The sequence below is a fragment of the Algivirga pacifica genome (genome assembly GCF_039543525.1).
Taxonomy (GTDB): domain Bacteria; phylum Bacteroidota; class Bacteroidia; order Cytophagales; family Flammeovirgaceae; genus Algivirga; species Algivirga pacifica.
The window spans coordinates 1-57671 of the sequence record NZ_BAABJX010000062.1; the positions used below are offsets into that span (position 1 = coordinate 1).

The following is a 57671-nucleotide window of genomic DNA, read 5'->3' on the forward strand; positions in this document are numbered from 1 at the left end:
GAACTGACGACCTTCGGGTTATGAGCCCGACGAGCTACCAACTGCTCCATCCCGCGATATAGTCATCAATTTACAAGCCTCCTTGTGATTGATGCGGATGCAAAGGTAGGGATTTAATTTTAATTATACAATTTATTCAAGAATTTATGCACCTTTGCAGTGAGCCTCTCTTTTTAGAAGTGGGGCGTTATATTGTAATTTATACAGTAAGAGGCACTTTATAGGAAGGAATCGCCTTTTATTAATGTACGTAAATAAATCGCTATGAGCAACCATAAAGCAGGGTTTGTCAGTATTGTAGGAAAACCCAATGTTGGAAAGTCAACTCTCATGAACCAGTTGGTAGGGGAACGACTATCTATTATTACTTCAAAAGCACAGACAACTCGTCATCGTATCATGGGGATCATCAGTGGAGATGATTTCCAGATTGTATACTCTGATACACCAGGGGTGATTAAGCCACAATATAAGTTGCAGGAATCCATGATGGACTTTGTAAAGGAGTCGTTGGAGGATGCCGATGTGGTGTTGTTTGTGACCGACATCAATGAGAAGTTTGATGAGAATGATGTGATACAGCGAATTGCTAACTTGAAGCTTCCAGTTATCTTAATCATCAATAAGATTGACCTGGCTAATCAGGAGACGGTAGTTAAGAAGATACAAGAGTGGCAGGAAAAACTAAATCCAGTAGAGATTGTGCCTATTTCTGCACTACATAAGTTTAATGTAGAGCATATTCTGGAGCTGATCTTAAATCATATTCCAGAGCATGATGCCTTTTTCTCTAAGGATGAGTTGACTGATAAACCACAACGTTTCTTTGTATCAGAGATTATTCGTGAGAAAATCTTGATGAACTATGAGCAAGAGATTCCATATGCTTGTGAGGTGATCGTGCATACCTTCAAAGAAACTAAAGACCTGATCCGAATAGGAGCCGATATTATTGTAGAGCGAAAAAGCCAGAAAGCAATTGTGATTGGTAAGCAAGGACAGGCATTAAAGAAAGTAGGTACACAAGCACGAAAAGAAATGGAAACATTTTTCCAGAAAAAAGTATTTCTGGAGCAATACGTAAAAGTAGATCCGGACTGGAGAAAAACGGATAGCAAATTGAAGCGCTTCGGGTATATGTCTTAAGTATTGGTTAACAATTGAATGAACATATATTCATTTAATTTTACTATTTTTGTCTGTTGAGGGGAAACATCTGTCATTTATAAGAAGTATATAAATTTCTTATATTATCGTTGACATGAAGTGATTTGAGCAGTAGAATCCTTTTTTAAGGGATTCAACTATGTATCCTCATTACCTATTGTTCATACCGCTTTGTGGTATAGAGATAGAAGTTTATCAAATAGCCACCTTAATTACTAAAAGCTATGATAATGAATTTTACCACAACAGGCAGAAAGAAAGCCACCAAATCATCTTATAGCAAGCTCTTAGAAGCTGCATGGCAAAACTTTGATTTATTTGCGGCAGAAGAACGTGTCCGTAGAGAAGAAGAACTGAAAAGGTATTTCTCTATTCGACAAAAATTTGCAAAGTATATGTAAGTGCTTCTAGCAGCTTTTTGATAATGATAAGTCATCTCAGATAAATTTCTGAGATGACTTTTTTATGGGGCGACCACAAGGGTTGCCTTTTCTTATTTTAGAGTATTTCTTATGTATGGAGAGATTTTCATCAAGAAAGATGTTTTACATCTATAGATGCTCAACTTGATATTGCCTAGAAATTATGGATAGTATGGAAAACTTCTCAATAGAAAGCTTTTTGATAGGTCTTGCAGTAGGCTTGGTAATTGCTTTGATCCTGTATATTAGTCAGCTGATTCAACGTGCCCATTTGAAGAAAGAAATGAAGCAGCTCAAAAAACATTTACATCAGAAGATGGATTTGGATGCAGAGGCAACAGCCAATAAGCGTCAACAAATTGAGCAATTGAAAATGGAGAACGAAAACCTTAGAATTAGCAATCAGGCCCTGATGCAAAAACCAGGAAGAAAAGAAGTCGTGACCTATCAGGTTTACCAGAAGGCCGTGGATATTCTTTCTAGTTCAATGGTAGGGTTTTCTCCAGCCTGGCATAAGGCTCTACAAGAAGCAGAAGTGCAGATTAAGGAAATAGAGGAGGGGAAATCCTTTATTAGAAAAATTCTTCCCCCTAGTTTTTTTGGAGGAGGTACAGATACGACAGATGAACATACACAGGAATAAACAAAACATGAGGAGTGACTCATGTTTTTTGTTTAAAAAGTGCCTTTATATATTTAAAAACGGCCTTGAAGAATTGCCGTTAAAATTTTTAATCGTAAAAGCGTTAAGAAAATTCCATTGTTTGAGCGTAGCGAGTTTGGGATTTTTAGCTTTTGCGATTAAAAATTAGGCAAATTCTTCAAAGCCTTGATTTTTTTGCTTCGTTTTTTCATCAAGGAAAAAATGAAGAAGCTCATAAAGGGCTTGTGAGATAGCTGTAAAGTGATGGATTCTCAGAAAACTAAGCCACTTGTTAATATGGGATGATTCATGTTTTTTATATAGCATATAGTTGCATTACTCCAACCACCTTTTGTCCTTCGTTAGTCACTAGCAAGGAAGTGATCTTGTGTGACATCATGAGCTCTTCAGCATCCGCCAACATGGTATCTGCACTGATAGTTTTTGGTTGATGTGTCATGAGGTCTTCCACGGTAATATTGTGCATGTCATGGTGTTTTTGCCATCCTCGTCTAAGGTCACCATCTGTAACGATACCACAGAGTGTATCTTCCTCCATGACGATCGCTAGTCCTAACTTTCCTTGACTAATCGCTAAGATCAGTTCCTGAAAAGAAGTATTCTTTTGTACGAAAGGTAAGTCTTGTGATCGCATAACATCTTTGACCTTGGTGAGCAGTTTACGACCTAGACTTCCTCCAGGATGAAACAGGGCAAATTGCTCCGGCTTAAAGTTACGTTGCTCCATGAGGGCTACAGCCAATGCATCTCCCATGGCCAAGGTAGCAGTAGTAGAAGAGGTTGGAGCAAGGGCTAATGGACAGGCTTCTTTTTCTACACTAATATCCAGAAAGTAATCTGCATTTTTTACTAAGGTAGAAGATGGTTTTCCGCAAATGGCAATCAGTTTATTTTCATTGCGTTTTAAGGCAGGGATAAGGCGAATCAACTCTTCAGTTTCTCCGGAGTTAGAGATCCCTATAAAAATATCGTCCGCTGTGATCATTCCTAGGTCACCATGAAAAGCTTCTGCGGGATGCATGAAGAAGCTAGGGGTTCCGGTACTGGCTAGGGTAGCGGCAATCTTGCGTCCGATATGCCCTGATTTTCCCATACCGCAGACAATTACCTTTCCTTTGCACGTTAGGATATCCTCTACAGTTCCCACAAAGTCTTTAGTGAGTTTATCAGATAGCGCCTTTACTTCTTTGGCTTCTATCTCAAAAACACGTTTCGCAGATGTTAGTATATCGTTAGTCATTTTATTATGTCTTATGTATGAGTAGCCTCTTGTTACTTATGCTCCCCAGTTATTTTTGAATAGCTTTATAGAAATGGCTAGCAATATAATACCAAAAACCTTACGTAGAATATTGGCACCATTATCTCCAAGTTTTCTCTGAAGCCAAGAAGATGATTTAAGGACAATGTAAACAAAGATAAGGTTGAGGACGATTCCCATAAGGATATTCCATTCTTCATACTCGGCCTTGAGGGATAGGATGGTGGTCATGGTACCTGCTCCTGCAATTAGAGGAAATGCAAGAGGTACAATGGAGCCATTAGAGGTATCGGGATCTTCCTTGAAAAGTGTCACTCCAAGGACCATTTCTACTCCCAATAAAAACAATACAAAGGAGCCGGCAATAGCAAAGGAAGCTACGTCCAATCCAAAGAGTCGCAGTAGGCCCTCTCCTAAAAATAAAAAGGCAATTAGGATTATTCCAGCGATGATAGTGGCCTTAAGGGACTCAATTTTACCTTCCTTTCTTCTTAAGTCAATAATAATAGGGATACTTCCTAGAATATCGATGACAGAAAAAAGAATCAGGGATACGGAAAGAATTTCTTTTACAGATAGCATGGTCAAAAGAAAATTAATCGTAAATGTACTTAATGGTATATTCGATAACTAACAGAGTACGTCTGTTCTTCCAAACAAGCTCTGAGTACAAAGCTCAAAACATATATTTGTAAGGAGAAAGGAGTAAAAACTACATGTTTAGGTAGTTTTTACTCCTTTCTCCTTCTTCATTTATCCATTTGAAAATGATCTCACTTATCAGTTATGAGACAATTTCATACGAGGTGTTATCGTAGTTTGAATACCCCAAAGGTAGTTACAAAAAATATATAAAACGTTACATCTATATGTATTTTAAGTAACTCCAATAGGACTAGTAGTTGCCATTAAATACGTCTTCTCCTTGTATAAGGGCAATTGTTGTCCTACGGTTCATTTGGTGTTCTTCTTCTGTTTGCGCATCGTAAATCTCTGGAATTTCTTCTCCATACCCTCTGGCAACAAGTCGTCTGGCACTTACCCCTCTTAGTACAAGATATTCAACTGCTGAGTTGGCTCTTTTTTGGGAAAGTTCTTGGTTGAACTTATCGCCACCTCGATCATCTGTATGAGAACCGAGTTCAATCTTAATTTCGGGATGCTGCTTCATGAACTGTACTAGCTTATCTAGTTCTTCTGCCGCATCTTCACGAATGTTCCACGCATTAAAGTCATAGTAAATATTACGAAGTGTAATTTCACCTTCACTCATGAGTTTTTCGTAGAAGTCTTCTGTGAGGTCGACCTTGGTTTGTAGTACAATGTCTACAATCTTTTCCGGCCTATCTTTGACATCTTCTTGTTCTACTACTTTATCTGCTGTGACATAAATGCTAGAGTCAATCAGGAAGTTTTGCTTGTTGGAAACCAACATATATTCGGGGCCGATTTCCAGCTCAGGAGTAAAGCGGAACTTTCCATCCTTATCCGAAACGGTACGGTCTATTACTTCTCCCTTTTCATTGATAAGCTGTAGTTCTACTTCTGTTAATGTGGTTTCCAAAGAGTCCTTTTTTTGTACGGTTTGCCCTGCTAGATAGTAGCGAATAGGTTTTAGTAAAGGAGTTCGGTCTTCAAAGAAGTAAATGTCGTCGTTGCCTTTAGCTTCTGGAGTTTGACGATTGGAAGTAAAGGCACCATGTTTTTTATCTCTGAAGGTAATGGCAAAATCATCGCCAGGAGAGTTAAAGGGAGTTCCCATATTCTTGACAATAATTTTCCCATCTTTTCTACGGGCAACCATAAGGTCTAGTCCTCCTAATCCAGGGTGTCCATCTGAGGAGAAATATAACTTACCATCTTCACTGACATAAGGGAACATTTCATTTCCTCTAGAGTTAATCTTGCTACCCATATTACGGATACTCCCCCATTGTCCTTTGTAATCTTTGGTGGCACGGTAAATATCTAGACCTCCAAATCCTCCTTCTCGGTTAGATACAAAATAGAGGTATTTGCCATTGGGAGATAGGGCAGGGCATCCATCCCAGCTTTCAGGAGAAGAGATGTCCATCAGTTGAGGGGTAGACCATTGTGAGCCATTCCAAGTGGAAGTGTAAAGGTTTACTTCTTTATACTCTTCTTTTCGATCACCATAGGTACTACGAGCAAAAATCAAGGTTTGCCCATCTTTACTGAATGTAGCAGAGGCTTCGTGAAGATCAGGAGTATTAATGGTGGAATCTAGATAGGCAGAAGTCCCTTGACAACTATCCAAAGGGTCATATTCATAAAGATAGAGGTGAGAGTATCCTCCTCCAGTTCCTTCAAAAACCAAGTCTTTGGAACGAGTAGCACTATAAACGAGTTGATTGTCTTTCCAGAAAACCGGAGAGTACTCCGCTTCTTCTGTATTGAGTGAGGCGCAGTTATTAATAAAGATAAAAGGATCTGGGTCTTGCAGTTTTTTTATATCCTCAATATACTTTACTTCAGTTCTGGCGCGTCTTTGCAAGTCAAAGTCTTCTCCCTCTTTGATGTATTGGGTGAATAGTTTAACGGCTTGATCGTATTTACCTTGTTGCTTTAATCCCATAGCATAATGGAAGACTACTCCATCGGGGACATATCCTAGTTCTTTTGCCTTTTTATAATAAGGCATGGCTTCTTGTATCCGGTTCGATAGGCGATAGGATTCAGCAATACGGTAATAGACCTCTTTCTTTTTATCATTGGGAAGATTCCCTTTTTCTAAAAGATTATTGTAGGTGCGAATGGCAGTCTCAAATTTCCCACGGTTAAATTGCTTCTCTCCATTTTTAAGGGGAGAAGAACAACTGTAGTAACCGATCGCCATTATCGCAAGCAAGTATAAGCGAATGTTTCTCATGGTTATTCCGATTAGGTGTTGTTAGTGTAAGTATAGGGGAAGCAATACTATAGTCTTTCCGGTTAAAGTTATTACAGACTGGAAATAGATATGTTATTTATCGCTTATTGTTTAATATTCAACTCTAAATTAAACGATAAGCAATAAGCGATAAACAAATAGTCAGATGGCAGTAATAATTTCAACTATTAGAAAAGTATCACTGAAACAGTATAATTCTTTACATAAAAGTACAGAGGAAGTTTATACGTTTATTTTACCTTCAAATACTTGAACAGCAGGACCTATAAGGTATACATTATCAAAGGAATTATCATCTTTTTTATCGAAAGAGACCATTAAATCTCCTCCTTCCACTTCTACAGCAACAGGACTTTCAGCACCTTGTAGTCCTGCTGCAATTACGCAGGCAGTAACTCCAGTACCACAAGAAAAGGTTTCGTCTTCAACACCTCTTTCATATGTTCTTACCTTCAAGCCATCAGCACGTCTTTCCACAAAGTTTACATTCGTGCCCTCTTCTTTAAATCGGTCATTATAACGGATCTTACGTCCTTCTGCATACATATTATATTGGCCGATATCGTCTTTGAAACTGACATAATGAGGAGAACCGGTATCCATAAAGAAATAGTCATCTCCTTCTTCAATTTCTTTAGGAGCATTCATTTTAAGGTGAACAAGTTCGTCTTCAATAAAGGCTTCATGAAGGCCATCGGCAGCCCAGAAGGTTGTTTGCTTGTCAAAAATATCTAAAAACTTAGCGAATTGTACCGCACAACGTCCGCCGTTCCCACACATAGAGCCTACGTGTCCATCCGCATTGAAATAGACCATCTCAAAGTCATAGGCTTCGTGGTTTCGAATGAGGATAAGTCCATCAGCCCCAACGCCAAATCTACGGTCACATAAACGGTGTACTAAGTGGTAATCTTCAATGTCAAAGGTTTCTTTACGGTCATCTATCACCACAAAGTCGTTTCCGGTGCCCTGATATTTATAGAAAGTGATTGATTTCATAATAATATGACAATAATCTGTTTTAAATGTTCGTCGGTTACGTAGTAAAATTTATACCTTACACCTTATTTTGATAAAAAACTCGATAAACTTGCTTTAAGGCTAAAATATAAAATTTTTTTGGTAAGCATATTGCTATTCGTCTTATCGAGGTTGTCTTATTGATAATACTATAAGGTAGAGTGCGGGCTACTGGCCTAAACAGCAAGTCTTCTGATAGAAATAGAGAAGCTACATCCTTTAGAAAATTAAAGTACTTTCAAGAATCTTTTCGGCACTTCCAGACCATGAAGAAAATACTATTGTTTTTGTTCCTAGCGTTATTGACTACTCCTTCTTTTGCACAATACGCCCACATGAAAGTAGGGGGAAGTGTGGGGTATAGTCATATTTTTACCAAGTGGAATGAAGCAATTGAGGAGTATAATGTTAGTACTCCTGGAGTTCCATTCTCAGTAGCATCCTTAAGTGATGGCTGGAACTATGGTGTCAATTTGGACTATTTTTTCAGCTTAGGTAGAGTGAAGGATCCCGCTCGTGGTGGCAACTCTATGAGAGAGAGTAGTAGAGGTTTTCTGTTGGGGGTTTCATATCATACCGATCGCTACAGGGAAGAAAACCGCTTTGGAGATTTTTACTCTGATATGAATGCTCGATTCCATTCGTTGGGGATGTACATGGACTTTTACTTTTTGCAGTTGACCGACCATCTCTTTATAGAGCGAATTAAGGAAAATGCATTTTTTAGAGTCTCTGGACAATATACCTGGATGCAATTCGATTTTGAAGGGAACTTGCCGGATGTACCTCCTTTGACGCAAGAGGGATTACCGGTTCCATCAACACTACCACTTTCTACTCGTGACAACAGCTTAGGAATAGGAGTGGGGCTAGGGTATCATATATATATAACAGACCGTATTGCTGTAACGCCTACCGTTCAAGGACACTTTAGTTTTGGGCATGAGATTCCAGGTCTAAGGGAGGCACTAGGTTCCACGTCTTTTAATGAGCAGTCTACGGTCTTTAGACCATCGGTAGGCATTACCGTATCCTATGCGATCAAACAAGCCATGCCACTCTGTCCTATAGAAACCTGTCATGTACAGCAGGAACATTCGCACCGTATTCTTAAAGGAATACCGGTAAGGGGGAATTCTTATAGCTTACGTCAGAACCAACGTTATGGCGATATTCACCGAGGCCAAATTAAGGAACCGAAGCAAAAAGAGTTTAAAAGTCAAAAAGCTGTACGTAAAAAAGTAAAAGACAGCAAGAAAAAAAGAAGAAGATTGAGAATTGTCGATTAATATCAAAACCCTTTCAGTGTCAACTGAGAGGGTTTTTATTATATTAGCTGCTAGGTTGTATTTGGTATTGGCTATAGTGGATCGCTTATACACGACAAGCAATAACAATAACCTTATCAGAATCGTTTGTATTGAATTATTGACTATCAAACCTACTTCACATGAACAGAATAGATCAGCTTTTTCAAGCAAAATCAGAAGGTATCCTTAATATTTATTTCACTGCAGGTTATCCTTCTTTAGAAGACACCAATACTATTTTAGAAGCATTACAATCCTCAGGAGCAGATTTGATTGAGATCGGCATTCCTTATTCTGATCCTGTGGCTGACGGACCTACAATTCAGGAGAGTAATCAGCAAGCCTTAGAAAACGGCATGACCATGCACAAGCTTTTTGAGCAGCTGCAAGGCTTTAGAGAAAAGGTGCAGGTACCAGTGGTGTTGATGGGCTATTTTAACCCTGTTGTACAATATGGTATAGAGGCATTTTGTGAGAAATGTCGTGAGGTGGGTATCGATGGTGTTATTCTACCGGATTTACCTATTCGTGAATATACAGAGGTTTATAAGCCTATCTTTGAGAAAAATGGCTTGCATAATGTATTCTTGATCACTCCTCAAACCAGTGAAGAACGTATCCTTAGTATTGATGCCAACACAGAAGGATTTATCTATATGGTTTCTTCAGCAAGTATTACGGGAGCTAAGAGCGATGTAACGGACGTCCAGAAGGAGTATTTTAAGCGAGTGAATGCGATGAACCTAAAAAATCCTCGATTGATAGGGTTTGGAATTTCCAATCAGGAAACATTTGAAGAAGCATGTGAGCATGCACAGGGGGCTATTATTGGCAGTGCTTTCATTAAGCTACTTTCCCAGAGTGAGAATCTAACGGAAGATATTACTGCTTTTGTCAAAGACATAAAAGGTAAAAAGTAAGGGTGTCCCTAGTGGGCACCCGGACATCAGGTGATAGGTAAATTTTAGGGGCGCGATGTATCGCGCCCCTAAAAAATTAAATCCCTTGATTTACATCCCAGTTTTCAAGGTAATCACATACCCTTCTAACGAACATTCCTCCCAATGCACCATCTACTACACGGTGATCATAAGAATGTGAGAAGTAAGACATATGACGAATACCGATCAAGTCACCTTGAGGGGTTTCAATCACAGCCGGCTTTTTCTTGATAGTACCGATCGCCATAATTGCCACTTGTGGCTGATTAATGATTGGTGTACCGATAGTATTTCCAAAAGAACCAATGTTAGAGATCGTATAGGTACCTCCTTGTAGCTCGTCTGGCTTTAATTTATTTTCTCGTGCTCTTCTTGCCAAATCATTGATTGCTAGTGCTAGGCCACTAAGGCTCAAGCGATCGGCATTTTTTACGACTGGAACAATCAAGTTACCAGAAGGTAAAGCCACTGCAATACCGATGTTCACTGATTTCTTGCGAATGATCTTATCTCCATCTACTTGCACATTGATCATTGGGAAATCTTTGATCGCTCTGGCAATCGCTTGTACGATGATTGGCATAAAGGTTAGAGAGTCTCCTTCACGCTCCTTGAACTTATTCTTCCATTGGTTACGCCAGTTGACCACATTAGTCATGTCAGCTTCTACACAAGAAGTAACGTGTGGCGCTGTATGCTTAGACTGTACCATACGGTCAGCAATCATCTTACGCATACGATCCATTTGTATAATCTCATCTTCTCCATCTACAGAAACTGCTGGAGCTACTTGCTTAGTCGCTGGCTGTTCTGTTGTGCTACCCTGTGGTTGCGGTGTGCTTGCTGGGGCAGGTGCTGCTTTTGGAGTAGGGGCAGCTGCTGTAGTTGTGCGGTTTTTTACGTAGGCTAGAATGTCATCTTTGGTCACTCTACCCTCCTTGCCACTACCCGGGATTTGGTCTAACTCTTCTCCAGAGATATTCTCTTTTTGAGCAATACTTTTAACTAGAGGGGAATAGAATCTATTGGAGCTAACTGTAGTAGCCGTATGACTTTCTTGTACGGGAGTTTCGGCAGGTGTTTCAATAACCTCTTCCGTTTGTTTTTCAGGAGTGGTGTCCTCTTCTGTTTCAGTTGAGCCTCCTTCTGTTTCAATTACTGCAATGGGGTGTCCTACTTGTGCGACTTCCCCTTCTTGCACTAATATTTCTTTTAGTATTCCGGAGTGAGAAGCAGGAACATCAGTATCTACTTTATCCGTGGCAACTTCTAGGACAGACTCATCTGTTTCTATGCGGTCTCCTACATTTTTTAGCCAGGTAAGTACGGTTGCTTCAAATACACTCTCACCCATAGCGGGCAAAACCATTTTTACTAGTGCCATAGTAATTGATTATATGTTTTGTAAAACTGTCTTCGTCATTTCTGTCACAAAAATAGTAATTTCACAGGATAAAAAGGGAGATTTAAATAATATGTTATTAATTGTACTATGTACGATTATTGACTTTTGATTGATCTCACATGTTTGAAATATTATGTATTTAAATAGGGTTTTTGCAGAATAAAAAATTGTTATAAATCTCTTATTTACAGTATTTCAAAATTTTTTTTTGTTAAAAACAACAACGTTTTGAAGTTGTTTATATGTTTATACACTATATAACCCTAGGAAGGGTTTAATCCTTCTGACAGAGTAGAATAGAAAGCGCCTATGAAAAATACAGATTTTAAGCATCTCTTTTTCGATCTAGATCACACCTTGTGGGATTTTGAAAAGAGCTCTGCAGAAACACTGGAAGAGTTGTATGATCGTTATCAGATCGGCAGTTTGAGCTCAAGAAACATACAGAAATTAGACTTTATTGCTGCTTTTAGGGTAGTCAATCGAAAGTTGTGGCAACAGTATGATAGAGGAAAGGTAGATCGAGAGAAAATTCGCAGTGAGCGTTTTCCTATGATTTTTGCTGAATTGGGCATTCCAGCGGTAGTATGTCCTGCGGATATGGGAGAGGTGTATTTATCAATATGCCCTACTAAACCGTACTTGATGGCAGAAGCATTGAGTACGCTACAGCGCCTGAATGAACATTATGAGTTACATATTCTTACCAATGGCTTTAAGGATGTGCAGCACATCAAAATGCGAAGTGCAAATATTTATCATTTCTTTAAGCAAATTATTACTTCAGAATGTACAGGTCATAAGAAGCCTAATATTCAGATCTTTCAATATGCGATGGAGCAGGCAAAAACATCTCCTGAACATAGTGTGATGATTGGTGATAATCCTCGTGCTGATATTCAGGGAGGAAAGGCGGCAGGGATGTATACTGTCTTTTACAATCCGGATCGTATTGCTCATGGTATTCATCCTCATTTAGAGATCAACAGCTTAGGGGAGTTATCTCATCATTTTTAGGGTACGAGCTTATGTTTATCGGTTATTGCTTATCGTTTAAAAAAGGTTGAAAAAATTTCCATAGGATATTGTATGTCGTTGAGGGGTAAAATAACTTTCATAACTCATAACCGTACCCCATTTCACCTCTTAAATTGTAAAAATCTTAGCATATCATAGGACTCTACACCATTTCTAAATCATTTACATTTTTTTAATGTTCCTAATACAGAATGGTAACCCAAAAGCAGAGATCCTATGTCATATAATTTACACGCAATAGCTCAGAATGGTCTTGGAAACCAGGTAAGTAATCATATTGCCGATGTTCTCAATGAGGAATCCGAGAACATTCAGCTTTATATTGATCGGGCCATACCTGCAATTATAGCAGGGTTGATGCAGAAAGCTTCTACCCCTTCAGGAGCTGATAGTCTTTTGTATGCTCTTGCTTATCGCAAATTAGACCATAGTGTAGCTGGAAAGCTGAAAACCATTATTACACAAAGAGATAAAGGAGGGTGGGAAACGATTCGCTATCACGGTCAGCGATTGGCTTTTGATGTCTTTGAGGATGATCAGGATCGGATGGTACAAGAGTTATCGCATATGAGTGGAGTTGATGAAAATACAGGGTATCACCTTTTGTATATGCTCTTGCCTGTAGTGATGGGGTATTTGGGAACAGAAGTAGAAAACAAGAAGCTAGATAATTTTGGGTTGGCGAACTTATTGATGGGACAAAAATTCTTTCTTAAAGAGCTACATTTACCGGAGGGTTTTATGCTTCGTTTGGGGTTGCCAGAGCTTCATGAAATTACAGAAGATTGTAGTCGAAATTTTACGAGCTTGTTTTCTCACGAAAAAGTAGGAGGGGGCTTTTTTGGTAAGATGATTCCTGTATTAGGAGGTTTCATGGTGGTTTTTGCAGTTTGGTCTATTTTTAATGTGAATCAGTCTGTGGAAGATACAATTCGAATGGAGACAGGTGAAGAAGTCGTGAGTAGGGGTGGAGGTGATGAAGAAAAAGAGTCCGTATTGCTACCTGATGGTAATATGATTACGGTGTATACTAATGGGGCAGAGATGAAACTGATCAATCACTTGACAGGCACGGAGAAGTTGGATGAAAATACATGGATAGTTTTAGAGCGTGTCAGTATGAATCAAAAAGATCGAGAAGACTCTATACAACAACTTGATAATCTAGGGAAAATCATGATGGCATACTCTTACATGAAGTTAGTGATAGGATCTAGTGGAGAAATAGAAGGGGAACGTTTTTCGGTGGAGAAAGCAGAGCAAATAAAGAACGAATTAATGAATATGGGGGTAGGAGAAGATCGTTTGAAAATAGAGGATGGAGACCCTAATGGATTTATTGCTATCCAAGTGAAATAAAGACTCTAAGAGTGGAAAGACCGTTTAATAAAGGGACTGTTTGTATATTGAAAAGGGAATTTAATAGATAGATTAATACGTTTTCTTGTATCTTTCTATTAAAGAATGGTATTTTAATTGCGGGAACTCCTACTACTATAGTAGGAGTATTTATTTTGATACTTCTGAAAGATAACTGGCAATAACTTTATGAAACGGATAACCGTCTTTTTCTGCTGTTTGTTTGTGGCGAGGATCATGTGGGCACAATCGGTATTTCCTGTTGTTGAAAATGGAAAATGGGGAGCGATAGACCAATATGGAAATTTTTTATTTTCTCCCCAATATGACCATTTGATGCCTTATACTCCCAATAACCTAGCAGTTGCAGCTTTACAAGGGAAGTATGGAGTAGTTAATAGAAAAGGAGAACAAGTATTAGATTTTCAGTATGACCATATTGAAATCGTAACCCCTAATCGCTTTTTAGTTTGGAAGAAATATCGATGTGGAGTCGTTGATAAGTATGGGAAAGAGGTCTTACCTATTCGTTATGACGCAATTACTCCTTTAAAGAAAAGATCATACCTATATCAGCAGAACCAACGATTTGGAATAGCTGATCAGGGGGGTAAAGAGATTTTGGAGAGGACTTATCCTGTGATGTCTTCGGTAGATAGTCTTCCAGTGTTACTTTTTGGTACAGGTAAACAAGTTGGGGTATTGAATATTTCCGGAGAAATTTTATTACCTCCTGTTTATCCTCAAGTAGATGTGGCTGAGCAACATGCAATAGGGGTACGTCCAGAGGGAATAGATTTAGTAGAATGGGATAGTACAGGAAGTTTATTGACTGCCCAAGCTTTTCCCAACCGTGAGGAGGCGCGAAACTATTTGGAGAGTAAAAAACTGAAAATGTATCAGCAGACTTATTCTCCACATGAAGGACTGGAACAAGGAGTATGGCAATATATAGGAGATAGCTATTATCTCTTAGATAAACAGGGACGTAGCTTGTTGGGGTATCGTAAGTTCTATCATGTCGAAGAAGCTCCAGAAGTAGGATTGGCTTTAGCCTATTCCAATGATGGTGGAGAAGAGAGTGCTTTTGTAGTCGATTCTCAACAAGGTACTTTTCTATATCAGCATAACTTCAAAAAAATTGCATTAAAGGATTATTTCAGCGCAAACTGGGCAAGGGCTGCGAGCGGCGATTATTGGGATCACTTGATTTCCAGAAGAGGAGAGATCAAAAGTTCGGTAGAGATGGGAGATATTCGCTACCCTATTGATGAAGTGGTGAGCTGTAGAGAAGGGGTAGCTGTGATAAGAAGTCAAGATAAGTATGGTGCCGTATCTCTTAATGGAGAGGTCGTGTTACCTTTTGAGTACGATTACCTTGGCGATGTATGGCAAGGGATGCTCAATGCTAAAAAAGGGGGTATTGCAGGAGTTATAGACCTTAAAGGAAATACGATTCTTCCGTTTCAATATGAAGAAGTAGCAACGTTAAATCACCCTTTGTTTCGTGTTAAGTTAGGAGGGAAGTGGGGAGTATTGAATAAGGAACGTCAGGTTTTACTTCCATTCGTTTATGATGCAATCGCTCCTTTTGTGGATGGTATCGCAAATATTAAGAAGGAAGGACAATGGGGAAGAGTAAATCAAGAAGGAACCATTGTATTAGCTCCTACGATTAAGGCGGATTCTCTAAGGACTTTTGTAGATGGTTTAGCGATTACAGTAAATGTGAAGCGTTCAGGACAGCAGAAAGTGTTGGGATTGGTGAAGGAGTCCGGAGAGGTAGTCATACCTCCTTCTTATGATCATTTGGGAGATTTGTTGGCGATATGGGGAAAGTCCAAAGAAAGAACATTAGTGCGTAAAGGCGGAAGGTATGGAGTGATGAATAGTCAAGGAAAAGAACTGATTCCTTGTTTGTATGATACGATTGCTGAAATAGAGCAGGAGGTGGTTATTGTACAGCGTCAAGGAAAGTGGGGAGTGAGGAGTATTGACGACAAAGAACTACTTCCTGTAAAATATGATAGCATCCACTTTTTGGAAGGAACCAAAAAGCAACTACTGGAAGTGATGGTGAGGGATACGGCAGATTATAAAGTAACTCACAGTGGTTATTTTAAGCCATTATCTAATGAGAAAAAATTCACTCCTTATAGAGTGGATGAGAATATTGTAGTAGAAAAACCATTGGGTGATGGGTTTTATCAAGCCTATGAGGTAGGGAATACTCTTTACAAAGGGTTGGTAGATTATAATGGCATTGCCTTAACGGCATTTAAATATAAGTCTATAGCACCTTTTTCCGAAGGATTGAGTAGAGTCGAGGTATTCAAAAAGCGGAAGACTGTTGGCTTTATTGACATGTATGGGAAAGAGGTTATTACCCCTCGATTTGAAGATGCTAATTATTTTTCGGGCAGCCTGTCGGCAGTGATGCATAAAGGAGCGTGGGGATATGTGGACATTGAAGGAGAGTGGGTAATACCCGCTCAGTTTATGGAAGCAGGTAGGTTTATCGATGGAGTTGCCTTGGTTAACAAACGAATTATTATCAATACTGAGGGGGCAATCGTTGGGAGATATAAAGGTGATGGTAAAGTAGTAGGTCCATTCAGAAGTGAGCGCTGTGTAGTCAAGGAGGACAAGCAGGCTTACCATATTCTACCTTCAGGAAATGCGGCTTACCGAAGAAAGTTTCAAGATGTGACACGGTTTAATGGAGAGCGAGCTTTTGTGAAAATGTATACCTCAGAAGGCTCAGGTAAATGGAGAATGATCGATGTGAATGGAAATGTCATTAGTGACACTTCTTTTGAGCAAGTGAAGGAAAAAGGAAATAGCTTTCAAGTGAGGGTAGGTAAGCGATTGGGCGTATTGGATTTGGAAGGTAAGTGGATTATCATTCCAGAATGTACCTCTATCAGAGCTTACAGTGATGAAGTGATTAAGGTAGAGGTGGAGGAAAAAGTACGCTATATTTTAAAGGACGGCACCGTGATCTATTCTTATTAATATCTTTTAAATATTTATAAACAAAAAAGCCAGGTCCCTTATTGGGGCCTGGTTTTTATAATAGTGTAAATGCATAATTTTGACAGAATATATCAGAACGCTTAAAAGCGAACTTAGCTCCTGTAACGAGGTCAATTAAAGAAAAATATTGATCGAATAAAAATATATGAATCAATTCTCCTGACTCTTTCTTTCCAAGGTCTTGTAATTACTATATAAATAGTGTCCAAGCTTGTTGATATTGGAGTGTGCTTTATCATTAACCTTGATAGGAATTCCTGTTTTGGTAAAGATCTCCACTTCATGCATAGAGACATCCCCAATCTTTTTATCTTCCCTTTTCCAGTAAAGAATTTCACTTCTCATCTTTACAACTTCTTTCATCCCAAAACGCAATGGGTAGCGAATCGTAAGTGTTTGCTTTTTGGTGTCCAGTTTTAAAGTTTTGTAGGTAAACATAAGTCGAAGTAACATGCCTACCATTAAAAGTGAGATAGCAACCAGCAAGATAATCGCCCACCATTGAAAACCGCTAATACTCATATAGCGAAGAATACCAAAGACTACGGTACCCAGAATAATCAGGAAGATAATCAAAGCATAAAATGCCGCCGATTTCGGTTTACAAGTAATCATTTAAAAGGTAAAAGGTAAAAGGTAAAAGGTAAAAGGTAAAAGGTAAGGGCGACCCTTGTGGTCGCCCGACATCAAGTGTGGTAATAGCAAGTCTAAGTCCCTATTGTGGTCGCCCGACATCAAGTGTGGTAATAGCAAGTCTAAGTCCCTATTGTGGTCGCCCGACATCAAGTATGGTAATAGCAAGCCTAAGACACTATTATGGTCGCCCCTACCTCACAATATTAAATCTCTTGGGCAGGGCTACCAAATACAGTAGTGCCTTCTTCAACATCTTTCAGGACTAGGGAGCCAGGAGCAACTTGCGCACCCTCTCCAATTTGGATACCGGCAGCAATGATAGAGCCAGACCCGATCAAGGCACCTTCTCCTATCTTGACATTGGCATTAATGGTGGCATTGGCCCCTATTTGAACAAAGTCACCTAGTTCTACCCCATGTTCCAATACAGCACCTGTATTGATAATACAATGGTTAGGAACCTTACAGCCTGCGCTGATTACAGCTGTAGCATTAACCAAGTTACCATATCCCAAAAATGCATTGGAGGCAACAACCGCTGCTTTGTGTACCGCATTGACAGGCATCGCCTTACGTTTTTTCAAAAGGCGGTCAATGAGTTCTTTACGTTTGCTAGGATCTTCTAGGGCAATAAAGGCATCACATTTTTTTCCTACATATCGGATAAAACTGTCATCATCGGTACTACCAAGAATACCTACTTCATCAATTTCACTGCCATGCAGGTCTTTATCGTCATCCAAAAGGCAGTATACAAGTATATCCTGACTTTTAAAGATCTCAAGAGCGACTTTACCAAGTCCCGATGCTCCAAAGATCATTACTGGTTGAAGTTCCATATTTATACTATTAGGGATTAACATAAAATGCCGGGGAATAAACCCCGGCATGTATATTTTTAGTAAGCCTTTGCAAATAACACTCGTTGTGTGGATGGCTTGCCGGAATAGATACAAGTACCTTCCTCTTCCTCGTTTTCCAAAGGAATACAACGAATAGTGGCTTTGGTTTCTTCTTGTATCTTTTCTTCTGTTTCAGGAGTACCATCCCAATGTGCTGAAATAAATCCACCCTTGGTCTCTAGTACTTCCTTAAATTCTTCATATGATTCTACCTTAGTGATGTTGTCATCTCTGAACATCAAGGCTTTATGGAAGATATTTTCTTGAATTTGATCCAGTAAATCAGCAATTACAGATTCTACGTTATCAAGGCTATACGATTGCTTCTCTTTAGTATCTCTTCTAGCAATTTCAACCGTATTGTTCTCAAGATCTCTCGCTCCAATCGCTACACGTACCGGAACCCCTTTCATCTCCCAGTCAGCAAACTTGAAGCCTGGTCTCAATGTATCACGATCATCAAATTTCACAGAAATGCCTCTAGCTTCTAGTTCTGATTTGATTCCCGCTACTTTTTCAGAGATCTTAGCCAATTGCTCTTCTCCTTTATAGATAGGAACAATAACCACCTGAATAGGAGCCAACTTAGGAGGTAGTACTAGTCCTTCGTCATCAGAGTGCGCCATAATCAAAGCTCCCATCAAACGAGTACTAACACCCCATGAGGTACCCCAAACGTGTTGTAGCTGGTTGTTTTTGTCAGAGAAAGTTACGTCAAATGCTTTTGCAAAGTTTTGTCCCAAGAAGTGAGAAGTACCTGCTTGCAATGCCTTACCGTCTTGCATAAGTGCTTCGATACAGTAAGTTTCCTCTGCTCCGGCAAAACGCTCACTTTCTGTCTTTACACCTCTGACTACTGGCATACTCATAAATTCTTCAGCGAACTTAGCATATACGTGTAGCATGGTTTCTGTTTCCTTGATGGCTTCACCTTTGGTTGCGTGTGCCGTGTGGCCTTCTTGCCATAGAAACTCCGCAGTACGTAAGAATAAACGTGTACGCATCTCCCAACGAACAACGTTAGCCCATTGGTTTAGCAATAGAGGAAGGTCTCTGTGTGATTGAATCCAGTTTTTGTAGGTACTCCAGATAACCGTTTCAGAAGTAGGACGAACAATCAGTTCCTCTTCCAGCTTAGCATCTGGGTCTACCACTACCCCTGAGCCATCTTCTGCATTCTTAAGACGGTAGTGGGTTACAACAGCACACTCTTTTGCAAACCCCTCTACGTGGTCTGCTTCGCGGCTTAGATATGATTTTGGAATAAACAGCGGAAAGTATGCATTGGAATGCCCCGTGTCCTTAAACATTTTGTCTAAGGTCTGTTGCATTTTTTCCCAGATTGCAAATCCGTATGGTTTGATTACCATACAGCCTCTCACTGGCGAATTTTCTGCCAAATCAGCTTTCTTCACCAGCTCATTGTACCAGGCTGAGTAGTCCTCACTCCTTTTTGGTAGCCCTTTTGCCATGGAATTCTTTATTTTTTTAAGTAAAACGAATAATCTTTTAAGTGGATCCTCACCTTAGATGGTGTTAGAAGGACGCAAGTTAATAAATCCCTTTTTTGTCAGCTACAAAAAGTCAAGTAAAACCAAAACTAATTGTAATAGCTTGTTAATGTTTTTTAAAGGAATAACTGTTAAATCCAAACAAAATTAACAATTTATCCGTTTTTTATAATAAATTTACTGACGAACGGTCAGTTTATCGAGTCTTTATAATAGAAGATGACAATAGACCGCTACATGTAGTTGTAGCTGTTTTCAAATAAGGAGTCCGTTCAACAACCTCAAGACGTTACCGAATTATGCGAAAACTTCTGATACCAATCATATTATTCTTAGGAGCGAGTACTGCTGTCTCTGCACAGGAGTATGATGATATGTATTTTTTCAAATCGGATCGAAAGGCTGTGGCTAAAAACTTCAAGCCTGCTCCTCAACCTGAAGCATTAAATAATCCATCTTATGAAGCTCCTGCGGGGAATAAGTATGCTAACCCAGAGTATACGCCAGGGACAGCCGAGGGGGATTATGTATATTATGAGGATCAGACGACTACCACAGTAGCTCCGGAAAATGGAACATCTACGCAAAGTGCCAACGCGATGAATGGCACGTCAAGATGGTTGCCAAGCGTTTCCATGAACATGGGGTTTGGCGGTGGTGCCTTTGGACCGTCTTCTTATTATGGATTAGGCCTGAACTGGATGCCATTCTCTTTAGGGAATGTAGGTATAGGTTTTGGTATGAACTTCATGTACGGAAATGGGTTTTATCCAGGAGGTGGATTTTATGATCCATTTTTCAGCCCTTATGCATTTGGTAACCCATTCTTTGGAGGCTGGGGATACCCTTATGGAGTGGCATATCCGATTTATGGGCTGCCAGGTTCAGTTCCTCCGGCAATTGCAGAAGGAAGAACGAGAACATATTCGAGACCGGGGACCAATTTTGCAACAACAAGACCTAGTCCGGCAGAATCTTCAGCGACAATTCGTGTTCCGAACAGAATTAATCAACGTTCCGCAAATCAACGCGTGAATGTGTTGGGTACAGGAGGATCTGATAGCTATCGTAGAGCAACCAACAGTGGATGGAATACATCAGGTAATAACTACGGGACACCTTCCAGAAGCAGTTACAGAACAAGTTCTCCGAGTAGGTCGGTTTCTTCTCCAAGTCCATCTCGTTCTACAATTAGAACAAGTAGAAGAAGATAAAAGAACATAAAGGGTGAAGCAATCTATTATAGGTGAGATTAATTTGAATAGACTAAAAAATTATATAAAGCAAAAACCTTCGGAAACGCTGTTTTTCGAAGGTTTTTGTTTGTCTTTACAGATAAATAGTATATTTCAATAACCGATTTATGGATCGTTAATAGCTTACTCTATACGCTTATAATAAACCAAAAAATCATAGATAATGAGGAATACACATACCAGCCTAATCACCATCTTATTGTTTTCATTAACCCACTTACTTCAAGCTCAAAATGTCCCAACGGGATACTTTATAGATGGAGTTCGTTTTTCATCCAATAATTTAGCCGGTTCTGCCCGTATGCAGGCTATTGGAGGAAGTGGCGTCTCATTGGGAGGAGATATTTCCCATGCATTGATAAACCCTGCAGGGTTGGGGTTTAACCGTAGGTCAGAGGCACACTTAGGAGCAGGTATATCCTTTAATAAGACAGATGCTTCAGGAATGGGCATTGCTGGAGAGGATCAGCGAGCACCTTTCAATATTCCCTTTGGAGGAGCGGTGTTTAGTATGGCAAAAGGAGGAAGCCAGACATGGAAAGGAGGTTCTTTTGCGATTACTTACTCCAGAATGCAGGACTACAATGAGAATATAGCCTATACGGGTGATGCAACTAATCAGTCATCTCTGATTGATTTCTTTTTTGAGCAGGCACAGGGATTGTCTTTAGGATTCATGAATGAAGATAGTCCTTCACAGTTTGGGGTGACAACAATGGGTTCTCTTGGCTTTCACAGTGACTTGTTGTTTCCTTATAATCCCAATGATCTGAATAATCCGTTTTATTATTTAGTGGTGGGTTCCTCTCCATTGGGTAGAGAAGGGTATGTGAAAACAGAAGGAAATAAGAATCAGATAAGCTTTGCTTATGGGGGTAACTTAGGAGATACCTTTTACTTTGGTGGTACATTAGGGATAGAGTCGATCCGTTATACAAAAGATCGATCCTTGTTTGAGTTCCGAGATGGGAGGGACTTGGTAGGAATAGAACTTTTTGAACAGTTTGAGACTGATGCGACTGGTATCAATGGTAAAATTGGTTTTATCTACAAACCTATAGAAGCATTTAGAATAGGCTTTACAGCAACGACACCTACCTATTATAATGTGAGGGATTATTTCAGGGCTGAACTGTATACGGATTACAATAATGTATTCTTCAATGAACAAGAGACGCTTGATTTCTTATTTCCGAATAGGGATGTAGATGGTAATATACTGGATGAGAATGGCAACTTTATTATTGATGATTTTACCGGTGAACCGATACGAGTGAACCCTACACCTGATCAGGAAGGAGTGATTATTGATGGAGCAGAGACAGTCAATCATGAGCTACTAGATACTGAGTATAATTTACGTACGCCTTATCGTTTAGCGGGAGGAGTGTCAGGGTTTATCGGCAAAAATGGCTTTTTATCTTTTGATGTAGAGTATGTTGCCTACGATCAGATTCACCTTTCTAATGGTAGTTTAGTAGGACCGGGCTTTTTTGAGGATGTAGATTTTTCCGGAGACAATCAGGTACTGGAAGAAGAGTATAGAGGAGTATGGAATATAAATGCTGGAGGAGAATGGAGAGTAAATGATTGGAGGGTACGCCTAGGATATGCTTATTATCCAGATCCATTGAAAGAAGCTTTAAGAGTATTTGATGAAGGAAGACAGTTTATTACAGGAGGAATCGGGTACCGCAAAAAGTCTTATTACATTGACTTTACCGTAGTACACGAAACGTATACGGAGTTATTCCAACCATACGTATTAGACTTGGACTTTCAAGAGGTGCCAGAAGAGTTTAAATCACCACTTATAGAAATTGATCAAAGAAAGTTTCGTACCATGCTCAATGCAGGATTTTTCTTTTAGGGATTAGTTCCCAATTTTTACTACCCTTTACATGATACAGACACGTAAAAAGAAAATCATTAACGATCCCGTTTATGGTTTTGTCAATATTCCGTCAGAGCTGATTTACGATTTGATTCAGCACCCTTGGTTTCAGCGTTTGAGAAGAATCAGTCAGCTGGGATTAAGCAGTATGGTATATCCCGGTGCCAATCATAACCGTTTTAGCCATGCATTGGGAGCGATGCACCTGATGTCGACAGCAATGGAAGCATTGAGAACCAAAGGGCATAAAATCCCTAAAGAAGATAGGGAAGCGGCCATGATGGCAATTCTTTTACATGATATTGGACATGGTCCTTTTTCTCATGCATTGGAGCATAGTATTCTACATGGGGTACACCATGAAGATCTTTCTTTGCTGATGATGGAAAAGCTCAATGAGCAATTTGATGGGGTGTTGAAAAAGGCGATCAAAATATTCACCAATACATATAAAGTCCCTTTTTTTCATCAGTTGGTGTCAAGTCAATTAGATATGGATCGTTTGGATTATCTCCAACGGGACTGCTTTTTTACGGGGGTAATAGAGGGAAGTATTGGTACAGACCGTATTATCCGTATGTTGGATATTGTGGATAACCAAATAGTCGTAGAAGAGAAAGGAATCTACAGTATCGAAAACTTTTTGACGGCAAGAAGATTAATGTATTGGCAAGTATACTTGCACAAAACAGCAGTGGCCGCTGAGGAAGTTTTAGTACAGTTGATTCGAAGGGCTAGGGATTTACAAGATCAAGGAGTGTCTTTGATGGCTACTCCGGCATTATCATTGTTTTTGCGAGAACAAGTGAGGCTTAAGGACTTTGTCAATGATGACCAATATCTTGATAATTATACAGCATTGGATGATAGTGATATCTTTGCTTCTGTAAAGTGGTGGAGAAATCATGAAGACAGGGTGATTAGTACCCTGAGTAATATGCTGTTGAATAGGGATGTCTATAAAATCAAGTTTTCAGATACTCCATTTACACAACAGGAGATAGATCAGGTAAAGACCTTGTTGGTGGAAAAGGGATATCAGGAAGAGGAACTACCGTATTTTTGTGTAACGGGTGTGGTGAGTAATGCGGCTTATGTGCCTTACTCGGAGAGTATCAATATCAAGCGAAAGGATGGATCGGTAGTGGATATCGCTCAAGCTTCAGATTTGCCCAATGTGGAAGCATTGAGCAAAATTGTAAAAAAATACTATTTATGCTATCCTAAAATTATATCTTTGTAGGATTTGGTAAGCATGAATTTAACCATATAATATTTTAATATTTGAGGGAATAAGATTGTAAAATGGAAATAAGCATAGATCAAATAGCAGCTATTTTAGGAGGAAAGGTAGAAGGGAATGGTACAGTAATGATTAATGATGTCGCCAAAATACAAGAGGGACGTACAGGAACTATTTCTTTTTTGGCCAACATGAAGTATGAAGAGTTTTTGTATACTACAGCTGCTTCAGCCGTTATTGTAAGTGAGGGGTTTGTCCCTAAAAAAGAGGTCAGTGCAGCGCTGATTTATGTAAAAGATGCTTATTCCGCATTTACTCAATTATTGAAGGAGTATGAAAAAATGATTACTCCTAAAAAATCAGGGATAGAAAGCCCTGTTTTTATTGACGACTCAGCTCAGATCGGAGAAGGAGAGTATATAGGGGCATTTGCCTATATCGGAAAAGGAGTAAAGATCGGGAAAAATGTGAAGATTTATCCACACGTTTATATAGGCGATAATGTGGAGATTGGAGATGATGTGACCCTATTTGCAGGAGCAAAGGTCAATCATGGTTGTAAAATAGGGAACCACTGTACTTTGCAAGCAGGCGCTGTGATTGGTTCAGAAGGGTTTGGTTTTGCTCCTCAGGAAGACGGTACCTATTCTACTATTCCACAATTGGGACGTGTAGTCTTAGAAGACCATGTAGATATTGGAGCTAATACGACGATTGATCGTGCTACTATTGGTGATACGTTGATTCGAGAAGGAGTCAAACTAGATAACCTTATACAGATAGGACACAATGTTGTAATTGGCAAGCATACGGTAATGGCAGCTCAAGTAGGGGTTGCGGGTTCTTCTGAAGTAGGAGAGCATTGTATGTTGGGAGGACAAGTAGGTTTGGCTGGACACCTTAAAGTGGCAGATAAAGTAATGTTGGCAGCACAAACAGGGGTGCCAAATGACATAGAGCAGGAAGGCGCTAAAATGATGGGCTACCCAGCGATTTCCTCCACTTCTTTCATCAGATCTCATATGGTCTTTACGAAACTTCCTGAGTTACTTCAACGAATCAGGAAGTTGGAAAAGAAACTCAAAGAATTGTAAACCAAGTATAAATAAGACCAAATTCATTTTGGTCAAGACTGTTTTTAATGAGGTCCAATGAAGGACCAGAGAGTTATGATGTATACAAAGCAACATACGATTAAAGAGCCTGTAAGTTTATCCGGTGTGGGAATTCATACAGGAGAACAGGCAACGATGACTTTTTTGCCAGCACCTCCGGACCATGGCTATAAGTTCCAGCGTATAGATATGGAGGGACAACCGATTATCGATGCTGACGTTGACCTTGTGGTAGACTTGTCTAGAGGGACAACGATTGGACAAGGTGATGTAAAGGTATATACTGTTGAACATACCTTGGCGGCATTAGTGGGACTGCAGATTGATAATGTGTTGATCCAATTGGATGGACCTGAGCCACCTATTATGGATGGAAGCTCTATCAAATATGTAGAGGCATTGATGGAAGTAGGATTGGAAGAGCAAGCGGCTCAACGTAAGTTCTTCGAGATTCCTGAAGGAATTTTCTATGAAGAAAAAGATCGTAAAGTAGAAATAGCAGCCCTTCCTTTGAATGACTACAGGGTGACGGTCATGGTGGACTACAACTCTCAAGTATTGGGAAGCCAACATGCGATGATGGCTGATATTGAGCAGTTCGTGACAGAAATTGCCCCTTGTCGTACATTCTGCTTCTTGCACGAAGTACAGGCATTGAGACAGGCCAACCTTATTAAAGGAGGAAACTTCAATAATGCGATTGTTGTCGTAGATAAGCTAATTTCTGATGAGGAGTTAGCCGATCTTGCAGATGTATTTAACCTACCTAAGGTAGAAGTAAAGGAAGAAGGCATTCTTAATAATGTTGACTTACGCTTCCCAAATGAGCCGGCAAGACATAAGTTACTGGATGTGATTGGAGATCTAGCGTTGGTAGGTCGTCCAATTAAAGGACAGATTTTGGCTGCACGTCCAGGACATGCTGCTAATGTTGGTTTTGCGAAGAAGTTGAAGAAAATTATGCTCAAGCTGGATAAAAATAATGTCCCTGAGTATGATCCTAATCAAACTCCTTTATACGATTCTACTGATTTAGATGAGTTGTTGGCACATCGTTATCCATTTAAGTTAGTGGATAAGATCACAGAACTGTCCGAGAAGCACGTTGTAGGAATTAAAAATGTGACGGTTAACGAACAGTTTTTTACAGGACACTTTCCTGGGAATCCTGTGATGCCTGGCGTACTACAAATTGAGGCCATGGCACAAACAGGAGGAGTGTTGGTAATGAACACTTTGGAAGATCCCCATAATTACTGGAGTTACTTCATTGGGTTGGATGACTGTCGTTTCCGAAAAATGGTAGTACCTGGAGATACTATGATTATGAAGTGTGAGTTATTGGCTCCTATTCGTCGTGGTATTGCTAAAATGAAAGGTCAAACCTTCATTGGAGACAAATTAGTCTGTGAAGCAGTAATGACTGCTAGTATTGTACGTAAAGAAGAAACAGAATAATTAGCATATATTAAAGTTTGCTCTTTTCTAAGGGCAAACTTTTTGTCGTAAATTGCTGCATTGTATTTTTTCAGTAAATTACATGTATTGATCTAATAATTTCAAATCATGGTGCACTCATTAACGAATATTCATCCTGAAGCCAAGTTAGGAGAAGGAGTACAGGTAGACGCCTTCACAACGATTCAGAAAAATGTAGAAATAGGTGAAGGAACATGGATCGGCTCTAATGTTACCATTATGGAAGGTGCACGTATAGGTAAGCACTGTAAGATTTTTCCTGGTGCGGTTATTTCAGCGATTCCTCAAGATTTGAAATATCACGGAGAAGAAACCACGGTAGAAATTGGAGACTATACCACTATACGTGAGTGTGTGACAATCAATAGAGGGACAGAAGATAAATGGACTACCAAGATAGGTAAACATTGTCTTTTGATGGCTTATGTACATATTGCCCATGATTGCGAGATTGGTGATTACTGTATCTTTTCAAATGCTGTGCAGATGGCAGGACACGTAGAAGTGGGAGATAATGTGGTTATCGGCGGAACATCTGCCGTTCATCAATTTGTTCGAATAGGGAATCATGCCTTCATTGCGGGAGGTGCTCTGGTAAGTAAAGATATTCCTCCATTTGTCAAAGCGGCAAGAGAACCATTGCGTTATGGTGGAATTAATGCTGTAGGGCTGAAGAGAAGAGGATTTGATACGGAAGGAATTAGCGAGATTCACGAGATTTATAGAAGCCTTTATAATAAAGGAGTCAATATGTCTGTAGCCGTAAAAATGGTAGAGGAAGAGGAGCAATTATCTTCTTTATATAAAGAAGAAATCCTATCCTTTATTAAAGCTTCCAAGAGAGGAGTTATAAAAGGATATTAATTTCTTGATGGCTTAACTCTTAAGCTTACCACGTAGGATAAAAAGTAATAATAAAGATCCTTTACTAGTGAAAAATAAAACCTATACAGCTATTACCTATACTGTGTAGGTTTTTTTTGTATCAGCATATAGGTCTAAAAAAAATAGAAGATTATGGAAATCTTGGTAGAAGGTCTGGGAAAGAAGTTTGGCCGAGAATGGATATTTAGGGGAGTAGATCTTTCATTCTCCCAAGGTAAGAAATATGCGATTACAGGAGGTAATGGTAGTGGAAAGACCACTTTGGTGAAAACATTGGCAGGGGTGATCCCTTTCACTGAAGGGAAATTAACGTATCGTTATCAAAGTAAAAGTATTCCTTTAGAAGAAATATATAAGCTCTTAACTATTACAGGGCCTTATACAGAACTGATTGAGGAATTTACCTTGACTGAGCTCTTGTCTTTCTATCGTAATTTTAAACCGTTAGTGCAGGATAATCATGAAATTATTAATATATTGGGTTTCAAAAAATCGGCTAATAAGTTAGTGAGGGACTTTTCGTCGGGAATGAAACAAAAATTAAAGTTGGCCTTAGCCTTATATAATCAGGACAAGGTCTTAATTTTAGATGAACCGACATCCAACCTTGATCATCAGAATATCGATTGGTATTTATCCCACCTAAACCAGCCAATGAATGAGAAACTTATCATTATTTGCTCCAACCAACCTTATGAGTATGACTTTTGCGATGAGGTAATTACGTTGGAGAAGTATAAGTGAATATAGCACAACTGCTTTCTTATTTTTTTATCAATTTTCTAAAATCAATTTCTTATGTTGAGCAAAATTTCTAAAACTTTATTGCTTTTTGTCGTATTGGTAGCTGCAGTAGCCGGTGGATGTAAAGATGATGACAAAGGACCAGAGGTAACATACACGATGTCTACTTCAAATGCAGGTGATTTAGATGCAGATATGTCAGTAAAAGTGACTTACGATGATGATACTTATACAACGGGTACTGTTGTTGTAACTGGTCACAGCCAAGATATTGCACCAATGCCAACTGGTTTCGGAGGTTCTGAAGTAAACCCTGTGAATAACATTTTTGCAGGAGCAGAATTTGAAACGGTAAATACAAGCGCTACAGCAATCTCTTTGACTTGGACAGATGGAGATGCCAACGCAAAAGTTTCTCAGACGACAACTTATACGTATACATTTACTGCAGCTCAGTAATTTTTTACTTTGTATAGTATACATAATAAGAGGCTTTCACGATATCGTGAAAGCCTTTTTTATGCACTTAAAACTTCTTTGAGTATTTCTAAGGATTTAGGGTAGTCGAAGGACTGAAAATGATATTGGTAGAATCTAATAATATGGTCTAACACTTCACTTCTTTGTTGTTGGTTGAGTGGGATATATTCATCAAAAGGAGTTTGAAGTAGTTGATTGATGGTTTTATCTAACTCAGGATGATCATGAATGCGTTGCTCCGTATAAAGAGATTTAGCTTCGTTGATCGTTAAACCGAGGTAATCAGGCAAGTTTAATAAGAACTGCAGATGAAAGTTGGCAAAGTGCTTCTGTAGCTTATCAAAAATAATAAGACTTTGTTGTAGGTATAGAAATAGAGTTGGATTTTCTTGTTCTTCTTTAAGAACTTTACTTAGAACTTCTGTAAGGAAAAGTAATATACTTCCTTTAATAATGTTGGTTCGACAATCCAGCATAGGGTAAAGGATATTTCCTCCCTTGATTTGCTGTAACTCTTTAAGAGGACGCTCAGTAACCTGTAGGTCTAATAGGTTTAAAGGTTGAAAAAGGGCAGCCTTTTGTGTTTTACGGTTTCTGCTACTACGGACTCCATGTACTAGGTAGGAGCGCAAACCAAGTTTCTCGGTATAGATACGACTGATTACTGAGGATTCTTTATACTTCATTGTACTGAGTACAATCCCTTTAGTATTGATATATTCCATACGGACAATATATATTGAACTCCTATAAAAAGTAAAACCGGTATTTTCTTAGTACCGGGCATCGCCCAGTATAAATGTAAATATACGTATATTTGAGTACCTCAATCCTACTAATTTGGAGTAAAAGTATAAAAAATTGGATATTTTTCTGCTAAAAATTTGTGGGCTAAAAATAAAACCTCTATTATTGCACTCGCTTTAGGGGACAACCCGAGCGAAAAACTAAAATGAGAATGTATTTACGGGTGTAGCTCAGTTGGTAGAGCACTGGTCTCCAAAACCAGTTGTCGGGAGTTCGAGCCTCTCCACCCGTGCAAAATTAACCTCGTACTTTGCGGGGTTTTTTTAATGCATAGACAGTGCGTGTAGAATAGCCTGATAAGGCATCGGACAGGAATCATCTTTTCTGAGAATTAATAAATTGATTCACAGAAAAATCAATGATAAATGTTTGAATAATACTGCAGATGCTTTACATTTGCAACTCTAAATTCTACAGAGTTTATTCTGAAAAGAGATCCTCTTTTGAATAAGAACTACGGGTGTAGCTCAGTTGGTAGAGCACTGGTCTCCAAAACCAGTTGTCGGGAGTTCGAGCCTCTCCACCCGTGCATCTTTTTTTAAGAATAATCTGGTTTTTTTAACCTGGTGCAAAAAAAGAAATACAGTGATGTGACTTTTTTGTACTCAAAAACTGTTAAAGCATATGAAAATTATTGAGTTCTTGAAAGAATCTTACGCTGAGATGACAGAGCATGTAACATGGGCTTCTCTTGGTGAGTTGAGAAAGAGTTCTGTTATGGTGCTGGTTTCTTCAGCAATTATCGCCTTGATTATTCAAGGGGTAGATTATGTTTTCCAAACAGGGATTCAACAGATTTATAACTTCTTCTAGGAAGAAGTAATTTTGCGGCCTTAAAACCATAAAGTTTACATGAGCGGATTAAACTGGTACGTAGTTAGAGCGGTCAGTGGGCAGGAGAAGAAGGTAAAAGAATACCTTATTAAAGATGTGGAGAACCAAGGTATGGAGTCCTTCATCAGCGAAGTATTTGTTCCTACAGAGCGTGTTTTTCAAACAAGAAAGCAGCGTGATGGAAAAACAAAGAAAGTAGAGGTGGAGCGTATCTCTCATCCAGGCTATGTATATGTTTGTGCAGACTTGTCACATGGTGAGGTGCCTCATATGATAAAAAGTGTTCCCGGTGTCATAGGTTTTCTGAACGTGGACTCAAAAGACCCTTCAGAGCTTCCAAAACCTATGCGAGAATCAGAGATCAATCGTCTTCTGAATACCACACAGGAGGATGAAGATGTGAAACATGACGTGGAATTTGCGGTGGGCGAAACAGTTCAGGTAATGGACGGTGCGTTCAGCGGCTTCACTGGAACAATTGAAGCAGTTGACGAAGCTCGCCAGAAAATTAGCGTAATGGTGAAGATCTTTGGTCGTAATGCACCAATGGAATTGGATTATAAACAAGTTGAAAAAGTAGATTAACAATGGCGAAGGAAATAGCAGGTTACCTAAAGCTGCAGATTAAAGGTGGGGCGGCTAACCCGTCACCTCCAGTAGGTCCGGCGCTGGGTTCTAAGGGTCTAAACATCATGGACTTCTGTAAGCAGTTTAATGCTAGAACTCAGGACAAAGCGGGAAAACTGTTGCCGGTATTGATTACAATCTATGCGGATAAGTCATTTGACTTCGTAATCAAAACTCCTCCGGCGGCAAATATGCTCTTGGAAGCGGCGAAAATCAAAGGTGGTTCTTCTGCGCCTAACCGTAATAAGGTGGCGTCAGTAACTTGGGACCAAGTGAAAGAAATCGCTGAAACCAAAATGCCTGACCTGAACTGCTTTACTGTTGAGTCTGCCATGAGAATGGTAGCTGGTACAGCAAGATCTATGGGTATTACCGTTAGTGGTACTGCTCCATGGGACGCTGAGTAATTAATTTAATTCACTAGTAGTAAGGTAATTTAAAATGGCATTAACAAAGAAATATAAAGAGGCGTTGTCAAAATACGACAATGCTAAAGAATACTCTCTTGAAGAAGCTGCCGCACTTGTGAAGGAGCTTTCTTACGAGAAGTTTGATGCTTCTGTTGATGTAGACATCAGATTGGGTGTAGACCCTCGTAAGGCTGACCAAATGGTTAGGGGTGTAGTAACCCTTCCTCATGGTGTTGGTAAAGAAGTAAGAGTATTGGCGCTAGTAACTCCAGATAAAGAGGAGGAAGCAAAAGCTGCTGGTGCTGACTATGTAGGTATGGATGAGTTTATCAAGAAAATCGAAGGTGGTTGGACTGATATCGACGTAATCATCACTATGCCAACAGCTATGGCGAAAATCGGTCGTTTGGGTAGAGTTTTGGGTCCTCGTGGCTTGATGCCTAACCCTAAGGCAGGTACAGTAACTATGGAAGTAGGTAAAGCGGTGACTGAAGTGAAAGCTGGTAAAATCGACTTCAAAGTTGATAAAACTGGTATCATTCACACTTCTACTGGTAAAGTATCATTCGAGGCAAACGCATTGAAAGAGAATATCGAAGAATTGATCTCTACGATTGCTAAATTGAAGCCTTCAGCAGCAAAAGGAACTTATTTCAAGAGCGTTACTGTCTCTTCGACAATGGGTCCTGGTATCAAAATTGACAAAAGTTCTCTTAAAAGTATCTAATCATGACTAAAGAACAAAAGTTTCAACTAGTCGAGGAACTTGGTCAAAAGCTAGCGGCTACTGATTACTTCTATATCATCGATGCTTCTACAATGACAGTAGCAGAGATCAATGGATTCAGAAAAGCTTGTTTTGGCAAAGGTCTCGAGTATAAAGTAGTAAAAAACAAACTTATCGAGAAGGCCCTAGATACTTTGGAAGCTGACTATTCAGAGTTCGCTTCTGCTGGAGTATTGAAAGGCATGTCAGGTATCATCTTCTCTCCTGAGTCTGCTTCAGAGCCTGCAAAGGTTTTGAAAGATTTCAGAAAAGATATGCCTAAAGACAGAAAGATTCCTGTATTGAAAGGAGCTTCTGTTGACGGTGCAATCTTCGCTGGTGACGACAAATTGGAATCACTTTCTGCAATCAAGTCGAAAAACGAACTTATCGCAGACGTTGTGGCTCTATTGCAATCACCTGCAAAGAACGTGGTTTCTGCACTACAATCAAGTGGTCAGACTATCACAGGCATCTTGAAAACTCTAGAAGAAAGAGGAGAGTAAGGATGTTTTGGTCGCTTCAACAGAGCGCTTAATCTGTTGATCATGGGAAGAATGTTACGCGCATAACTGAATTTACTTCAGTATATCATGCTTCCACATATATAATTGAAGTATTTAAAAATTTTCTAAAAGTTTTATTCAAAATGGCAGATTTGAAACAATTCGCTGAGCAGCTTGTAAACCTAACTGTAAAAGACGTACAAGAACTTGCTGAAATCCTTAAAGAAGAGTATGGTATTGAGCCTGCAGCTGCTGCTGCTCCTGTAATGGTAGCTGGTGGTGCTGCTGGAGAGGCTGCTGAGGAGAAGACTGAGTTCGACGTAATCCTTAAGTCAGTTGGTTCTGCAAAACTTAAAGTAGTTAAGGCGTTGAAAGAAAACGCTGGTCTTGGTTTGAAAGAAGCGAAGGAAATGGCTGATGCTGCTCCTACTGCTATCAAAGAAGGCGTTTCTAAAGAAGAGGCTGAAGCTTTGAAAGCTGCTCTAGAAGGAGAAGGTGCTGAAATCGAATTGAAATAATTCTGATTGAAGATAGATCAAAAAAGGCAAGCCTCGTGCTTGCCTTTTTTTTTGCATTAAAATCAAGGATTCCTTATATAGGTACATTAATTGCTAGATAGCAAGTCACAGATTATTGTAATTTTTTTTAGATATGGAATTTAACTTGGAATACTTAACGACAGGACAACTGATCGTTATGGCTGTAGCAGTCATCTTGACTATTGGGGTGATCGTGAGAGTAGCAAAGATGATGATGAAATTGATCTTTCTAGTACTTATACTAGGAGTGAGCTATTTGATGTTTGATCATTTTGCACCAACCGAGATGGAAAAAGTGAAGATGAAAATCGAAAGTACACTCGGTGACAAAGGTGAAAACCTGAAGGAGGATCTTAAAGAAAAATTGAGAGACCGCTTGAAGTAATATTAAGGTGTGATCTACTCAAAAGATAGTTGTTCATAATGTTTAATTGAGCTTCGCTCGTTCATGATGTTTAGTTGTTTTAAATTATAATACAATACCCCTCAACTAAACATTATGAACGCACGGAGTGCAATTAAACATTATGAACAATAGCTATTTCTTATAAAGCTTAAAGGCTTCTATCGCTGCATATTGCGCCATCCCTAGTTCATCATATCGCTTGGCAGTCCCCTGATTACGATCCTCTGCTCGTTTCCAGAATTCCCGCTCATCTTCTCCTTGATAAAGAATATTGTCTTTCTGAGATCGATGAAAGAAGATCCCTCTTCTTTTTCGCATCACTTGTTCCGGAGACATAGGAACAGCCATGTCAATCTCATCAATATTCCATTCTTGCCATGTTCCTCTGTATAACCATACCCAACAGTCCTTCATAAAGTCTTCAGCAGCTAGGTCCTGTAATACTTTTTGTATAGCATCCAGACAGAGTCGCTGTGTACCGTGTGGATCGGATAGATCACCGGCTGCAAAGATTTGATGTGGCTTTAATTGGGAGATAAGGGATTTTACCAATGCATAATCCTCTTTTCCTAAAGGCTTTTTTCGCACTTTTCCGGTCTCATAAAAAGGCATATTGAGGAAGTGTATACGCTCTTCAGGGAGACCGTAATAATGCATAGCAGCAATGGCTTCTTCCTTACGAACAAGCGCCTTGATCTTTCGGATTGCCATCGAGTCAAAATCTCCTTCCTCTTTTGTGCCAAGATACTCCAAGACTTCCTTGAAGGGAGCTTCTAATGTATCAGAAGGTAACTTGAAGTGATGAAGTAACTCTTTGGCAAAGCGAGTATATCGTCTTGTAACGGCATCAGACACCCCTAAACTACCAGAAGTTTGATAAGCTATGTGTACCTCATGTCCTTGTTCTATGAGCCTTTCAATAGTCCCTCCCATAGAGATGACATCATTACCGGCATGAGGAGAAAAGATCAATACTCTTTTTTGAGCAGGCAAGGTTCTTTCAGGTCTTTGAGAGTCATCCGCATTTGGTTTTCCACCAGGCCATCCAGTAATGGTATGTTGAAGCATATTGAAAACCTTAATGTTGAGGTCATAAGCAGAACCAATGGTACTGATAAGCTCATCCAAACCATGCTCATTATAATCATGCTCTGTGAGCATGAGCACGGGCTTTTGAATTTTCAAAGCTAGCCATACTACTGCCTTTTTAATAAGATTATCTTCCCATACACAAGACCTGACTAACCAGGGAGTCGTGTAGCGTGTCAGTTGCTGAGAGCCTGATGTATCTAGAAAAGCACTACAATCCTCATGTTGTTGTAAAAAAGAGGCGGGAACTTTATCAGTAACAGGTCCTTCGATCATGGCTTTTACGATATGGGCTTTGGTGTAGCCCCATGCCATTAAACAAACCTGTTTAGCTTTCAGGATAGTCCCGACACCCATGGTGATTGCTCTACGGGGTACATTTTCTATTCCATTAAAAGAGGAAGAAGCGTCACTTCTGGTAACATTATCTAAAGTAACAAGACGTGTTTTGGAATGTGCTGTGGAGCCTGGCTCATTAAAGCCGATATGTCCACTTCGACCAATTCCTAATAGTTGAATATCAATGCCTCCTACTTCCTGTATCTTTTCTTCATATTGCTTACAATACTCATATAGTTCTTCCTGGGGGATATCTCCTTTAGGAATATGTGTATTGTGTGGAAGAATATCAATATGATCGAAGAGGTTTTCCTTCATAAAACGAACGTAGCTATGAATCGAATCAGGACTCATTGGATAGTATTCATCCAAATTAAAGGTGATGACATTGCGAAAGCTTAGTCCTTCTTCCTGATGAAGCTTGATCAGTTCGTCATATACTTTTAAGGGAGAGGATCCCGTAGCTAGTCCCAGTACCGTTTTTTTTCCTTGGTTTTCTCTCTCTCGAATTAGGGAGGCGATTCTTTCTGCAATATGCTTAGAGGCCTCAGCAGCATCAGAAAACGTGTGTGTCGTTACTTTTTCAAATTCTCTATCTGGTATCTGTGGTGTCATGATATTGTCATTCAAGTCGTATTCCTTAGTGTAAAAGGGAGGGGTGAGATACGGAGACATAAACAAAATGTGAGTGTCTCCTCTTCGCTTCACTTATAAAGGAATAAAGTGAGTGCTTTATGGTACTTAATACTAAAAAGAAGGCATGAATATCAACTATAATAAGGAGTTGATGCTCATGCCTTTGAATATTTCTTATTAAAGTGCAGAGGCTGCAGTTTTATCAAGGTATACCTGTGTGTTTGCATGGTATTGTAGGAAAGTAGCAGGAACCTGCTCTGAAATCTCTCCTTGTATCATCTCTTTGACAATAGCTGCTTTACTTTCTCCCCAGGCAAGCATAATTACTTCTTTGGCTTTCATGATCGTACCTACTCCCATAGTGATGGCACTACTTGGAACATGCTCAATTCCACCAAAGCCAGGTGCAGCATCAATACGTGTAATTTCGTGTAGAATAACTTGACGCGTAAGAGAATCCAATGATGAAGGCGGCTCGTTAAATCCGATGTGACCAGTTCTTCCTATACCTAAAAGTTGTATGTCTATTCCTCCTACTGCAGCTATTTTTTGTTCATACTCCTGACAAAAACTATCTACTTGTTCTTGACTTAGTGTGCCGTCAGGGATATGGATATTTTCAGGTTTGATATCAATATGCTTAAAAAGATTTTCTTGCATAAAGTAGACATAGCTATGTGCAGAGTTTGCATCCATGGGTAGGTATTCGTCCAAGTTGAATGTGATTACATTCTGAAAGCTTAGCCCTTCCTCTTTGTGAAGACGGATAAGTTCTGCATATACTCCTAGTGGTGATGATCCCGTAGCAAGTCCTAGAATAGTATTCTCTCCTTTAGAGTCTCTATCTTGGATAAGTTCTGCAATACGTGCTGCTGCTTTTTTGGATGCAACTTCCTTGGAGTCAAATGTATTTACGCTCAGTTGATATGTTTCTAATACTGACATAGCCCTGCTTTTTGATCGTTCATATTTATGTGTTGATCTCCAGTTTGGCAGCCGGTATATGTTTAGAAAACTTATTCGTACAGCCACCTAGAGATGTGGCTCAAATATTGGCATATAATTATTCATTTTGTTTCACTGAAATTAGTGAATTGTAGAAATACCTATTAAGGGCTATCTCTTTAGGGGATGAAGGATGAAGGATGAAGGAGAAAGAATAAGGTTGTAGCTTTCCTTTCTCCTTTAATATATTACTTAATAATACCCTTTCTGAAGGCGACATTCACCAGCTCGGCAGTATTTTTGGCTTTAAGCTTGAAGAGCAGATTTTTACGATGAGTTTCTACGGTGTTCTTACTAATGAATAATTTATCAGCAATTTCTTGGGTAGTATTTCCCTCAGCAATGTGCTCCAGAATTTCTTGCTCCCTTCTTGAGAGCTTTTCAATAGCTTCCTGCTCTTTTGGCTTTCGCATAAAACTGCTTACCAGCGTTTCAGAAACTTCTTTACTGAGGTAGTTTTCACCCTCAATAACGGTTCGAATAGCAAATATTAATTCTTTCTTGCCAGTGTTTTTAAGAATATATCCTTGAGCGCCGACTTTCAGCATATTGGAGATAAAGTCTTTGTCATTATGCATGGACAGTCCCAAAATCTTCATGTCTGGAAACTTTTTAAGGATATGTTCTGTCGCTTCTATACCGTCCATTTCAGGCATACTGATATCCATGATGATAAGATCAGCATTAGTATCTTCTAGTAAGTCCAGTACAGCTTTTCCATTATGAGCTTCTCCCACTACCTGTATTTGTGGTTCATCGATAAGGAGAGATTTGATGCCATCAATAAACATTTGATGGTCATCAGCGATTATTATTCTTGTCATATGTCTTGGTGATTAATGGCTTTCAGAGAGTATACAGAAATGAGTGACTTGATGAAAAAGGCAGCCTCCAAACATACTCTCAGAAGAAGGGTTTCTCTGATTTATATATTCTGCATGACGATGAAAAAGTGTAAGATGATAAGATCTTTTTTGTCATTACAGAGTGTATCCCTTATTTGATTTTTGAAACAATATTGGTACTAATATAAGATTTTTTTGAACTATTGCACTTAGGATTCCGAAGAAGCTTCTACAAGTGGGATATCAATCATCACTGAAGTACCATATCCGGGACGAGAGTCAATTTGATAGCTCCCTTTCAGGTAATCTACTCTGGAGGCTATATTTTCCAGTCCGATACCTGTTGGTTTGTGACTGAGATCAAATCCTATTCCGTCGTCCTCTATGCTAATATTTAAGGAGTCGTCGTATCGCATGAGTTGGAAGTCAATCTGCTTAGCCTTTGCATGCTTATTGATATTTTGTAAAAGCTCTAGACAAATACGATATACAGCTACTTCAATATTGGAAGGGAGTCGATCTTCAAAGCCATAAGCCTGAAAATTGATTTCTAAACCACTGCTAGACTGTACCTGGTCTACAAAACTGCTTAGTGTTGTAATAAGACCAAATTTGGTGAGTGAACTAGGTAACATATTATGAGAGATACGACGAACCTCTTGACAGGCATCATCCAATAGCTGCAATGCTTTAATATACTCTTGAGCTTTGGTATGCTCAACATTTTGTTCAAATGGATCCTGTAGGTGGGTGAATAACATTTTAACACTTCCAAGAAGGGCACCGAGACTATCGTGGAGATCTTCAGCAATACGTTTTCGTTCTTTCTCCTGTGTTTCTACAATAGCTGCAAGGTATTTACTTTTTTGTTCTTCAATTAGCTTATGAAGTTGTTCCTTCTCTGCCATTTCCTGCTTCAACTCCGTATTGAGTCTGAGCGTTTGTTGATGAATCTTTGCTTTTTCTAGGTGTAATCCTCCCTGTTTGGCGATCAGTTTGATCCAGGCAGATCGATTATCATTGAATACCTGATTATGATGGTAGTTTTCAAAGTAAATAACTCCCGTTAACTCATTGTTGATAACGATAGGAATACACAGGTATGCTTGTATAGTATATTGCTTGATATAGTCTTTTTCTCTTAATAAATCATCTTCCAGAGGTTTGCTACTGTGAGCAATTTGGAGAGTACGGGCACAGTATAGAATAGTAGAGTGAGGGACTTTGCTATAGTCCTTGAGATAGGTAGTCGCATTGGAAACAGAAAGTTGGTGAGTTTCAGCATCAGCTTCTCCTGAAAATACAAGGTCATTCTTTTCCTTAAGGAAGATTACACAGCGACTGGCTGCCGAAGAGGTAAGCAATAAGGTAAGTAGTTTCTTTAGGGCTTTCTCTTCACTAATTTCAGTACTGATCTCCTGTTGTATAGCTTCTAAAGAGAGCATATTTTGCTTGAAAGGCATATTGAGCGGAAGAAGGTAAGTGTATTTTTCTTCCAGTTGTAACACCTTAGATTTGGCTCCCCAACGTTGAAAAGCATTGATGGCATGGAAAAGCTCCTCTCTTCCTAAGTTTGCTTCTCGTTGACTTAAAAGAAAGTTGAAAAGTCGAAGGTGAGCGATTCCTTTATTTTGGGGGAAGAGGTCAATATTAGCTTGCTTAATAGCTTTTTGAAACGCCTCTTTAATCAGGGCTGTATTATTACCTTCCAAACGAAGTAACTCAGCTTTTAAGAGTAGGGATCGATGAAGTTGATTCGTTTTACAGTTAACTTCCCAAAATTCAATTTTTTCTAAATATTTCTTGAGCTCATCGATATAGTGTTCTCGTTGATTTTTGGAGATATTGACAAAGTTTGCAGCAATAGCAAGGGCCAAGAAGAAAAGATGTTCTACATATAAAGGAGCACTCTTCTGTAAAGTAGAGTACTTTAAGCCCAATTCTCCCTCTTCCATTGCCGCTTCGTACATATCCATCAAAAAATAGTACTTACTTCGAATATGATGATAGAAAAATTGTTCTTCATCAGATTGCTGCTGTATTATATGTCTGGATACTTCTCCAGGGGAAGAGAGGGTAGCACTATTACCACTTAAGTAAAGGATCAACTGTAAAGGATACTTATAGATGGGCATCCCTTTTCCTTCTAATGAATTGATGGAAGATGCTTTATTGTCAATAAGTGTTTGTAAAGAGAATCCTGCGATAAACTTTAGGTTAAAGAGGAATCCTTTAAGTAGTTGCACACCAATCTCGTCACCACTGCCTATAGCAGACTGTATACTCTCCTCCAACAAAGGAATAGCCTCACGGTAGGGTCTTTGCCAACTCAGGATATAATAAGCATAGGCCCCATTGATTCTTGGCGTTTGTATTGTTGGCGGAAGGCTATTATTGTATCGGTAGCCGACACTGCTTAAAGCAAAAGCAATAGTGAAATCATCTTCAAAAGTGATTAACATTCGACCATAAATAATCAGCCCCATACACCCAATAGTGGTCATCTTGGTAGATAAACTCAAGTTTACAATATAAGCCGATTGCCAATAAAGAAGCTTACTGGAATAATGTTGTAAGGCAACACCACTGGCATATAGTATCCTAAGAATAGCATCCTCCTGGGCTGTTAGTTCCCGTTGATGATAATCATAGAGGTGGTCAATACCGTATTCCTGAATGTACGTCCTAATATTTGTGTTTTGTACTTCCAATGCTTCTGAGAGTTCCTTCTCTTCCACGGGAAGCTGTGTGCCCAATTCTCTTAAAGCTTCTTGGGTAATATCTATCGCATTTTGGAAACGGGTTGTATGGATGTTGATCACTATTTTTTGTTCATAGGCTTTACTTCTTAATACAGGATCTGTCGTGTATTGAAGGATTTTGTCTAGGTGGATTTCTGATAAATCATAGTTTCCGTGACGATACTCACAAGTGGCTTTTTCTAATTGAATCTCTGTTTTGAGAGTGGTTTGCTCATCTTTAGAGGTAGTTTCTTTCAGGAGATCAGCGGCGGTATTATAGAATTTAATAGCTAACTCAAAAGCACGGTTTTCTCGGGCAGCATTTCCTGCTTGTAAATTAAGCTGGGCCAAAAAGAGAAACTTATTGCGGTGTATAACAATTGGTAGGGCCTCATTGTATTGCTGTGTTGTATAAAATAATGCAGAGGTGTCTTCCTGTAAGCGAGAGAGGGGAAACATGGTCTCGGCAATCAGAAAGTGCATCATTTCCCGCTGGTGTAACGGGATATTTTTATAGATAATATCAGCAAAATACCCTTCAGGAAAACGGATGCTTTTTTGTTCCTTTTGAATAAGTTGTAGTTGTACAGCTTCCTGTATCAGCTGCTGAAGAGTTTCGGAGCTAGTGTGCAAAAGGTGTTGAATGACTTCTTCATGATAGTAGCCAATACAAGCGATATACTCTAGCATTTTTTGTGTTGGAAGAGAGGCATTGTTTAACCTTTGCAATACTGAACCTTCCATGTTCATTTGTCCATATTGCTCGTAGATTTCCCTTTGATTGGCTTCCCATACACCATCCTTTAGCCATATAAGTTTAGAATCACGAAGCTCTTTTAGTAAGGTATGTACGTAAAAGGGGTGGCCTTCCGTTAGTTTTAAAACAGTCTCTGATAAAGAGGCACTAACCTCTCCATTGGGAAAGTTCTGCTTAATTAGTATTTGGATATCATCCAATGTCATGTGTTTGATCTCTAGTTCGGTCACCTGAATGGTGTCTTCCATGAAATCTTTCAAGAGCAAATTGATCGGATGTCCTTTTTGAACTTCGTTTTTTCGATATGCTCCCAGTACAAAAATCTTGTGGTTGTCCGTATTGAAGGCCAGGTATTTTAAGAGATTGGTACTGGAAGGGTCAATCCACTGTAGATTATCTAGAATAAAGACACAAGGTTTATGACTAAAAGAAATGAAAATATCCAAAAGCGTTTTAATCAAAGGATATAGCTGGTTTTCCACTCCCATGATTTGCTGCTGTGAGGTCATAGGGTCTTTTAGTAGAAGAGATAACTCTGGGATATAGTCTGTAATAAAGGAAAGGTTGTTCCCCAGTTTTTCGATCAGGTTTCTTTCTAGTAGGTCAAGAGCACCTCTATCGTAGTTAGTAATGATATAATGTACATGGTTAGAAATAGCTTGTTTAAAGCCATGATAGGGAATTCCTTGATGGTAAGCGTTGAAGTTTCCTTCAATGATAAGCGCTTCTGATTGTATATGCTCCTTGAACTGTTGAACAAGGGTAGTTTTACCCATGCCCAAATAACCTGATACAAAAGCAAAACGAATATTCCAGGATTGGGATTTTTTCAGTTGCTCATAAGCTTTTAGAATAGGAGATATGGAGATATGATTATTTTTCATAGTGTCAGATACAGTAGGAGGATCAACTTAAAAAGTTTATTGGTACTTTAGAGTTCTATTGATACATAACGTAGACATACTACAAGTACTCTACATTTGAAAAATACGATTGGCTTATAATATACATTTACTTAAGAAGATGAAACAACGATTGGGGCTTAAAAAAATACTATTACATCTAGGACTTTTTCTAATTACACTGGTAGGAACCACGTTTGCTGGGGCAGAATGGATGTACGGAAAATTTTTATTGTTCACAGGAGTATCTTTTCAAGAATTTTTGGGTGGGCTATCCTTCTCTTTACCATTTTTGGGAATATTGACCGTACACGAATTTGGACACTATTTTACGGCAAAGTACTATAAGCTAAAAGTCACATTGCCTTATTATATTCCTATGTGGTTTTTTGGTGCAGGACCGAGTATTGGTACCATGGGAGCGTTCATTAGTATTAAAAGTCGTATTCCTACCCGTAAAGCCTTTTTTGATGTGGGGGTTTCAGGACCATTGGCAGGGTTTGTAATAGCCGTAGGGGTGTTGTATTATGGTTTTACACACTTACCACCAGCCGAGTATATTTTTGAGATTCATCCGGAGTATAAACAGTGGGGGATGGATTATGCAAAATATGCTTATCAAGAGGAAGAAGCCACGATCATTATGGGAACGAACTTGCTGATGGAGTTTTTTAAGGAATATGTGGTGGAAGATCGCACGCTCATTCCCAATCCACATGAGATCATGCATTATCCATTTTTGTTGGCGGGATTTTTGGCTTGCTTCTTTACTGCCTTAAACCTCATTCCTATTGGACAGTTAGACGGTGGTCATGTACTCTATGGGATGATCGGTCGTAAGTGGCACAGCCGTATAGCTCCAGGAATCTTTTCTTTATTTTTATTTTTTGCAGGACTAGGGTTATTCTCTGCCAAGGAGGGATACGGAGTATATCCTTTATATGGAGCGCCAATCTATATTTATTTTCTTTATTGGGTATTGGCAAAGGCATTTCGTCAGTCTATGAATCGTATAGTCGTAGCGATGGCAATCTTTACGGCACAACTAGTTATTAAAACGTATTGGCCTTCAGCCCAAGGGTTTGAGGGATGGTTGTTGTTTGCCTTTATTTTAGGTAGAGTATTGGGGGTGCATCATCCACCGGCAACAATCGAAGCTCCTATTGGTCTTAGGAGACAGTTGTTGGGATGGCTATCATGGTTAGTTTTTATTTTATGTTTTTCTCCTATGCCTATTGAGATTGTTTAAGGAGAAAGGAGAAAGGAGAAAGGAAGAGTGCCTAAATAAAAGGAGAAAATTAAATTCCTTTATACCTTTTACTTTTAACCTATTACTTTTTTTCCTTTCTCCTTCAATTTTATAAACAAGCTCTTAGTGTTCAGTCTTAAGGATGCGTTTAACCAACTTATTTAAGCGGTTTCTTCATCCGATACGGAGTGAATCACTTTACGTCCTTCGACATTCTCGTTAGGAATATCTAACATACCAAATCCATGGTGACTTAGCTCTCCAAATCCATTGGTATAGATAAACTCTTGTACCTTAGGATCAGCATATAACTCAAATGGGAAGGTATATCCCCTAATTTCTTTAATGCTGCCATCAATGATCAAGGTATATATACGGGCAAACTTCTTTTCGTTTTGTGTGATTCTTTCCAGGTATTTAACATCTGGAATGATCTGGAAGCGATAGAAAGATGCGATCTCTTCTGGAGTGTAAGCTCCTGATTTCTCCATACGAATCATCGTAGACTCATACAGTAGATCAGAGAATTGATCCGTAGTTGGATAAATAAACTCTTTGTTGCGTGTGTTACTTCTTTCATTGCGAATAACCATCGGTGAAATACAAAGGTATTTCATGGTTTCCTGGAAGTCAGGTCTTTCTTCTTGCTCTACTTTTTCTGGGATTAGAACAAGGTTTCCTAGCGTTAGGTGAGGGTTTTCAAACGTTCTTTTGATTAGTAAGTTGATGAACGCATGATCCGTACTACTAACTACGATAGTGACTCTTTTGGAGAAGTAGTGAAGACCTTCTCGACCTACTTTGGTCTGCCCTTTTAGGCCGGAGTAGCAAAATGATTGTGTATCTAAGTCGGCTTCTGAACCAAGGACTTCCTTGATTAGATTCCAAATTAGTTTTTGGTGATGAAAGGGTAGAACAGCACCCTTATTTTTCAGACTAAAAATGATACGAATCCTCAAAACGAAAAAAAATTTAGATGAAAACTACAGATGAACACTTAATAACATAATTCCCTAACCATCAAATGCGAAGAGACTCTAATTAACTAACAAGTTAATCGTCTAATATGTTGATGGTTAAGCCATAGTATTTTTTGAGTTACTTAATGAATATTATATTATTTTATTAAACCTGCAACCATTCAATATAGAATCTTCAAAGAGTCCAAAAATTACTTTCTTTATGTAAAGAAAAGAATATAACAAAGTATAGGTGTTGTACATTTGTTGTACTCTTTGGAGTGATAGTGAATGATTATTTCTAAAAGTCATAGAAGATGCTAATTCTTCTGTGCGTCAAAAATATAAAACATAAATTTAATAAGGTGGTAAAAGTATAGTATGCGATCTGATATTTAAAGGTTATTATGTAAATGAAATTTAATGAAAATGATAAAATTACTTCTAATTGGTGATTATACCCATTAATTATTAGGGATAAACGGGTATTATATTAATAAATCATGAAGTTCGTGTTATTGTTTCTTCCACCAATGTTGAAAGATCAGTAAAGCCCATACCTGATTTTGGTCGTAATTATTACTTTTAAATACTTGCTCTCTAATTGAACGAATAACACTTGGATTAAAAATACCTTGTTCTTTCACAAAAGTATCGTCCAATAGTTGTTCTACCCAACTCTTCAGTGTCGTTTTATAACTCCCCATTAACGGTACTTCAAATCCTTTTTTTGGACGATTATAGATTTCTTCAGGGAGGTAAGGTCTCAAGGCATCTTGAAGGATACGTTTTTTCATGTGACGATCAACCTTGTAGGAAGTAGGCAGTGAAAAAGCAAACTCAGCGAGTTGATGATCCAGAAATGGAACCCTCACTTCCAGGCTATTGGCCATGGACATGGAATCTACCTTATAAAGCATATCATTAGGTAAAAGCAGCTTGATGTCAGCCGCTAGGATATCATTGATTCCTTTTCCATGAATAGCCTTAGTATACTCCTGTTTGTCTTTTTGATACGTACCATTTTGGATTTTCTCCTGAATGTTCGTTTGAAATAAGTTTAAAGAATCAATTTCGCTTCTCCAACTTGATAAAAACCAATACTGCTCCTGTGGTGTCAATGACATGCTCTTGGCAAATTTACGTAACTGACGTACCGTATTTCCTAGAGCATTGTTTCTATTTTGTGGAAGTAGTTTTAAAAAGGGCGCACTAAATTGTACTGCTTTTTCTATCATTTGTGGATAACGTGCCCTGAATGCTCCCTGATATTTATTGTATCCAGCAAATAGTTCATCACCTCCGTCTCCTGAAAGCGCAACTGTAGCGTGTTTTCGGGTTTCTTTACAAAGGATGTAAAGAGGGAGTGCAGAAGAATCAGCAAAAGGTTCTCCAAAATGATCCATTAAGTCGAAAAGGTGTGCCGAAAGGTCCTCTTTTCCCAATTGAAAGACCGTATGATTTGTCTGATACTTTTTAGCCACTAGCTGGGCATAGTGTGTTTCATCAAAGTGAGGCTCATCTTGATAACCTATAGAAAAAGTATTGAGATGCTGTGTATGACGAGAGGCCATTGCAACAATACCCGAAGAGTCTATACCACCGCTAAGGAAAGCCCCTAAAGGAACGTCGGAAATAAGACGTTCTTGTACTGAAGATTCTAATAAGGTAAGGAGCTTTTGTTGAGCATCTTCGTAGCTGCTAATAATCGATTTCTCGGAAGTGTCCTCAAGGGTATAGTACGGCTCAATACTTACCTCTTTTTTCCGAACCTCCATATAATGCCCTGGCATTAACTTATGTATCCCTTCATAGATAGTATGGGGAGCGGGGATATAGCTAAGTTGAAAATATAGGTGAAGCGCCGAGTAATTAATATTTTTGGGAATATTGTGTGCCAATAAGGCATTCATTTCAGAAGCAAACAGAAACTTATCTTCATCATAATAATAGACTAACGGTTTAATCCCCATTCGGTCTCTGCCGATAAAAAGGGATTCTTCCTTCTCATCATAGATCGCAAAGGCAAAGAATCCGTGAAGTTGAGATAAGCATGCCTTTCCATAATGGATATACATTTCTAGCAATACCTCTGTATCAGACTGGGTTTGGAACAATACTCCTTTTTTCTCCAATTGCTGTCGGAGCTCTTGAAAATTATAGATTTCTCCATTGAAGACAATACGGTATCTTCCGGTGCTGTCTTGCATTGGCTGGTTAGCGGCATTAGAAAGATCAATAATAGAAAGCCTTCTATGCCCTAAGCTTACAAACTGGCTATTATAAAGATTGCCAGCATCGGGGCCTCGATGAGCCATGCGATTATTGCTTTCATGTACGCCAATTTGGTATAGCCTACCGATTTCATTAAAGGCAAATGCTCCAGTAATACCACACATAATAGAGAGTCGGATTGAGTAAAAAATTAAAAATACAGCACTTGTTCTATAGCTGTTGAATCGTTGAGTTTTAGCAGCAAGCTGCTGAGTTGAATTGAGCTTCGCTCGTTGATTCGAGTTGAACTGTTGATTGAACTGATAATGAAACTCAAACAACATTCAACTCGAATCAACGAGCGAAGCTCAATTCAAGACGCCGTGTAACGGGTTCAACGATTCAACAACGAATACTATGCCTTAATTAATAAAGCTACCGCATGTACGGCCATGCCTTCCTCTCTCCCCACAAACCCCCTTTTCTCAGAAGTGGTTGCTTTAATGGAGATATCGTTAGCTTCTACCTCCATTACTTTGGCCATACATTCCTTCATGGCAGGAATATGTGGATTGATCTTGGGGCGTTCTGCAACAATCGTAGCATCCACATTACTTAATTCATAGCCCTCTTTTCTGACAAGTTCCATGACTTGTTTAAGTAATATCTTACTGTCAATACCTTTGAAGGCAGGGTCTGTGTCAGCAAAGTGGTAACCAATATCTCTTAGGTTAGCGGCTCCCAAAATAGCGTCACAGATCGCATGAATTAACACATCTGCATCTGAATGTCCTACCAAGCCATGGGTGTGTTGCAGTTGGATTCCTCCCAACCATAATTCCTCTCCTTCTGCCAGTCGATGTACATCGTATCCTTGTCCAACTCTTATTTTCATATAGAATTCTTGTTAGCTTTAATTCAAAAAAATAATCTCCATAAAGAAAAGTAAATAAATCAAAAGTGTTTTGTTTGGACAAGAACAAATTAAATAAGATTTTTAACCACAATTTATAAATCGGTGAGCGGTATAGTATTTGCCGTTTGATGTGACGTCACTTTCAAAGAAGTGAAGAAAGGGGCGTCCCTTGTATTTTTGTACATTTGAGTGTTGATCATGGATAAGATTAAAAATTTTTTGATAGGAGAGAACTGGCAGTCGCTACTCATTAATGTCCTTTTGATGTTGGGGATAGGTACGGCATTAGTCTTAGGTTTTTTCTATGTGTATATGCCGGCTACGACGAATCATGGAGTAATGATTACGGTGCCCGATGTGACTAATATGACTTACGAAAAAGCTGGTGAGGTGTTGGCTAAGCATAGTTTACGTTATGCGGTATATGACTCTGGAGCAGTGAACTATAGAAGTGATTTACCTCCTAATACAGTATTGTCGCAGACTCCTCCTCCTAACGAACAGGTAAAGGAGAATCGAAAAATATACTTTAGAATAAACCCTACCAATCCTCCTTTGGTGAATATTCCTGATATTATTAATAGTTCTTTAAAGAACGCATATATTCGTCTTAGAAACCTGGGTATTAAGATTGGAAGGATTCAACGTGTCCCTGATCCTGATAATTGTCGTACGTGTTCCAATATTGTTCTTAAGGTAGTTTATGAGGGAGAAGAGATTGATAAGGAGTTGGTGAGTCAGGGGTATAAGATTTTGAAAGGAAAAACAGTCGACCTTATTGTGAGTGATGGTCTTGGAAATACTACGGCTGAAGTTCCTCAACTAAAAGGAATGAGCTACGAAGAGGCTGAATTTGTTTTGGTAGGAATGGGACTGGGTGTTGGTAAAGTGAGATACGTTGAAACAGATACGATTCCGAATGTTGTTCTCAAACAATATCCTTCCCGATTTGATGAGGATGGAAGCAAGCGTAAGATACGTTTGGGAAGAGTCGTGGATCTTTGGATTACAGAAGAATCTTCTCACTAAGAAGCGGAAGGTTTTCTAGCTTATAGAACCTCAAAATGGGAAAATACCATTTTGAGGTTTTTTTTATACCTGAAAATGGGTATTGCGCTTCATTGAAGTGTTTAAAATAAATGTAAAATATACACTATAATACCGCAAAAGTCATAAAAAAACGACATAAATTTTGTTTTTTTATCAAAAAATAAGATTATATTTGGATCTAATCCTGTCATTGGTGGGGATTTACTTGAATTACTGTAGGGCTCGACCGGGTAATGATCGCTCTGAATAATAGTCAAAAAACACGCTCAAATAGCTGAGATACTACTTCCTTCATTCCCTCACTTTTTCAAAAAACGAGCCGATAAAATAATAACTAACACATAGCCTTATGAAAGAAAGACTGACGTCATTCAAGGACAACTGTGGTTTCGGTATGATAGCCAACTACAAGAATGTTCCTTCAAGAGAAATGACCCTGGATGCAGTGGAAGCGCTCTCCAGAATGATGCACCGAGGAGCCGTTGGCGCTGATGGGAAAACTGGAGATGGAAGTGGATTCTTATTCTCTATGCCGAACAAGTTTATGCGTCGGGTAGCAGAAATGAATGGATTTGATCTGCCAGAGCGTTACGCAGTAGCCATGCTGTTTTTGACAGATACAAACCAAAGAAATGTATTTGCAGAATATTGTGAGCGTAATGACCTAAAGGTATTATTCTTTAGAGAGGTACCTACGAATACAGAAGCGTTAGGTGAGCAGGCTTTAGGGGTAATGCCTGAGATTGTACAAGCCTTTGTTATTCCGGGTGCTTTGATGTCTACGAAGCGTTTCAAGGCGTTATTGTACTTGACTAGAAAAGAGGTAGAGGCCTTTTATAAGGACGAAGCCGATTTTTATATTCCTTCTTTTTCTGAAGATGTAATTTCCTATAAAGGATTGGTGATGCCTACCTTTATTAAGGATTTTTACCTGGACCTTCAGGAAGACGACTTTGCGGTAAGTTTTGCGTTATTTCATCAACGCTTTTCTACCAATACCCTTCCTCGATGGAAACTGGCACAACCTTTCCGTACACTGGCTCATAATGGAGAAATCAACTCTATACAAGCTAACCGCTTTAATGTGAAAGTAAGGGAAGAGGTAATGAAGTCTGCAGTGTTTACGGATGAAGAATTACAGCGAATTTTCCCTATTCTGACAGAAGGTGCTAGTGATAGTGCTAACCTGGATAACTTCTTTGAATTCTTATTGGTTAATGGGAGAGATTTCTTCCAGGCAGCAAGAAGTGTGGTACCTGCCCCTTGGCAAAACTCTCCACATATTGACGCTAAACTAAGAGCCTTCTATCAATATACAGCTTGTAATTTTGAGGCTTGGGATGGCCCGGCAGCCTTGAATATGACGGACGGCCGTTACTTGGCCTGTGTATTGGATAGAAATGGTCTTCGTCCAGCAAAATACATCATCACAGACGATAACCGTATTGTGATCAGTAGTGAGTACGGAGTGGTTGATATCAAGGAAAAGAATATCAAGGAGCAAGGAAAACTACAAAGTGGTCAGATGATTGGTATAGACCTGCGCTATGGAACGATCTTGAAGAATGATGATATCAATGATTATCTAAAAGAGAAAGGTCCGTGGACAAAATGGTTGAGTGATCATAGTGCTTTCCTAATGGAGCACGTAGATAAGAATTTCGTTTGTTACGAGGATTATAAGTATCAGGACCATATCGAGAAACAGCGTTATCACAATTATACCAATGAGTTGGTAGAAAATGTGATCGCACCTATGATTGTCCATGGAAAAGAGGAAACGGGTTCTATGGGAGATGATACTCCTTTGGCATGTTTCAGTAAGGTACAGCGTAACTTTACAGATTACTTCCGTCAAAAGTTTGCTCAGGTTACTAACCCTCCTATTGATCCACTAAGAGAAAAGGTAGTGATGTCTACCAGTATCACTTTTGGAGCCAAGAATAATGTATTGGCGGATGGAGGAGAGAATGCGCATCGTCTAAAATCCATGAATCCAATTCTTTCTTATGAGAAGTTGGAGGTAATGAAGCAGTTTGGAACAGAAGGGAAGGCGCTATATGATGAGACCTATAAGAGTAAAGTACTTTATACACACTTTGACAAAGACCTTAAAAAGTCTTTGTACAACTTGGGACAGGCAGCCGTTAATGCTGTAAAAGAGGACGGGGTACATATCCTGATTCTAGATGATCGTACGCTATCCAAAGATAGAATGTTGATTCCTATGCCTATGGCTGTAGGATATGTGAATCAGCAATTGGCGGCACATGGTGTAAAGAGTAAGGTGTCTGTGATCGCAGTGACCGGAGAAGTATTTGATTCTCATTCAGCTGCGGTATTGTTGGCTTATGGAGCGGCAGGGATCTACCCATACCTATTCTATGGGACTATTTTGGATATCTGTGAGCGTCAACGTATGGAAGCTCCTCATATGCAAAAGCAAGCATTGACCAAAGCACATAAAGCCATTAATGCAGGATTGTTGAAGATCATGTCTAAGATGGGTATTTGTACGATCGAGAGTTATTATAACTCTGGGTTGTTTGACGTGATCGGTCTGAATAAAGAGATTGTAGGAGAGTGTTTCCCTAGCTCAGTAGCTCTATTGTCTGGTTTGAGCTATGATGATATTGAGTATAGAATCAACAAATTCCATAAGAAAGCCTTTAAGATCCGTAGGGTGAAAAAGATGTATCCTTTGGAAGTGGGTGGATTCTATAAGTATTCAAACGAAGGAGAGTATCACGATTTTGCACCGGACGTAGCAAACGCTATTCGTAAGTATGCCCGTACAGGAAATGACAGGGATTACGAGGCCATCCGTGACCGTATCAATAATCGTGGCTTGAAGATGATTCGTGACTTCTTTGAAGTAAAATCAGGACAAGAGCCAATTGATATTTCTCAGGTAGAGGACGTAAGAGAAATTACGAAACGCTTTACTTCTGCGGCCATGAGTTTGGGGTCTATTTCTCCAGAAGCACATGAAGCGATTGCAGAAGCAATGAACCAAATTGGTGGACAGTCCAACTCCGGAGAAGGTGGAGAGGACCAGAAGCGATTTGGGACTAATAAGAACAGTAAAATCAAACAGGTGGCATCCGGACGTTTTGGTGTGACGCCACATTACTTGAGAAATGCAGAGGAGATTCAAATTAAGGTAGCACAGGGTGCTAAGCCAGGAGAGGGAGGACAGCTTCCAGGCTCCAAGGTTACACCATTGATTGCTTCCCTGAGATGTACAATTCCAGGGGTAACATTGATTTCACCTCCTCCTCATCACGATATCTACTCCATTGAGGACCTTGCTCAGTTAATTTATGACCTGAAGCAAGTAAACCCTAAGGCTAGAATTAGTGTGAAGTTGGTGTCTTCGGCAGGGGTAGGAACTATCGCTGTAGGGGTCGCTAAGGCATATGCTGATAAGATCATTATTTCTGGAGCTGATGGTGGTACAGGTGCTGCGCAGTTAGGTTCTATCAAATTTGCAGGAAACCCTTGGGAGCTAGGTTTGGCCGAAGCACACAATGCCTTGAAAGTAAACGGCCTGAGAGAGATGGTGGAAGTGCAAACCGATGGTGGTCTGAAAACAGGATTGGATGTCCTGAAAGCAGCGATTCTGGGAGCAGAGAGTTATGCATTTGGTACGTCTCTACTGAGTACGGTAGGATGTAAAATTCTGAGAGTTTGTCACCTTAACAAGTGTAGTGTGGGTATCGCTACCCAAGATGAAATGCTAAGAGCATACTATGTGGGTACGGTACAAGGTATTGTGAATTACTTGAACTCTATGGCAGAGGAAGTAAGACAATTGTTGGCACAGTTGGGATATCGTAGCTTAAACGAAATCATTGGTAGGACTGAACTACTTTCAGTTGTGAATGACGAGTTTGCGAAGAAATTTGATTTCTCGGATGTGCTTTACAAAGCTGAAGGAGTAAATATCCGTACCAAGGAAAGAAATGAGCCTTGGGATCAAAACAAAATGGAGAAGCAACTGCTAGAAGAGTTGGCTCCTGTATTGAGATCCCCTCATTATAAAGCGGTATTGGAAAGAGAAATTACGAATACGACACGTAGTTTCGGTGCGATGATCAGTGGACAGATCGCTGAGTTCTACGGAAAAGAAGGAATGCCTAAAGAGCAAGTGACCGTTAACCTAAAAGGAACAGCAGGACAGTCATTTGGTGCTTTCTTGAGTAATGGAATGTTACTGAACTTGAAGGGAACAGCTAATGATTATGTAGGGAAAGGAATGAGTGGTGGACATATTATCATTACACCAAAAGATGGCAAGAGCCAAGATAGAAACCTTGCAGGTAATACTTGTTTGTATGGAGCGACAGGGGGAAAACTCTTTATCGCAGGAACAGTAGGAGAGCGTTTTGCAGTTCGTAACTCAGGTACATTGGCGGTAGTGGAAGGTACAGGTGATCACCCTTGTGAATATATGACCGGTGGAACGGTTGTTATCCTGGGTGAAACAGGAACCAACTTCGGAGCAGGTATGACGGGTGGTGTTGCTTTTGTTTACGATAAGGAAAAGCAGTTTATGGATAAGCGTAACCATGAATTGATCAAGACTCGTCGTATTGATACCGATGAGGCTGATGAGGAACGTTACTACTTGCAGCGTATCCTGAGAAGTTATCACTTCCGTACTGGTAGTAAGAAGGCGAAGTATATCTTGGATAACTTCCGTCAGGAGATTCGTTACTTCTATATGGTAACTTCTAAGGACATGAAGTCGCCATTGAATCCAATGGATGGCAACTAGTAGAGTAGGGGTATGATCAATCACACCCCTACGATCACAATTCCACCGAATTATTGAGCTACAAATTCAAGTAAAAGAAAATGTACGAATTCACTAAAATAGAAAGAATAACTCCTACGTTGCGCCCAACCAATGAGCGTATTAAAAACTTTAAGGAGATCAATGAAATATATTCTACAGAAGAGGCAAGGGCACAAGCAAGCCGATGTGTGCAATGTGGTAACCCTTACTGTAGTGCTACAGGCTGTCCATTAGGAAACTTTATCCCTCAATGGTTGAAGTTTATGGCGGAAAAGGATTTGGAGCAAGCATTCCGTATCTCTAATGAAACATCGCCTTTCCCTGAAATTTTGGGACGTATTTGTCCTCATGACCGTCTTTGTGAAGGGGCTTGTACCTTGAATGATGGAAATGAAGAGCATACAATTGGAGCGATCACAATTGGTTCTATTGAGGTTGCGATCTCAGAAAAAGGGTTCAGAAAAGGGTTAACACCTGAGTTTGCAGACGAAATGACGGATAAGACCGTTGCGATTATTGGTTCTGGACCTGCAGGTCTTTCTTGTGCAACGTTCTTGTTGAGAGCAGGGGTAAAACCGGTGATCTATGAAAAGGCTGATAAATTGGGTGGTCTTTTGACGTATGGTATCCCGGGATTCAAGCTGGAGAAAGAAGCAGTAGAGCGTCGTATTGATATCTTGCAACAAGCGGGTATGGAGGCTTATACGAATGTAGAGGTAGGTAAGGATATTACCTTGGAGGAGCTATACGAAAAGCATGATGCCATCTTTATGGGAACAGGAGCTATGCAAGGTAGACAGCTCGATAACGAGGGGTATAACTCAGATAACTTATTCTTGGCGGTACCTTTCCTAACTAATATACAGAAGAAATTGGAGGACACTCACTTTGATAAAAAGTATGATGTTACGGGCAAGAGTGTATTGGTGATTGGAGGTGGAGATACAGCTATGGATTGTGTTAGAACATCCATTCGTCAAAAAGCAGCAGAGGTGACTTGTGTCTACCGTAGGGATGAAGAGAATATGCCAGGAAGCCGTAAAGAGGTATTGGCCGCTAAGGAAGAAGGTGTAGAGTTTTTATTTAACACAACACCGACCAAACTATTGGCTGATCAGGAAGGTAAAGTCATAGGGGCACGATTTATCAGCACCAAAATGGGAGAGCCAGATGCGAGCGGCAGAAGTGCTGTCATTGAACTAGAAGGAACGGATCAGGAAATCTTTGCTGATATTGTTATTCTAGCCCTAGGATTTTCTACGGAACGTCACCAATGGTTAGAAAACTTTGGCGTGAAATGTAATAAATGGGGGGCTGTAGAAGTCGACGAAAATGGTATGACCTCTAAGCCTGGAGTCTTTGCAGGAGGAGATAATGTAAGAGGAGCTGACTTGGTGGTAACGGCAGCATTGGATGGAAGAGAAGCGGCAGATGGAATCCTTGCTTATATTTTTGATAAAGAAGAAGAATTAGCACTTTAAGAATTATTCACAACGAACAAACTTTTACATACAGGAAGTAGTCGCTTGTCTGCTACTTCCTGTTGTTTATCATCTTGTACCTTTTCTCTTTTTCTTCTATCTTTGTGCCCTCGATGATATAATAGGTTAGATATGAGTAGATTAAGTAAGTTGCAGGCCAAGTGGGGCGTGAATAGTATATGGCAAGTCATTGCGATTTTAGTTGCTTTTTCCTTGGCTGGTTCTTCAGTGGTCGTACTGAGAAAAGCTTTTTTTGAATTACTAGGATTCACGGATGATACCAGTATGTGGGTGAAAACAGTAACGTATATATTATTTGTTTTTCCTGCTTATCAGTTATTGCTACTGATGTACGGTACACTTTTGGGACAGTTTCGCTTTTTCTGGGAAAAGGAAAAGAAAATGTTGAAAGGAATACAAAAACTTTGGACCCGATCTTAAGGACGGTAAAGCAAAGTAATAGACTATAGGAAAGCCATTGAGCCTGTATTTGCAGGTTCAATGGCTTTTTTATTAGAAATATCAATAGTATTTTGTATCCACTTAGCGTATGCCTGCATCTATACGTTCAGATATACGTATACTCTAGTGATCAATTTTTTACCACTATTTTACTATTAACAGATTACAAACATACTTAACTGATGGGCAAGCCACTTGGAAAAATACTAGTCATTGACGACAATGAGGATATCTTATTGGCAGCAAAGATGCTGTTGAAAAAACATGCCGATCTGGTGCAGGTCGAAAGTAACCCAGGAAAAATACCATTCTTATTAAATAACGATACGTATGATGTGATCCTGCTGGATATGAACTTTACGCAGGATACTACTACGGGTAAAGAAGGATTCCACTGGCTGGAACAAATCCTTGAGATAGATCCGCAGGCTGTGGTAGTGATGATTACGGCTTATGGAGATGTAGATACAGCTGTACAAGCACTAAAAGCCGGAGCCACAGATTTTGTTCTTAAACCTTGGCAAAATGAAAAGCTGATCGCAACGCTGACCTCTGCAGTAAAACTGAGACAATCATACAATCAAGTCAAAAGCTTAAAGGAGAATAATCACCAACTCACTTCTGTATTGAACTCAGGAAATGCGATGAACGTGATTGGGGAGAGTGAAGCGATGAAGGTAGTATTCAACCTGATTAGCAAAGTAGCCTCCACAGATGCAAATGTCTTAATTCTGGGTGAAAATGGTACCGGAAAAGAAGTAATTGCAAGGGCTATTCATCAACAGTCTCTCCGAAAAGATAAGGTTTTTATTGGGGTGGATATGGGAGCGATTACAGAATCTCTTTTTGAGAGTGAGCTTTTTGGACATAAAAAAGGGGCTTTTACGGATGCCAAAGATGATCGTGCTGGAAGATTCGAAGTGGCTGATAAGGGAACCCTTTTCCTGGATGAGATTGGTAACCTATCGATGGCATTACAATCCAAGCTATTAACAGTTTTACAAAAAAGAGAAGTGACTCGTGTAGGGGCTAACAAAGCAACGCCGGTAGATATCCGTTTGATTTGTGCGACCAATATGCCACTGCATGAGATGGTAGAGAAAAATGAGTTTAGACAGGATTTACTATACCGTATGAATACGGTGGAAATTCACCTTCCTCCTTTACGTGAGCGTGATGTAGATATTCCGGCATTGGCGACTTATTTTCTAGGGGTTTATAATCAAAAATACCGTAAGAAAATCCAGGGGATATCACCTCAGGCCATGAAGAAATTGCAAAAATATCATTGGCCAGGGAATGTGCGAGAGTTACAACACGCTTTGGAAAGAGCGATTATTATGGCCGATGAAGAGATTCTACAGCCAACAGATTTTATGTTTTTAGTCGAAAAACATACAGAAACCGAGGAGGTAGATTACTCGGAGTATGATTTGGAGACCGTTGAGAAAATGATGATTCAACGTGCTATCAGCAAACACGCAGGAAATATTTCCAAGGCAGCAAAATCATTAGGGTTAACCCGAGCATCATTATACCGAAGATTGGAAAAACATGGTCTTTAAAAGTTTTAGGAGTAATGTACTTTTTCGGGTAGCACTATTGGTTACCGCTATATTTTTTGCAGTTTTCTTTGTGCAAAGGGAATGGATTACTATGACGGTCTTCCTGGGGGCAATTACTGTATATCAGGTATATATGCTCATTCGCTTGGTCGAAAGTAGTAACCGTGAGATGATGGATTTTCTGAATTCTATTAAGTATGACGACTTCTCTCAGTCCTATCAGTTCAAAAGAAATGGTAGTGGGTTCGATGAGTTGAGAGAGGAGTTTAATACAGTATTATCTCAATTTAAAGAACTGAGAACGAAAAAAGAGTCAGAATATTTATATCTAAAAAATATAATTCATCACATAGGAATTGGGATTTTCTCTTTTGATCAGAAAGGAAATATTCAGTTAATTAATACGGCCGCCAAACGTTTACTAAATGTCTCTCGTTTGCGTTCTATTTCGGAACTGGAGCAGTACAGTGAGGAATTGCACCAACGCTTGAAAGAGATGAGAACAGGACAAAAGGAATTGATCTCTGTCTATCATCGAGGAGAGCAGGTACAACTCTCAGTGTATACTATCGAGTTGCTATTGAGGGGAACAGTATATAAACTAGTGACCATTCAGAATATCCAAAGTGAGTTGGATGAGCAAGAACTGGACGCATGGCAGAATCTGATCAGAGTATTGACTCATGAAATTATGAATTCTGTGACTCCTATTTCATCTCTGTCTAATACGATGGAAGAAGAACTCTCTTACTTAAAGCAAGAGGCTATGGATGGGAGACCTCCTTCTATGGAAGACTTGGAGGATGTACACTTGGCTGTTTCGACCATTAGAAAAAGAAGTGATGGGATGACTCGCTTTGTGAATGAGTTTAGAAGTTTGACACATGTACCTTTGCCTGATTTTAAGTCAGTATCTATACAGGAGTTATTTAAGCAGTTAGAAACCCTCATGCTACAGGAATGTGAGTCTAGAGGAGTGAAACTATCCATGAAGGTGGAACCAGATACCTTAAAGATCACGGCTGATGAAGAGCAAATTATACAGGTGTTATTGAATTTGGTTAAAAATGCAATGCAAGCTTTTGA

46 protein-coding genes and 2 tRNA genes (1 of these 48 running past the window's edge) are annotated in these 57671 nt (G+C 39.4%); 32 read left to right on the forward strand and 16 right to left on the reverse strand.

From position 1 onward, the window contains the following. The first annotated feature begins 264 nt into the window (after positions 1-264). The 3 genes from era (at position 265) to ABD985_RS19110 (ending at position 2232) form a co-directional block, all read left to right on the forward strand. Positions 265-1146 (forward strand): GTPase Era, encoded by an 882-nt coding sequence (gene era, locus ABD985_RS19100; protein ID WP_345374589.1) that lies wholly within the window; start codon positions 265-267, stop codon positions 1144-1146. 251 nt (positions 1147-1397) lie between these two features. Beyond that, complete coding sequence (locus tag ABD985_RS19105) at positions 1398-1568, forward strand: hypothetical protein (protein ID WP_345374591.1); 171 nt, start codon at positions 1398-1400, stop codon at positions 1566-1568. A gap of 184 nt (positions 1569-1752) precedes the next feature. Continuing rightward, positions 1753-2232, forward strand: coding sequence for an MreC domain-containing protein (locus ABD985_RS19110; protein WP_345374593.1), 480 nt, complete (start codon positions 1753-1755; stop codon positions 2230-2232). Between the two features lie 316 nt (positions 2233-2548). On the opposite strand, the gene ABD985_RS19115 is transcribed toward ABD985_RS19110, so the two are convergent. The 4 genes from ABD985_RS19115 to dapF form a co-directional block, all read right to left on the reverse strand. After that, complete coding sequence (locus ABD985_RS19115; RefSeq protein ID WP_345374595.1) at positions 2549-3493, reverse strand: KpsF/GutQ family sugar-phosphate isomerase; 945 nt, start codon at positions 3491-3493, stop codon at positions 2549-2551. Between the two features lie 36 nt (positions 3494-3529). Beyond that, positions 3530-4096 carry a MarC family protein gene (locus tag ABD985_RS19120; RefSeq protein WP_345374597.1) on the reverse strand — a complete coding sequence of 189 codons (567 nt, stop codon included), beginning with the start codon at positions 4094-4096 and terminating at the stop codon, positions 3530-3532. A 313-nt stretch (positions 4097-4409) separates the two neighbouring features. Next, positions 4410-6404 (reverse strand): CHU_0125 family OmpA-like outer membrane integrity protein, encoded by a 1995-nt coding sequence (locus ABD985_RS19125; protein ID WP_345374599.1) that lies wholly within the window; start codon positions 6402-6404, stop codon positions 4410-4412. 243 nt (positions 6405-6647) lie between these two features. Continuing rightward, a complete protein-coding gene (dapF, locus tag ABD985_RS19130; protein ID WP_345374601.1) occupies positions 6648-7424 on the reverse strand; it encodes a diaminopimelate epimerase in 777 nt (258 codons plus the stop codon). Between the two features lie 287 nt (positions 7425-7711). Here dapF and ABD985_RS19135 point away from each other — a divergent pair, with 287 nt between their 5' ends. After that, positions 7712-8734: an autotransporter outer membrane beta-barrel domain-containing protein gene (locus ABD985_RS19135; protein WP_345374603.1), complete on the forward strand. Its 1023-nt coding sequence runs from the start codon at positions 7712-7714 to the stop codon at positions 8732-8734. A 161-nt stretch (positions 8735-8895) separates the two neighbouring features. Then, complete coding sequence (trpA, locus tag ABD985_RS19140; RefSeq protein ID WP_345374605.1) at positions 8896-9675, forward strand: tryptophan synthase subunit alpha; 780 nt, start codon at positions 8896-8898, stop codon at positions 9673-9675. 76 nt (positions 9676-9751) lie between these two features. Here trpA and ABD985_RS19145 read toward each other — a convergent pair whose 3' ends face one another. Next, positions 9752-11080 carry a dihydrolipoamide acetyltransferase family protein gene (locus ABD985_RS19145; protein WP_345374607.1) on the reverse strand — a complete coding sequence of 443 codons (1329 nt, stop codon included), beginning with the start codon at positions 11078-11080 and terminating at the stop codon, positions 9752-9754. A gap of 330 nt (positions 11081-11410) precedes the next feature. On the opposite strand from ABD985_RS19145, the gene ABD985_RS19150 reads away from it, so the two are divergent. From ABD985_RS19150 to ABD985_RS19160, 3 genes are all read left to right on the forward strand, one after another. Next, entirely contained in the window at positions 11411-12118 is a 708-nt protein-coding gene (locus tag ABD985_RS19150; RefSeq protein ID WP_345374610.1) for a YjjG family noncanonical pyrimidine nucleotidase, read from the forward strand. 237 nt (positions 12119-12355) lie between these two features. Next, positions 12356-13498 (forward strand): DUF937 domain-containing protein, encoded by a 1143-nt coding sequence (locus ABD985_RS19155; protein WP_345374611.1) that lies wholly within the window; start codon positions 12356-12358, stop codon positions 13496-13498. Between the two features lie 189 nt (positions 13499-13687). After that, positions 13688-16513: a WG repeat-containing protein gene (locus ABD985_RS19160; protein ID WP_345374613.1), complete on the forward strand. Its 2826-nt coding sequence runs from the start codon at positions 13688-13690 to the stop codon at positions 16511-16513. Between the two features lie 171 nt (positions 16514-16684). Here the strand turns inward: ABD985_RS19160 and ABD985_RS19165 are convergent, their stop codons facing one another. The 3 genes from ABD985_RS19165 to proS form a co-directional block, all read right to left on the reverse strand. Continuing rightward, a complete protein-coding gene (locus ABD985_RS19165) occupies positions 16685-17149 on the reverse strand; it encodes a hypothetical protein (protein WP_345374614.1) in 465 nt (154 codons plus the stop codon). A gap of 224 nt (positions 17150-17373) precedes the next feature. Continuing rightward, complete coding sequence (locus ABD985_RS19170; protein ID WP_345374616.1) at positions 17374-18009, reverse strand: acetyltransferase; 636 nt, start codon at positions 18007-18009, stop codon at positions 17374-17376. A gap of 59 nt (positions 18010-18068) precedes the next feature. After that, a complete protein-coding gene (gene proS, locus ABD985_RS19175) occupies positions 18069-19544 on the reverse strand; it encodes a proline--tRNA ligase (RefSeq protein WP_345374617.1) in 1476 nt (491 codons plus the stop codon). A 338-nt stretch (positions 19545-19882) separates the two neighbouring features. On the opposite strand from proS, the gene ABD985_RS19180 reads away from it, so the two are divergent. From ABD985_RS19180 to ABD985_RS19215, 8 genes are all read left to right on the forward strand, one after another. After that, positions 19883-20797 carry a DUF1190 domain-containing protein gene (locus ABD985_RS19180; protein WP_345374619.1) on the forward strand — a complete coding sequence of 305 codons (915 nt, stop codon included), beginning with the start codon at positions 19883-19885 and terminating at the stop codon, positions 20795-20797. Positions 20798-21002: 205 nt separating this feature from the next. Further along, entirely contained in the window at positions 21003-22709 is a 1707-nt protein-coding gene (locus tag ABD985_RS19185; RefSeq protein ID WP_345374620.1) for an OmpP1/FadL family transporter, read from the forward strand. Positions 22710-22740: 31 nt separating this feature from the next. After that, positions 22741-23976, forward strand: a complete 1236-nt coding sequence (locus ABD985_RS19190; RefSeq protein ID WP_345374622.1) for an HD domain-containing protein — start codon at positions 22741-22743, stop codon at positions 23974-23976. Positions 23977-24038: 62 nt separating this feature from the next. Continuing rightward, on the forward strand, positions 24039-25070 hold the full coding sequence (lpxD, locus tag ABD985_RS19195; protein ID WP_345374624.1) for a UDP-3-O-(3-hydroxymyristoyl)glucosamine N-acyltransferase: 1032 nt from the start codon (positions 24039-24041) through the stop codon (positions 25068-25070). 78 nt (positions 25071-25148) lie between these two features. Beyond that, the gene (locus ABD985_RS19200; RefSeq protein WP_345374774.1) at positions 25149-26549 is read left to right on the forward strand and encodes a bifunctional UDP-3-O-[3-hydroxymyristoyl] N-acetylglucosamine deacetylase/3-hydroxyacyl-ACP dehydratase; all 1401 of its coding nucleotides are present in this window, start codon (positions 25149-25151) and stop codon (positions 26547-26549) included. 108 nt (positions 26550-26657) lie between these two features. Continuing rightward, positions 26658-27434 (forward strand): acyl-ACP--UDP-N-acetylglucosamine O-acyltransferase, encoded by a 777-nt coding sequence (gene lpxA / locus ABD985_RS19205; RefSeq protein ID WP_345374625.1) that lies wholly within the window; start codon positions 26658-26660, stop codon positions 27432-27434. Between the two features lie 153 nt (positions 27435-27587). Further along, positions 27588-28199 (forward strand): ABC transporter ATP-binding protein, encoded by a 612-nt coding sequence (locus tag ABD985_RS19210; protein ID WP_345374627.1) that lies wholly within the window; start codon positions 27588-27590, stop codon positions 28197-28199. Positions 28200-28253: 54 nt separating this feature from the next. After that, on the forward strand, positions 28254-28658 hold the full coding sequence (locus ABD985_RS19215) for a hypothetical protein (RefSeq protein ID WP_345374628.1): 405 nt from the start codon (positions 28254-28256) through the stop codon (positions 28656-28658). Between the two features lie 59 nt (positions 28659-28717). On the opposite strand, the gene recO is transcribed toward ABD985_RS19215, so the two are convergent. Next, complete coding sequence (gene recO / locus ABD985_RS19220; protein WP_345374630.1) at positions 28718-29404, reverse strand: DNA repair protein RecO; 687 nt, start codon at positions 29402-29404, stop codon at positions 28718-28720. 241 nt (positions 29405-29645) lie between these two features. On the opposite strand from recO, the gene ABD985_RS19225 reads away from it, so the two are divergent. From ABD985_RS19225 to ABD985_RS19265, 9 genes are all read left to right on the forward strand, one after another. Then, positions 29646-29718: transfer RNA gene (locus ABD985_RS19225), tRNA-Trp, on the forward strand. A gap of 224 nt (positions 29719-29942) precedes the next feature. Further along, positions 29943-30015 (forward strand) — tRNA-Trp (locus tag ABD985_RS19230). 95 nt (positions 30016-30110) lie between these two features. Next, on the forward strand, positions 30111-30299 hold the full coding sequence (gene secE, locus ABD985_RS19235) for a preprotein translocase subunit SecE (RefSeq protein WP_345374631.1): 189 nt from the start codon (positions 30111-30113) through the stop codon (positions 30297-30299). A 39-nt stretch (positions 30300-30338) separates the two neighbouring features. Further along, positions 30339-30905 carry a transcription termination/antitermination protein NusG gene (gene nusG, locus ABD985_RS19240; protein ID WP_345374632.1) on the forward strand — a complete coding sequence of 189 codons (567 nt, stop codon included), beginning with the start codon at positions 30339-30341 and terminating at the stop codon, positions 30903-30905. 2 nt (positions 30906-30907) lie between these two features. After that, entirely contained in the window at positions 30908-31354 is a 447-nt protein-coding gene (rplK, locus tag ABD985_RS19245; RefSeq protein WP_345374634.1) for a 50S ribosomal protein L11, read from the forward strand. 34 nt (positions 31355-31388) lie between these two features. Continuing rightward, positions 31389-32084: a 50S ribosomal protein L1 gene (rplA, locus tag ABD985_RS19250; protein WP_345374636.1), complete on the forward strand. Its 696-nt coding sequence runs from the start codon at positions 31389-31391 to the stop codon at positions 32082-32084. Between the two features lie 2 nt (positions 32085-32086). After that, entirely contained in the window at positions 32087-32629 is a 543-nt protein-coding gene (gene rplJ, locus ABD985_RS19255; RefSeq protein ID WP_345374638.1) for a 50S ribosomal protein L10, read from the forward strand. Between the two features lie 143 nt (positions 32630-32772). Then, positions 32773-33147 (forward strand): 50S ribosomal protein L7/L12, encoded by a 375-nt coding sequence (gene rplL, locus ABD985_RS19260; RefSeq protein ID WP_345374640.1) that lies wholly within the window; start codon positions 32773-32775, stop codon positions 33145-33147. A gap of 133 nt (positions 33148-33280) precedes the next feature. Then, positions 33281-33553 (forward strand): hypothetical protein, encoded by a 273-nt coding sequence (locus ABD985_RS19265; RefSeq protein WP_345374642.1) that lies wholly within the window; start codon positions 33281-33283, stop codon positions 33551-33553. A gap of 153 nt (positions 33554-33706) precedes the next feature. On the opposite strand, the gene nagB (ABD985_RS19270) is transcribed toward ABD985_RS19265, so the two are convergent. From nagB (ABD985_RS19270) to ABD985_RS19285, 4 genes are all read right to left on the reverse strand, one after another. Beyond that, a complete protein-coding gene (gene nagB, locus ABD985_RS19270; protein WP_345374644.1) occupies positions 33707-35677 on the reverse strand; it encodes a glucosamine-6-phosphate deaminase in 1971 nt (656 codons plus the stop codon). Positions 35678-35815: 138 nt separating this feature from the next. Continuing rightward, positions 35816-36583: a glucosamine-6-phosphate deaminase gene (gene nagB / locus ABD985_RS19275; RefSeq protein WP_345374646.1), complete on the reverse strand. Its 768-nt coding sequence runs from the start codon at positions 36581-36583 to the stop codon at positions 35816-35818. Between the two features lie 248 nt (positions 36584-36831). Further along, positions 36832-37467, reverse strand: a complete 636-nt coding sequence (locus ABD985_RS19280) for a response regulator (RefSeq protein ID WP_345374648.1) — start codon at positions 37465-37467, stop codon at positions 36832-36834. A gap of 230 nt (positions 37468-37697) precedes the next feature. Continuing rightward, entirely contained in the window at positions 37698-41870 is a 4173-nt protein-coding gene (locus ABD985_RS19285; protein WP_345374650.1) for an AAA family ATPase, read from the reverse strand. 139 nt (positions 41871-42009) lie between these two features. Here ABD985_RS19285 and ABD985_RS19290 point away from each other — a divergent pair, with 139 nt between their 5' ends. Then, positions 42010-43137, forward strand: coding sequence for a site-2 protease family protein (locus ABD985_RS19290; RefSeq protein WP_345374652.1), 1128 nt, complete (start codon positions 42010-42012; stop codon positions 43135-43137). Positions 43138-43298: 161 nt separating this feature from the next. Here the strand turns inward: ABD985_RS19290 and cas6 are convergent, their stop codons facing one another. From cas6 to ispF, 3 genes are all read right to left on the reverse strand, one after another. After that, entirely contained in the window at positions 43299-44096 is a 798-nt protein-coding gene (gene cas6 / locus ABD985_RS19295) for a CRISPR-associated endoribonuclease Cas6 (protein WP_345374654.1), read from the reverse strand. Between the two features lie 515 nt (positions 44097-44611). After that, positions 44612-46495, reverse strand: coding sequence for an asparagine synthase (glutamine-hydrolyzing) (gene asnB / locus ABD985_RS19300; RefSeq protein ID WP_345374656.1), 1884 nt, complete (start codon positions 46493-46495; stop codon positions 44612-44614). Between the two features lie 230 nt (positions 46496-46725). After that, entirely contained in the window at positions 46726-47205 is a 480-nt protein-coding gene (gene ispF, locus ABD985_RS19305) for a 2-C-methyl-D-erythritol 2,4-cyclodiphosphate synthase (RefSeq protein WP_345374658.1), read from the reverse strand. 219 nt (positions 47206-47424) lie between these two features. Between ispF and ABD985_RS19310 the strand changes: the two genes are divergently transcribed. The 6 genes from ABD985_RS19310 to ABD985_RS19335 form a co-directional block, all read left to right on the forward strand. Further along, the gene (locus ABD985_RS19310; protein ID WP_345374661.1) at positions 47425-48255 is read left to right on the forward strand and encodes a PASTA domain-containing protein; all 831 of its coding nucleotides are present in this window, start codon (positions 47425-47427) and stop codon (positions 48253-48255) included. 370 nt (positions 48256-48625) lie between these two features. Next, the gene (gene gltB / locus ABD985_RS19315) at positions 48626-53056 is read left to right on the forward strand and encodes a glutamate synthase large subunit (protein WP_345374663.1); all 4431 of its coding nucleotides are present in this window, start codon (positions 48626-48628) and stop codon (positions 53054-53056) included. Between the two features lie 80 nt (positions 53057-53136). Continuing rightward, positions 53137-54558: a glutamate synthase subunit beta gene (locus tag ABD985_RS19320; protein WP_345374665.1), complete on the forward strand. Its 1422-nt coding sequence runs from the start codon at positions 53137-53139 to the stop codon at positions 54556-54558. A 132-nt stretch (positions 54559-54690) separates the two neighbouring features. Then, positions 54691-54999, forward strand: coding sequence for a DUF6787 family protein (locus tag ABD985_RS19325; RefSeq protein ID WP_345374667.1), 309 nt, complete (start codon positions 54691-54693; stop codon positions 54997-54999). Positions 55000-55202: 203 nt separating this feature from the next. Next, positions 55203-56585 (forward strand): sigma-54-dependent transcriptional regulator, encoded by a 1383-nt coding sequence (locus ABD985_RS19330; RefSeq protein ID WP_345374669.1) that lies wholly within the window; start codon positions 55203-55205, stop codon positions 56583-56585. Continuing rightward, positions 56575-57671 carry the 5' portion of a sensor histidine kinase gene (locus ABD985_RS19335; protein ID WP_345374671.1) on the forward strand. The gene runs 262 nt beyond the window's last position, so the window shows 1097 of its 1359 coding nt (coding positions 1-1097); it begins with the start codon at positions 56575-56577; its stop codon lies beyond the right edge, outside the window. The genes ABD985_RS19330 and ABD985_RS19335 overlap by 11 nt, the downstream gene beginning before the upstream one ends.

What these genes read in the sequence shown, in the direction of transcription:
- ABD985_RS19145 (WP_345374607.1), bottom strand. Translation starts at nt 11,080, where the DNA reads ATGGCACTAGTAAAAATGGTTTTGCCCGCTATGGGTGAGAGTGTATTT.
- nagB (WP_345374644.1), bottom strand. Translation starts at nt 35,677, where the DNA reads ATGTCTCCGTATCTCACCCCTCCCTTTTACACTAAGGAATACGACTTG.
- nusG (WP_345374632.1), top strand. Translation starts at nt 30,339, where the DNA reads ATGAGCGGATTAAACTGGTACGTAGTTAGAGCGGTCAGTGGGCAGGAG.
- ABD985_RS19330 (WP_345374669.1), top strand. Translation starts at nt 55,203, where the DNA reads ATGGGCAAGCCACTTGGAAAAATACTAGTCATTGACGACAATGAGGAT.
- ABD985_RS19185 (WP_345374620.1), top strand. Translation starts at nt 21,003, where the DNA reads ATGAGGAATACACATACCAGCCTAATCACCATCTTATTGTTTTCATTA.
- ABD985_RS19110 (WP_345374593.1), top strand. Translation starts at nt 1,753, where the DNA reads ATGGATAGTATGGAAAACTTCTCAATAGAAAGCTTTTTGATAGGTCTT.
- ABD985_RS19320 (WP_345374665.1), top strand. Translation starts at nt 53,137, where the DNA reads ATGTACGAATTCACTAAAATAGAAAGAATAACTCCTACGTTGCGCCCA.
- ABD985_RS19190 (WP_345374622.1), top strand. Translation starts at nt 22,741, where the DNA reads ATGATACAGACACGTAAAAAGAAAATCATTAACGATCCCGTTTATGGT.
- ABD985_RS19115 (WP_345374595.1), bottom strand. Translation starts at nt 3,493, where the DNA reads ATGACTAACGATATACTAACATCTGCGAAACGTGTTTTTGAGATAGAA.
- ABD985_RS19155 (WP_345374611.1), top strand. Translation starts at nt 12,356, where the DNA reads ATGTCATATAATTTACACGCAATAGCTCAGAATGGTCTTGGAAACCAG.
- proS (WP_345374617.1), bottom strand. Translation starts at nt 19,544, where the DNA reads ATGGCAAAAGGGCTACCAAAAAGGAGTGAGGACTACTCAGCCTGGTAC.
- ABD985_RS19150 (WP_345374610.1), top strand. Translation starts at nt 11,411, where the DNA reads ATGAAAAATACAGATTTTAAGCATCTCTTTTTCGATCTAGATCACACC.
- rplK (WP_345374634.1), top strand. Translation starts at nt 30,908, where the DNA reads ATGGCGAAGGAAATAGCAGGTTACCTAAAGCTGCAGATTAAAGGTGGG.
- ABD985_RS19165 (WP_345374614.1), bottom strand. Translation starts at nt 17,149, where the DNA reads ATGATTACTTGTAAACCGAAATCGGCGGCATTTTATGCTTTGATTATC.
- era (WP_345374589.1), top strand. Translation starts at nt 265, where the DNA reads ATGAGCAACCATAAAGCAGGGTTTGTCAGTATTGTAGGAAAACCCAAT.
- ABD985_RS19280 (WP_345374648.1), bottom strand. Translation starts at nt 37,467, where the DNA reads ATGACAAGAATAATAATCGCTGATGACCATCAAATGTTTATTGATGGC.
- ABD985_RS19180 (WP_345374619.1), top strand. Translation starts at nt 19,883, where the DNA reads ATGCGAAAACTTCTGATACCAATCATATTATTCTTAGGAGCGAGTACT.
- ABD985_RS19125 (WP_345374599.1), bottom strand. Translation starts at nt 6,404, where the DNA reads ATGAGAAACATTCGCTTATACTTGCTTGCGATAATGGCGATCGGTTAC.
- recO (WP_345374630.1), bottom strand. Translation starts at nt 29,404, where the DNA reads ATGGAATATATCAATACTAAAGGGATTGTACTCAGTACAATGAAGTAT.
- gltB (WP_345374663.1), top strand. Translation starts at nt 48,626, where the DNA reads ATGAAAGAAAGACTGACGTCATTCAAGGACAACTGTGGTTTCGGTATG.
- ABD985_RS19325 (WP_345374667.1), top strand. Translation starts at nt 54,691, where the DNA reads ATGAGTAGATTAAGTAAGTTGCAGGCCAAGTGGGGCGTGAATAGTATA.
- ABD985_RS19170 (WP_345374616.1), bottom strand. Translation starts at nt 18,009, where the DNA reads ATGGAACTTCAACCAGTAATGATCTTTGGAGCATCGGGACTTGGTAAA.
- rplJ (WP_345374638.1), top strand. Translation starts at nt 32,087, where the DNA reads ATGACTAAAGAACAAAAGTTTCAACTAGTCGAGGAACTTGGTCAAAAG.
- ABD985_RS19160 (WP_345374613.1), top strand. Translation starts at nt 13,688, where the DNA reads ATGAAACGGATAACCGTCTTTTTCTGCTGTTTGTTTGTGGCGAGGATC.
- nagB (WP_345374646.1), bottom strand. Translation starts at nt 36,583, where the DNA reads ATGTCAGTATTAGAAACATATCAACTGAGCGTAAATACATTTGACTCC.
- dapF (WP_345374601.1), bottom strand. Translation starts at nt 7,424, where the DNA reads ATGAAATCAATCACTTTCTATAAATATCAGGGCACCGGAAACGACTTT.
- secE (WP_345374631.1), top strand. Translation starts at nt 30,111, where the DNA reads ATGAAAATTATTGAGTTCTTGAAAGAATCTTACGCTGAGATGACAGAG.
- ABD985_RS19200 (WP_345374774.1), top strand. Translation starts at nt 25,149, where the DNA reads ATGTATACAAAGCAACATACGATTAAAGAGCCTGTAAGTTTATCCGGT.
- ABD985_RS19290 (WP_345374652.1), top strand. Translation starts at nt 42,010, where the DNA reads ATGAAACAACGATTGGGGCTTAAAAAAATACTATTACATCTAGGACTT.
- ABD985_RS19310 (WP_345374661.1), top strand. Translation starts at nt 47,425, where the DNA reads ATGGATAAGATTAAAAATTTTTTGATAGGAGAGAACTGGCAGTCGCTA.
- asnB (WP_345374656.1), bottom strand. Translation starts at nt 46,495, where the DNA reads ATGTGTGGTATTACTGGAGCATTTGCCTTTAATGAAATCGGTAGGCTA.
- ispF (WP_345374658.1), bottom strand. Translation starts at nt 47,205, where the DNA reads ATGAAAATAAGAGTTGGACAAGGATACGATGTACATCGACTGGCAGAA.
- trpA (WP_345374605.1), top strand. Translation starts at nt 8,896, where the DNA reads ATGAACAGAATAGATCAGCTTTTTCAAGCAAAATCAGAAGGTATCCTT.
- rplA (WP_345374636.1), top strand. Translation starts at nt 31,389, where the DNA reads ATGGCATTAACAAAGAAATATAAAGAGGCGTTGTCAAAATACGACAAT.
- ABD985_RS19285 (WP_345374650.1), bottom strand. Translation starts at nt 41,870, where the DNA reads ATGAAAAATAATCATATCTCCATATCTCCTATTCTAAAAGCTTATGAG.
- lpxD (WP_345374624.1), top strand. Translation starts at nt 24,039, where the DNA reads ATGGAAATAAGCATAGATCAAATAGCAGCTATTTTAGGAGGAAAGGTA.
- ABD985_RS19105 (WP_345374591.1), top strand. Translation starts at nt 1,398, where the DNA reads ATGAATTTTACCACAACAGGCAGAAAGAAAGCCACCAAATCATCTTAT.
- ABD985_RS19135 (WP_345374603.1), top strand. Translation starts at nt 7,712, where the DNA reads ATGAAGAAAATACTATTGTTTTTGTTCCTAGCGTTATTGACTACTCCT.
- ABD985_RS19265 (WP_345374642.1), top strand. Translation starts at nt 33,281, where the DNA reads ATGGAATTTAACTTGGAATACTTAACGACAGGACAACTGATCGTTATG.
- lpxA (WP_345374625.1), top strand. Translation starts at nt 26,658, where the DNA reads ATGGTGCACTCATTAACGAATATTCATCCTGAAGCCAAGTTAGGAGAA.
- ABD985_RS19210 (WP_345374627.1), top strand. Translation starts at nt 27,588, where the DNA reads ATGGAAATCTTGGTAGAAGGTCTGGGAAAGAAGTTTGGCCGAGAATGG.
- ABD985_RS19215 (WP_345374628.1), top strand. Translation starts at nt 28,254, where the DNA reads ATGTTGAGCAAAATTTCTAAAACTTTATTGCTTTTTGTCGTATTGGTA.
- rplL (WP_345374640.1), top strand. Translation starts at nt 32,773, where the DNA reads ATGGCAGATTTGAAACAATTCGCTGAGCAGCTTGTAAACCTAACTGTA.
- ABD985_RS19120 (WP_345374597.1), bottom strand. Translation starts at nt 4,096, where the DNA reads ATGCTATCTGTAAAAGAAATTCTTTCCGTATCCCTGATTCTTTTTTCT.